Annotated in this window: 56 protein-coding genes (2 of these 56 cut by a window edge); 29 read left to right on the top strand and 27 right to left on the bottom strand. The window is 66.3% G+C overall.

The genetic code is table 11. The annotated features are described in order from the left end of the window. From ACQPZ2_RS09580 to ACQPZ2_RS09570, 3 genes are all read right to left on the bottom strand, one after another. On the bottom strand, positions 1–668 hold the 5' portion of the coding sequence (locus tag ACQPZ2_RS09580) for a ferritin-like fold-containing protein (protein WP_433525217.1). It extends 25 nt beyond the left edge of the window; the window shows 668 of its 693 coding nt (coding positions 1–668); its start codon is at positions 666–668; its stop codon lies beyond the left edge, outside the window. 91 nt (positions 669–759) lie between these two features. Beyond that, positions 760–1815, bottom strand: coding sequence for an alpha/beta fold hydrolase (locus ACQPZ2_RS09575; protein ID WP_433525216.1), 1056 nt, complete (start codon positions 1813–1815; stop codon positions 760–762). Positions 1816–1885: 70 nt separating this feature from the next. After that, positions 1886–2743 (bottom strand): SCO6745 family protein, encoded by an 858-nt coding sequence (locus ACQPZ2_RS09570; protein ID WP_433525215.1) that lies wholly within the window; start codon positions 2741–2743, stop codon positions 1886–1888. Positions 2744–3155: 412 nt separating this feature from the next. Here ACQPZ2_RS09570 and ACQPZ2_RS09565 point away from each other — a divergent pair, with 412 nt between their 5' ends. The 5 genes from ACQPZ2_RS09565 to ACQPZ2_RS09545 all read left to right on the top strand — a co-directional run bounded on the left by ACQPZ2_RS09565 (position 3156) and on the right by ACQPZ2_RS09545 (position 8260). Beyond that, the gene (locus tag ACQPZ2_RS09565; protein ID WP_433527377.1) at positions 3156–4958 is read left to right on the top strand and encodes a DEAD/DEAH box helicase; all 1803 of its coding nucleotides are present in this window, start codon (positions 3156–3158) and stop codon (positions 4956–4958) included. A 232-nt stretch (positions 4959–5190) separates the two neighbouring features. Next, a complete protein-coding gene (locus ACQPZ2_RS09560) occupies positions 5191–6426 on the top strand; it encodes an Rv3212 family protein (RefSeq protein ID WP_433525214.1) in 1236 nt (411 codons plus the stop codon). Between the two features lie 49 nt (positions 6427–6475). Continuing rightward, positions 6476–7087: an acid phosphatase gene (locus ACQPZ2_RS09555; protein WP_433525213.1), complete on the top strand. Its 612-nt coding sequence runs from the start codon at positions 6476–6478 to the stop codon at positions 7085–7087. Further along, positions 7084–7575, top strand: a complete 492-nt coding sequence (locus tag ACQPZ2_RS09550; RefSeq protein WP_433525212.1) for an N-acetyltransferase family protein — start codon at positions 7084–7086, stop codon at positions 7573–7575. Before ACQPZ2_RS09555 ends, ACQPZ2_RS09550 begins: the two co-directional genes overlap by 4 nt. Positions 7576–7579: 4 nt before the next feature. Then, positions 7580–8260 (top strand): endonuclease V, encoded by a 681-nt coding sequence (locus tag ACQPZ2_RS09545; RefSeq protein WP_433525211.1) that lies wholly within the window; start codon positions 7580–7582, stop codon positions 8258–8260. Positions 8261–8266: 6 nt separating this feature from the next. Here ACQPZ2_RS09545 and ACQPZ2_RS09540 read toward each other — a convergent pair whose 3' ends face one another. After that, complete coding sequence (locus ACQPZ2_RS09540; protein WP_433525210.1) at positions 8267–8698, bottom strand: hypothetical protein; 432 nt, start codon at positions 8696–8698, stop codon at positions 8267–8269. 67 nt (positions 8699–8765) lie between these two features. Between ACQPZ2_RS09540 and ACQPZ2_RS09535 the strand changes: the two genes are divergently transcribed. Both ACQPZ2_RS09535 and ACQPZ2_RS09530 read left to right on the top strand, forming a co-directional pair. After that, positions 8766–9710, top strand: coding sequence for a diacylglycerol/lipid kinase family protein (locus ACQPZ2_RS09535; protein WP_433525209.1), 945 nt, complete (start codon positions 8766–8768; stop codon positions 9708–9710). A 249-nt stretch (positions 9711–9959) separates the two neighbouring features. Continuing rightward, the gene (locus ACQPZ2_RS09530) at positions 9960–10214 is read left to right on the top strand and encodes a WhiB family transcriptional regulator (protein WP_011211115.1); all 255 of its coding nucleotides are present in this window, start codon (positions 9960–9962) and stop codon (positions 10212–10214) included. A gap of 100 nt (positions 10215–10314) precedes the next feature. Here ACQPZ2_RS09530 and ACQPZ2_RS09525 read toward each other — a convergent pair whose 3' ends face one another. Continuing rightward, complete coding sequence (locus tag ACQPZ2_RS09525) at positions 10315–11829, bottom strand: sensor histidine kinase (RefSeq protein WP_433525208.1); 1515 nt, start codon at positions 11827–11829, stop codon at positions 10315–10317. A 23-nt stretch (positions 11830–11852) separates the two neighbouring features. Then, entirely contained in the window at positions 11853–12068 is a 216-nt protein-coding gene (locus ACQPZ2_RS09520; protein ID WP_040694864.1) for a biotin/lipoyl-binding carrier protein, read from the bottom strand. Between the two features lie 90 nt (positions 12069–12158). On the opposite strand from ACQPZ2_RS09520, the gene ACQPZ2_RS09515 reads away from it, so the two are divergent. Beyond that, positions 12159–12233, top strand: coding sequence for a 50S ribosomal protein bL37 (locus ACQPZ2_RS09515; RefSeq protein ID WP_095887907.1), 75 nt, complete (start codon positions 12159–12161; stop codon positions 12231–12233). Positions 12234–12304: 71 nt separating this feature from the next. Here the strand turns inward: ACQPZ2_RS09515 and rsrA are convergent, their stop codons facing one another. Continuing rightward, a complete protein-coding gene (gene rsrA / locus ACQPZ2_RS09510; RefSeq protein WP_327101779.1) occupies positions 12305–12565 on the bottom strand; it encodes a mycothiol system anti-sigma-R factor in 261 nt (86 codons plus the stop codon). 20 nt (positions 12566–12585) lie between these two features. Beyond that, positions 12586–13227, bottom strand: a complete 642-nt coding sequence (locus tag ACQPZ2_RS09505; RefSeq protein ID WP_062984334.1) for a sigma-70 family RNA polymerase sigma factor — start codon at positions 13225–13227, stop codon at positions 12586–12588. A gap of 323 nt (positions 13228–13550) precedes the next feature. Here ACQPZ2_RS09505 and ybaK point away from each other — a divergent pair, with 323 nt between their 5' ends. Together ybaK and ACQPZ2_RS09495 are read left to right on the top strand one after the other, a co-directional pair. Next, entirely contained in the window at positions 13551–14045 is a 495-nt protein-coding gene (gene ybaK, locus ACQPZ2_RS09500; protein WP_433525207.1) for a Cys-tRNA(Pro) deacylase, read from the top strand. A gap of 104 nt (positions 14046–14149) precedes the next feature. Then, complete coding sequence (locus tag ACQPZ2_RS09495; protein WP_433525206.1) at positions 14150–14479, top strand: hypothetical protein; 330 nt, start codon at positions 14150–14152, stop codon at positions 14477–14479. A gap of 24 nt (positions 14480–14503) precedes the next feature. On the opposite strand, the gene ACQPZ2_RS09490 is transcribed toward ACQPZ2_RS09495, so the two are convergent. After that, positions 14504–15295, bottom strand: coding sequence for an SOS response-associated peptidase (locus ACQPZ2_RS09490; protein WP_433525205.1), 792 nt, complete (start codon positions 15293–15295; stop codon positions 14504–14506). A gap of 93 nt (positions 15296–15388) precedes the next feature. On the opposite strand from ACQPZ2_RS09490, the gene ACQPZ2_RS09485 reads away from it, so the two are divergent. The 3 genes from ACQPZ2_RS09485 to rsgA all read left to right on the top strand — a co-directional run bounded on the left by ACQPZ2_RS09485 (position 15389) and on the right by rsgA (position 20097). Then, on the top strand, positions 15389–16936 hold the full coding sequence (locus tag ACQPZ2_RS09485) for an aldehyde dehydrogenase family protein (RefSeq protein WP_433525204.1): 1548 nt from the start codon (positions 15389–15391) through the stop codon (positions 16934–16936). Between the two features lie 867 nt (positions 16937–17803). Beyond that, positions 17804–19114, top strand: a complete 1311-nt coding sequence (aroA, locus tag ACQPZ2_RS09480; protein WP_433525203.1) for a 3-phosphoshikimate 1-carboxyvinyltransferase — start codon at positions 17804–17806, stop codon at positions 19112–19114. Beyond that, a complete protein-coding gene (rsgA, locus tag ACQPZ2_RS09475; protein WP_433527376.1) occupies positions 19111–20097 on the top strand; it encodes a ribosome small subunit-dependent GTPase A in 987 nt (328 codons plus the stop codon). Before aroA ends, rsgA begins: the two co-directional genes overlap by 4 nt. Here the strand turns inward: rsgA and ACQPZ2_RS09470 are convergent, their stop codons facing one another. Both ACQPZ2_RS09470 and secA read right to left on the bottom strand, forming a co-directional pair. After that, positions 20098–20475: a nuclear transport factor 2 family protein gene (locus ACQPZ2_RS09470; protein ID WP_433525202.1), complete on the bottom strand. Its 378-nt coding sequence runs from the start codon at positions 20473–20475 to the stop codon at positions 20098–20100. Between the two features lie 97 nt (positions 20476–20572). After that, a complete protein-coding gene (secA, locus tag ACQPZ2_RS09465; protein WP_433525201.1) occupies positions 20573–23401 on the bottom strand; it encodes a preprotein translocase subunit SecA in 2829 nt (942 codons plus the stop codon). Positions 23402–23988: 587 nt separating this feature from the next. Here secA and ACQPZ2_RS09460 point away from each other — a divergent pair. The 6 genes from ACQPZ2_RS09460 (at position 23989) to bluB (ending at position 30917) form a co-directional block, all read left to right on the top strand. Next, entirely contained in the window at positions 23989–25401 is a 1413-nt protein-coding gene (locus ACQPZ2_RS09460; RefSeq protein ID WP_433525200.1) for a WS/DGAT/MGAT family O-acyltransferase, read from the top strand. Between the two features lie 7 nt (positions 25402–25408). Then, complete coding sequence (locus ACQPZ2_RS09455; protein ID WP_433527375.1) at positions 25409–25966, top strand: DUF6912 family protein; 558 nt, start codon at positions 25409–25411, stop codon at positions 25964–25966. A gap of 173 nt (positions 25967–26139) precedes the next feature. Then, the gene (locus ACQPZ2_RS09450; protein WP_433525199.1) at positions 26140–27297 is read left to right on the top strand and encodes a ferredoxin reductase; all 1158 of its coding nucleotides are present in this window, start codon (positions 26140–26142) and stop codon (positions 27295–27297) included. 80 nt (positions 27298–27377) lie between these two features. Next, a complete protein-coding gene (locus tag ACQPZ2_RS09445) occupies positions 27378–28793 on the top strand; it encodes a fatty acid desaturase family protein (RefSeq protein WP_433525198.1) in 1416 nt (471 codons plus the stop codon). 99 nt (positions 28794–28892) lie between these two features. Further along, complete coding sequence (locus ACQPZ2_RS09440) at positions 28893–30140, top strand: fatty acid desaturase family protein (protein ID WP_433525197.1); 1248 nt, start codon at positions 28893–28895, stop codon at positions 30138–30140. 156 nt (positions 30141–30296) lie between these two features. Further along, positions 30297–30917 (top strand): 5,6-dimethylbenzimidazole synthase, encoded by a 621-nt coding sequence (bluB, locus tag ACQPZ2_RS09435; RefSeq protein ID WP_433527374.1) that lies wholly within the window; start codon positions 30297–30299, stop codon positions 30915–30917. A gap of 339 nt (positions 30918–31256) precedes the next feature. On the opposite strand, the gene ACQPZ2_RS09430 is transcribed toward bluB, so the two are convergent. Beyond that, positions 31257–32552 (bottom strand): acetyl-CoA C-acyltransferase, encoded by a 1296-nt coding sequence (locus ACQPZ2_RS09430; RefSeq protein WP_433525196.1) that lies wholly within the window; start codon positions 32550–32552, stop codon positions 31257–31259. 423 nt (positions 32553–32975) lie between these two features. Between ACQPZ2_RS09430 and ACQPZ2_RS09425 the strand changes: the two genes are divergently transcribed. The 3 genes from ACQPZ2_RS09425 (at position 32976) to ACQPZ2_RS09415 (ending at position 34713) form a co-directional block, all read left to right on the top strand. Continuing rightward, on the top strand, positions 32976–33680 hold the full coding sequence (locus tag ACQPZ2_RS09425; protein WP_433525195.1) for a helix-turn-helix domain-containing protein: 705 nt from the start codon (positions 32976–32978) through the stop codon (positions 33678–33680). 12 nt (positions 33681–33692) lie between these two features. Further along, a complete protein-coding gene (locus ACQPZ2_RS09420; RefSeq protein ID WP_433525194.1) occupies positions 33693–34115 on the top strand; it encodes a hypothetical protein in 423 nt (140 codons plus the stop codon). 79 nt (positions 34116–34194) lie between these two features. Further along, a complete protein-coding gene (locus tag ACQPZ2_RS09415; protein WP_433525193.1) occupies positions 34195–34713 on the top strand; it encodes a hypothetical protein in 519 nt (172 codons plus the stop codon). Positions 34714–34785: 72 nt separating this feature from the next. On the opposite strand, the gene hpf is transcribed toward ACQPZ2_RS09415, so the two are convergent. The 15 genes from hpf to cofD form a co-directional block, all read right to left on the bottom strand. Then, positions 34786–35487, bottom strand: a complete 702-nt coding sequence (gene hpf / locus ACQPZ2_RS09410; protein ID WP_084509631.1) for a ribosome hibernation-promoting factor, HPF/YfiA family — start codon at positions 35485–35487, stop codon at positions 34786–34788. A 245-nt stretch (positions 35488–35732) separates the two neighbouring features. Next, a complete protein-coding gene (locus ACQPZ2_RS09405) occupies positions 35733–36377 on the bottom strand; it encodes a ComF family protein (RefSeq protein ID WP_433525192.1) in 645 nt (214 codons plus the stop codon). 73 nt (positions 36378–36450) lie between these two features. Then, complete coding sequence (gene lpqB, locus ACQPZ2_RS09400; RefSeq protein ID WP_433525191.1) at positions 36451–38268, bottom strand: MtrAB system accessory lipoprotein LpqB; 1818 nt, start codon at positions 38266–38268, stop codon at positions 36451–36453. Positions 38269–38270: 2 nt separating this feature from the next. Continuing rightward, positions 38271–40214 carry an MtrAB system histidine kinase MtrB gene (gene mtrB / locus ACQPZ2_RS09395; protein WP_433525190.1) on the bottom strand — a complete coding sequence of 648 codons (1944 nt, stop codon included), beginning with the start codon at positions 40212–40214 and terminating at the stop codon, positions 38271–38273. Positions 40215–40287: 73 nt separating this feature from the next. Then, the gene (mtrA, locus tag ACQPZ2_RS09390; RefSeq protein ID WP_062984230.1) at positions 40288–40965 is read right to left on the bottom strand and encodes an MtrAB system response regulator MtrA; all 678 of its coding nucleotides are present in this window, start codon (positions 40963–40965) and stop codon (positions 40288–40290) included. A gap of 78 nt (positions 40966–41043) precedes the next feature. Next, positions 41044–41691, bottom strand: coding sequence for a dTMP kinase (locus tag ACQPZ2_RS09385; protein ID WP_084509629.1), 648 nt, complete (start codon positions 41689–41691; stop codon positions 41044–41046). A 101-nt stretch (positions 41692–41792) separates the two neighbouring features. Beyond that, entirely contained in the window at positions 41793–43277 is a 1485-nt protein-coding gene (ahcY, locus tag ACQPZ2_RS09380) for an adenosylhomocysteinase (RefSeq protein WP_433525189.1), read from the bottom strand. A gap of 69 nt (positions 43278–43346) precedes the next feature. Then, positions 43347–44504 carry an alkane 1-monooxygenase gene (locus ACQPZ2_RS09375; RefSeq protein ID WP_433525188.1) on the bottom strand — a complete coding sequence of 386 codons (1158 nt, stop codon included), beginning with the start codon at positions 44502–44504 and terminating at the stop codon, positions 43347–43349. A gap of 191 nt (positions 44505–44695) precedes the next feature. Beyond that, the gene (locus ACQPZ2_RS09370) at positions 44696–45316 is read right to left on the bottom strand and encodes a TetR/AcrR family transcriptional regulator (protein ID WP_433527373.1); all 621 of its coding nucleotides are present in this window, start codon (positions 45314–45316) and stop codon (positions 44696–44698) included. 39 nt (positions 45317–45355) lie between these two features. Next, positions 45356–45538, bottom strand: coding sequence for a rubredoxin (locus ACQPZ2_RS09365; RefSeq protein ID WP_063047281.1), 183 nt, complete (start codon positions 45536–45538; stop codon positions 45356–45358). Further along, positions 45535–45708, bottom strand: a complete 174-nt coding sequence (locus ACQPZ2_RS09360) for a rubredoxin (RefSeq protein ID WP_433525187.1) — start codon at positions 45706–45708, stop codon at positions 45535–45537. The genes ACQPZ2_RS09365 and ACQPZ2_RS09360 overlap by 4 nt, the downstream gene beginning before the upstream one ends. A gap of 2 nt (positions 45709–45710) precedes the next feature. Further along, positions 45711–46949, bottom strand: a complete 1239-nt coding sequence (locus tag ACQPZ2_RS09355; RefSeq protein ID WP_433525186.1) for an alkane 1-monooxygenase — start codon at positions 46947–46949, stop codon at positions 45711–45713. Positions 46950–47161: 212 nt separating this feature from the next. Beyond that, positions 47162–47677 carry an NUDIX hydrolase gene (locus tag ACQPZ2_RS09350; protein WP_433525185.1) on the bottom strand — a complete coding sequence of 172 codons (516 nt, stop codon included), beginning with the start codon at positions 47675–47677 and terminating at the stop codon, positions 47162–47164. Between the two features lie 76 nt (positions 47678–47753). Further along, positions 47754–49118: a coenzyme F420-0:L-glutamate ligase gene (locus ACQPZ2_RS09345; protein WP_433525184.1), complete on the bottom strand. Its 1365-nt coding sequence runs from the start codon at positions 49116–49118 to the stop codon at positions 47754–47756. After that, positions 49115–50182: a 2-phospho-L-lactate transferase gene (gene cofD / locus ACQPZ2_RS09340; protein WP_433525183.1), complete on the bottom strand. Its 1068-nt coding sequence runs from the start codon at positions 50180–50182 to the stop codon at positions 49115–49117. Before cofD ends, ACQPZ2_RS09345 begins: the two co-directional genes overlap by 4 nt. Before the next feature lie 528 nt (positions 50183–50710). On the opposite strand from cofD, the gene ACQPZ2_RS09335 reads away from it, so the two are divergent. The 7 genes from ACQPZ2_RS09335 to ACQPZ2_RS09305 form a co-directional block, all read left to right on the top strand. After that, positions 50711–50944, top strand: coding sequence for a WhiB family transcriptional regulator (locus ACQPZ2_RS09335; protein ID WP_029901515.1), 234 nt, complete (start codon positions 50711–50713; stop codon positions 50942–50944). A gap of 60 nt (positions 50945–51004) precedes the next feature. Further along, positions 51005–51484, top strand: a complete 480-nt coding sequence (locus tag ACQPZ2_RS09330; RefSeq protein ID WP_433525182.1) for a metallopeptidase family protein — start codon at positions 51005–51007, stop codon at positions 51482–51484. Positions 51485–51590: 106 nt separating this feature from the next. Further along, positions 51591–51971 carry a DUF3499 domain-containing protein gene (locus tag ACQPZ2_RS09325; protein WP_083898166.1) on the top strand — a complete coding sequence of 127 codons (381 nt, stop codon included), beginning with the start codon at positions 51591–51593 and terminating at the stop codon, positions 51969–51971. Between the two features lie 61 nt (positions 51972–52032). Beyond that, a complete protein-coding gene (locus ACQPZ2_RS09320) occupies positions 52033–53403 on the top strand; it encodes a phosphomannomutase/phosphoglucomutase (RefSeq protein WP_433527372.1) in 1371 nt (456 codons plus the stop codon). Positions 53404–54292: 889 nt separating this feature from the next. After that, positions 54293–55516, top strand: coding sequence for a tobH protein (locus ACQPZ2_RS09315; protein WP_433525181.1), 1224 nt, complete (start codon positions 54293–54295; stop codon positions 55514–55516). Next, positions 55516–56736 carry a mannose-6-phosphate isomerase, class I gene (manA, locus tag ACQPZ2_RS09310; RefSeq protein WP_433525180.1) on the top strand — a complete coding sequence of 407 codons (1221 nt, stop codon included), beginning with the start codon at positions 55516–55518 and terminating at the stop codon, positions 56734–56736. Before ACQPZ2_RS09315 ends, manA begins: the two co-directional genes overlap by 1 nt. Before the next feature lie 234 nt (positions 56737–56970). Then, a protein-coding gene (locus ACQPZ2_RS09305) for a cation diffusion facilitator family transporter (RefSeq protein WP_433525179.1) crosses the window boundary here: on the top strand, positions 56971–57322 show its start. It continues 569 nt past the right edge of the window; the window shows 352 of its 921 coding nt (coding positions 1–352); it begins with the start codon at positions 56971–56973; the stop codon falls past the right edge of the window.

Here is a 57322-nt window from a genome sequence, read left to right as displayed (position 1 = left end):
TCGGCGTGGCTGGCCTGCATGCGCTCGAACAGCGCGGCAATGCCGTTGAGGTCACCGGTCGCGGCGAGCACCAGCTCGGTGAGTTCGTCGCGCTGAGCCATGACGTACTGCGCCTGGGTGATCGCCTCACCGAGCAGCCGCCGACCCCACAGCGTCAGCCGGTCGCGCTCGGAGCGGCTCGTCGCGACCGCGCGGCGCACCTCCTCCACCACGAATTCGGAGTGGCTGGTCTCGGCGAGCACATCCCGGACCACGGCGGCGACCTCGGGAGACAGGGCGCCGGCGATCTCGGTGTAGAAGTCGGCGGCGATGCCGTCACCGACGTAGAACTTCACCATCGACTCGAGCCAGGTCGAGGGATCGGTGGAGTCGTGGTAGGCGTCCAGGGCGCGCACGAACGGCGCCATCGCGTCGAAGATATCCACCCCACGCTCGGCCAGCGCGGACTCCAGGGTTTCGAAGTGCCGCATCTCGGCGGCGGCCATCTTCGCGACGGCAACCTTGCCACGCAGCGTCGGCGACAGCTTGGCCTCCTCGGCCAGCCGGTAGAACGCGGAGATCTCACCGTAGGCGAGCACCGCGAACAGGTCGATCACGCCCGTATCGTCGGCGGAAATGAACGAGCCGGACAACGAAACCCCTACCGCTGCAGGTGACTGTGCTCCCATGTCGACACAGCCTAGTCCCGGTCTGTTACGTGACACCGTCATCCCGTTACATGTCGCCGTCATCCCGACGAACATCGGGAGCGTCGCGTGTTCAGGACAGCTCGGACAGGAACTTGTCGAGATAGGTCCACGTGGTGTCGCGCGCGGTTTCCCCGGTGAGGATGCCGAGGTGGCTACCGGGTGCGGTTTCGTAGCGAACGGACTGCGCGCCGGTGAGGATGCGCTGTCCGGCCGCCACCGCGGCGGCGGGGGTGATGACATCGGTGGGTCCGCCGACCAGCAGTACGGGCGCAGTCACGTCGGCCAATTCGATGCGGCGCTTGCCGAGTTTCACGACACCGCGGCCGATGTCGTTGTTCAGGATCAGGCGGCCCCACAACTGGCCGTAGAAGCGACCGGGATAGCCGGGCATCTCGGACATGAAGCGGTCGATGGACTCCATCTTCGCCAGGGATTCGGTGCGCGCGATATTGCTCGCGACGAACCAGGGTCGGGTGAGTTCGCGGTCCCATGCGGTCACCTTGTAGGCGATTCGGGTCAGCGTGGCCGGAATGCCGCCCGCCGCACGCACCGCCGTCGAGGTGGCGATGCCGCCGGTCAGCTTGGCCACCGCGCGCACCTGCGGAATGCCGGTCATCTTGTCGTAGTCCAGCGGCGAGCCGACCGCCGTGACGGAGCGGATCGGCAGTTCGGGGTGCGCGGCCGCGGTCAGCAGTGCGAGGGTGCCGCCGATGGACCAGCCGACCAGATCGACCGGCCGGCCGTCGCGATCGGCGGAGGTGCGCAGGATCGACTCGGGCAGGATCTCGTCGATCCAGGTCTCGAAGCCCATCCGCCGGTCGGCGAAGCTGATCTCGCCGTAGTCGACGACGTAGGGCGCCCGGCCCGTCTCCAGCAGGAATCGGGCCAGGCTCTGATCCGGACGCAGATCGAAGCAGCTGGCGGGTGCTGCCAGCGGCGGCACCAGCAGCACCGCCGAATCCGTTGCGGCAGCGGCGGATCCGGTACCCTCGAAACGACGCAGCTGCCGATGCGGTTCATCCCACAGCACCGTCGACGGGGCGGGATCGGGCGCCTCGACGCCCTGGCCGAAGGTCAGCGCCCAGGCATTGCGCGCCGCGATGGTGACGGTGTCGGTGAAACTCACCTCAAGAATGTCTCACATCCCGTTACCGGCGGTAACAGGCAACTCCGATTTGTGAGCAATCGTGCACCGCTCAGCCCCGCGTCATGCCGATAGGATTCAGCGGCGGCACCAGGCTCTCCTGAACACGCTTCGTCAGCGGTTCGAGCAAGTAGTTCAGCTCGGCGATGGCGTCCTGCGACAGCGCCGCCAGTGCGCCGTTCCAGGCGGCTTCATCGGTGTCGGCCTCCACTCGTTCGAGCAATTCGGCGCCGGAGCCGGTCAACTCCGGACTGATCGGCTCCCCCACGATCAAACCCCTGGCGCGCAACTCGTCGGCGATGTCGGACCATTCCCGCTCCGACCAGCCGCGCGCGGGCCGCATCACCGATTCAGGCGACTTTCCGGCCGCCACCTGCAGCACCAGCGCCTGTGATCCGGACAGACCGTGCGCAACCAGGGCCGCCACATGTCCGTCGCCGCGATGTTCGCGCAACGTGGTCGTGAGCTGCCACAGCGCGGCCACCGGATCTGCCGACAGCGGCAATTCCGCATTCGCGGCATACAGCGGGCGGCCGGTCGGATCGGCCGTGCGCGCTACCGGTTCGAGCAATTCGGCGGCACGGGCGCAATCGGCGTCACCCGCTCCGGCCCCGCGCAACAATCCGACCGAGAAGGCGAGCCGGGCCTGCAGACATGCCTCCGGCGTCGTCCGGGCCCAGGCATCCGGCACCGCCCTGGCCACCATGTCCGGATGGAATCCGGCGAAGGTCGCCAGTACCGCGCCCGCGCCCACCGGCCCGAGTGGCGCGGCGCGGAATGCGAAGTAGGTCTGCCAGAATCCGCGCAGTCCGAGCGCAACTCCGGCCTGCTTGACGCCCGCGCCGAAATACACGACATCGTGGATGGGTTCGAGAGTGTGCCAGATTCGACGCGCCAGATGAATTGCCATGTGGCGCAGCGTACGTCGACGGTCGATGCAAGGAAACCGCGCATTTTGTCCGGAATTACCGACCATTTCCAGCAACCTGCAAGCAGTCGCTACGGTGGCCGTTCGTTACGTCGAATTCGAGCCGAGCACAATATCACGCTACAATCTCTGCGGACAACGGAAATTTTCGTCCGTCGAGTCGCCGGATCGTACGGTCGCCCGAGTGTCGCCGACGAGGTTTTCGAAGTCCTGGAATATGTGCGCGCACCAGATCCGCATCACCCTCGCGCCGCGCCGATGTCTTCCGAGGTCAGCTGCCGAAACGACGAGCTCCCGCAGACATCAGGGCAGTGGCCGAGGTGAGTATCACAGGCGGATATGTGGTTGTCGCGGGCCGGCCGGTCCGCCCCACACCTCGTGCGCGTGTGACGCGATAACGAGGAAAGGCACGAACCTGAGCAAGATCACTGTCGAACAGGAACCTGGTCTGGCGGATACGCTACTGACCGCCGAACTGGACGAAACCCATACCGCTCCGACATTCGCCGAATTGGGGGTTCGCGATGAAATCGTGCGAGCACTCGGTGAGATCGGAATCGAACGCACCTTCGCAATTCAGGAACTGACCCTGCCGCTGGCACTCGCCGGTGAAGATCTGATCGGTCAGGCCCGCACGGGTATGGGTAAGACCTTCGGATTCGGTGTCCCGCTGCTGCACCGGATCGCCACCGCCGACACCGGGACCACCCCGCTGGACGGCACCCCGCGGGCACTGATCATCGTGCCGACGCGCGAACTCTGCATCCAGGTCACCCAGGATCTGGAGAACGCGAGCAAGTACCTGAAGAACCACCAGGGCCAGCTGCGCGTGCTCTCGATCTACGGCGGCCGCCCGTACGAGTCCCAGATCGCCGCGCTGCGCTCCGGTGTGGACGTCGTCGTCGGTACTCCCGGCCGACTCATGGATCTTGCCGATCAGGGCCATCTGATCCTCGGCAAGATCGGCGTGCTCGTCCTCGACGAGGCCGACGAAATGCTGGACCTTGGCTTCCTGCCCGATATCGAACGCATTCTCGGCATGGTTCCGACGCAGCGTCAGACCATGCTGTTCTCGGCCACCATGCCGGGCCCGATCATCACCCTGGCCCGCACCTTCCTGACCAGGCCGACGCATATCCGCGCCGAGGAACCGCACGATTCCGCCGTGCACGATCGCACCGCGCAGTTCGTCTACCGCGCGCACGCGCTGGACAAGAGCGAGCTGATCGCCAAGGTGCTGCAGGCCGAGAGCCGCGGCGCGACCATGATCTTCACCCGGACCAAGCGCACCGCGCAGAAGGTCGCCGACGATCTGGCCGACCGCGGCTTCGCCGTCGGCGCCGTACACGGTGACCTCGGGCAGATCGCTCGGGAGAAGGCGCTCACCAAGTTCCGCAAGGGCGCCATCAATGTGCTGGTCGCGACCGATGTCGCGGCGCGCGGTATCGATATCGACGATGTCACCCACGTCATCAACTACCAGTGCCCGGAGGACGAGAAGACCTACGTGCACCGGATCGGGCGCACCGGCCGGGCCGGGCGCACCGGTGTCGCGGTGACGCTGATCGACTGGGATGAACTGAACCGCTGGGCCTCCATCGACACCGCCCTCGGTCTCGGCATCCCGGACCCGGTCGAAACCTATTCGCGGTCCCCGCATCTGTTCTCCGACCTCGGCATTCCGGAGGGTGTCACCGGCACCATCCGCAAGCCGAAGCCGGTCCGCGACGAGGACGCCGAGGTGGTCGAGCGCCCCGCCCGCACACCGCGCAAGCGCAATCGTCGCCGCACCCGCGCGGGTCAGCCGATCGACGGCGAAACCAACGGCATCGAGACCGATGAAGCCGAAACCGATTCCGCCGCAGCCCCGCTCGACGATGCGACCGACGACGAGACGGCGGATAAGCCCGCGCGTCGCCGCCGTCGCCGCCGCAGGTCCGCCGGTGCCACCGAAGACGGCACCGAGAACGGCACCGATTCGAAGGACAACGGAGACAACGGAAACGGTGTGACCGCCGAGGCGGACTCGGACAGCGATTCCGATGACGCCGAAACCACCGATCAGCCCGCACGCCGTCGGCGCCGCCGTCGGAAGCCCGCGAGCGAAGCGGTCGCCGGCGAAGCGGGCGCAGGCGAAGCGGCTGCTGGCGAAGCGACCGCGGACACCGCTCCCGAAACGGTGACCGCCTCGGCATAGTCCGATACACGGGCGCGTCTGTCATGGGCAGGCGCGCCTGTGGCGTCTCAGCCGCGTCGCGTCGACGCGGTCGCGCCACCGATGCACGGTCGCAAGCAAGAGGCAACCGGCGCCGAACGTGGAAGTACCGGCAGGTGAGCGCCATTGAACGCATCCGCGGCCGTCATACGTCGGCGGCTGTCCACGCGAGACCGATCGCATCCCCCGGGCGACACGTTGTAGTCTCGCAAACGTGCTCGCACCCGAGCGGCGAACGCGCGCCGACATCATCTCCGCAGTCGCGATCGCCGTGGTCGTGGTGATCGCGGCGGCGGTGGTGTGGGCGCGCAGTGATGCCAGGGGCACCGAATCGGTGACGGCGGAACATCCGGTTTCCACTCCCGCGGCCGCCGATCAGGTTCCGACGAGCCTGCGCGAGCTGTGGCATGCGCCGGACCCCGCGGCGAACCGCGCGCTGGTGGCCGCGGGCACGGTCGTGACAGGCGCGGATGGCACGGTCACCGGACACGATCCGCGTACCGGCGCGCAAGTGTGGCACTACCGGCGCGACCTACCCCTGTGCGGTGTGGAGTCGCAATTCGGCACGGTGATCGCGGTGTACAAGGATCAGCGCGGCTGCAGCCAGGCCACGCTGCTGGCCGGTGAGGACGGTTCGCGCCGGACCGCGCGCAGCAGCTATATGGATCCGACCCTGCAGCTATCGGTCGACGGCACCTATGTGCTGGCCCAGGGCCCGCGGCGGCTGGAGATGTGGCGCTCGGATCTGGTGCGCACCATCGAATACGGTTACGTCGACGCACCCGTGAACGTGAAAACCCAACCACGCAAGGGCTGCAAACTGATCTCGTCGAGTTCGAGCTCCACCCGGCTCGCCGTCCTCGAGCGCTGCCCCGAAGATCCGACCAACCGGCTGACCGTGCTCAATCCGGCGCCGAAGGACAATACGGTGCCCGAGGAGTACGGCTCGCATGTGCTCAACGGATCCGGTGCGGACTCTCCCGACGGGCGCGTAATCGCGGTGTCCGACAACCGAATCGTGCTGTACCTGCCCGGTGCGCCCGCGACCGCGACCGCCGAGGCGATTTCGCCGCGGCTGGAGGTCTTCGACGGCACCGGGAATGCGCTTGTGGTGCACCAACTTTCCGCACCGCTGAGCGATAAGACGACAACCACGCGAATCAGTTCGCTGTTCCTGGTATTCACCGGCAACAGCCTGATCGCATTGAACGCGGGCACTTTCGATCCGATCTGGGCCGCCCCCGGCGCACTCGGCAGTCCCGCCTTCATGGCGGGCCGACTACTCGTGCCGGTCGACGGCGCCATCGCGGTCCTCGATCCCACTTCGGGCACCGAGGTGTCGCGCATTCCGGTTGCCCGGCCCGGCTACGACGGCTCCCCCATCTCGCTCGCCGTCCTCGGCACAACCGTGCTGGAAAAGCGCGGCCCCGAGATCTTCGCGCTGGGCTAGCGCCTGCCCGTCCCCGGCGGTGTCGGACCCGTACTCCATGATGGAAGTCATGTCCGCACGCGACGACGCCCGACTGGTCCTGCTCCGACACGGCGAAACCACCTGGTCCAGCCAGCGGCGCCACACCGGCCGCACCGATCTGCCGCTCACCGAGCGCGGTGAGGAGCAGGCTCGCGCCGCGGGCGGACTGCTCGGTGAACTGAAGCTGCGCGATCCGCTGGTGCTCACCAGTCCGCGTCGACGCGCTGTCCGCACAGCGGCGCTCGCGGGGCTCGCCGAGACCGCAGTCGACGACGATCTGGCCGAATGGGATTACGGCGACTACGAGGGGCAGACCTCCATCGAGATCCGCGAACACGATCCCGGCTGGACCATCTGGACCGGAGTGGTGCCGGGTGGCGAGACGGCCGCCCAGGTCAGCGCGCGCGCCGATCGGGTGCTGGCATCGGTCGAACCCGCACTGGCGGACCGGGATATCGTGCTGGTCGGCCACGGTCATTTCTCCCGGGCGCTGATCGCCCGCTGGGCCGAGCTCGATATCCGGGAGGGTCGGCGCTTCGCCATGTCGACCGCCGCGATCACCGTGCTCGGTTACGAACACGACGACCGAACCATCCTGGCGCACAACCTAGTTCCCGCAAACCATGGAGCAACACTATGACCCGCACCGGCCAGATCCGCCGCGCAACCCCCGCCGATGTACCCGCCATGGTGGGCCTGGTCGAGGATCTCGCCGAGTACGAGAAGTCCCGCGCGGAGTGCACGCTTACCGCCGAGCAGCTGGACACCGCGCTATTCGGGCCATCGCCCGCGGTTTTCGCCCATGTCGTCGAGGACGAGACCGGTGTGGTCGGCTGTGCGATCTGGTTCCTGAACTACTCCACCTGGACCGGCGTACACGGCATCTATCTCGAGGACCTGTACGTCAAACCGGAGACCCGCGGCAAGGGTTACGGCAAGGCGCTGCTGGCCGCCCTCGCCGAGGAGGCCGCCGCCAAGGGCTACAGCCGGGTCGACTGGGCCGTGCTGACTTGGAATACGCCCGCCATCGAGTTCTACAAGTCCATCGACGCCAAACCGCAGGACGAGTGGGTCGGCTACCGGCTCACCGGCGCGGCCATCGATAAGCTCGCCGCCGAAGCCTGGTGAGCTGGTGAGGGTTACCGCACCCACGGATTGGCCGACCACCGCGGACGAGGCCATGGCGATCCAGGATGCGTTGCGGCCATTGGTGGTTACGACCGATCCGCATCCACCGCGATTCCGCACCGTCGCCGGACTCGACTCCGCCTACGACGACGAAACCGGGATCGCCGCCGCGGCCGCCGTCGTATTGGACAGTGCCACACTGGATCCCGTCGAAACCGCGGTAGCGCACGGCTCGGTTACCTTTCCTTACGTGCCGGGCTTGCTGTCCTTCCGTGAACTGCCGATAACCCTCGCCGCACTCGAAAAGCTCGGTACCACACCGGATCTACTGATCTGCGATGGCCAGGGGCTCGCACATCCGCGCCGCTTCGGCTTGGCCTGCCACGTCGGAATCCTCACGAGCACACCGACGATCGGCGTAGCCAAGACGCCGTGGGGAGACTACGCGGAGCCCGGTCCGGAGCGCAGCGCAGTCAGTGATATCGCGATGGACGGCGAAGTCGTCGGACGCGCGCTGCGCACGCGGCGCGGCGTCAAACCGGTCTTCGTCTCGGTCGGACATCTCATCGACCTGGACACCGCATGCACCCAGGTGCTCGCGCTGACTCCGCGCTACCGTCAGCCGGAAACCACCCGCCGGGCCGATCACCTGTGCCGTCAGGCACTGCGCGCCGCCACCGCCTGATCCCGGCTACTTCGATTCCGGTTCGATCCCGTACACCTCGGCCATCCAGCGATTCGACGCGGGCGCGAACAAGAACACCAGCGCGCCCACCACGACCAGCCCGAGCAGCGCGCCGAGCACCGGCTGATGCGAATCGGTCAGCAGCGACCAGGTCACCGGAAGCAACAGCACCTGTGCGATCACGGCGATGGCCCGCCCCCATCGGTGCCCGAGAAAGAGCCCGATCCCGGCCGCGAGCACCGCGCCGCCGAGAATCCCGAACCACGCGGCCGTGCCGTATCCGCTCGCGGCGCTCTGATCGTGTCCGAGCAGGCCACGCACGATCAGCACGATCGCCACGACCACGGCCACCGCCCCCTCCAGCGCGACCAATCCGCCCGCACCGCGCACCGTCGCGGGCACACCCGCCGAAACCTCGTCTTTGCCGCTGTCCGCCACGTGGCCAAGCCTAGAACGCACTCGGCGGCTTTTCGGACCGGGCCGTGCGCCGATTAGGCTGCCGAAGGTGCGGACGTTGCTGATCGTGAATCCGAATGCCACCTCGACTACGCCGGCGACGCGGGACCTGCTGGCGCACGCGTTGGAGAGCCGGACTCAGCTGACCGTCGCGCATACCCAGCACCGCGGCCACGCGGCGGAATTGGCACAGTGGGCAGCAACCAACGAGATGGACCTGATCGTCGTGCACGGCGGCGATGGGACGGTCAACGAGACCATCAACGGCTATCTGCCGCTGCCCCAGGTCGACGACGGACAGGCCTGGCTGCCGCGCCTCGGCGTGATTCCGGGCGGCTCGGCGAATGTGTTCGCGCGCGCCCTCGGCATCTCCCCGGATCCGGTGACCGCAACCAACCAGCTCATCGATCTGCTCACCCTCGAGCACGACCGCAAAATCGGGCTCGGCCTCGCCGATGACCGCTGGTTCGGCTTCAGCGCGGGTGTCGGCCTCGACGCCGACGTCTGCGAAGCGATCGACAACAGCCGCGCCAACGGCCATGCCGCCACCCCCGGTCGCTACGTTCGCACCACTGTCCGACAGTTTTTCAAGTCGAAGCGCAAGGAGCCGAGCGTCCGGATCGAGATCCCGGGATTCGACCCCATCAGTGAGGTCCATTACGCCTTCGTAACGAACGCCAGCCCGTGGACCTACCTGAACGCCACCCCGGTGCACACCAACCCGGGCACGGCCTTCGAAACCGGTCTCGGCGTGTTTGCCGTGCGGTCGATGTCGGTGGTTTCCACCCTGTTGCTCGCCAGGCAGCTTCTCGCAACCAATGGAAATCCCAAGTCCCGCAACCTATTTCGTGAGGACGATGTGCCGTCCGTGCACATCGAGGCCAGCGAGCCGATCGGTCTGCAAATCGATGGCGACTTTATCGGAAAACGCAACATGGTGGATTTCACAGCCGTGCCGGACGTGCTCGAGGTCGTCGCTCCCCGCCCGAAATGAGCACGAAACGCGCGAAAAAACTCGGTGTTGTGCTGCGAAAACCGGGTAGAGCGAGTACAAAGGACCGGGCAGGATCCCCAAGGGGTTCCTTGAGAGCGTGAGCTTCCCCACGGTGCACCGGATACCTATTGACATCTACGGTGTTCGTGAAAGCATTCACAAGCAACCGTGCGGAAACATTCGAGTCGCACAAGTGAACGATCCACAAACCGTAGGCGCCTTTGCGGCGCCCAGCAAAGGAGCAGAGGAATGGACTGGCGCCACAAGGCCATCTGTCGCGATGAGGACCCCGAGCTGTTCTTCCCGGTGGGTAACAGTGGTCCGGCGCTCGCGCAGATTGCCGATGCCAAGCTGGTCTGCGCTCGCTGCCCCGTTACCGCTGACTGCCTGTCCTGGGCCCTGAAGTCCGGGCAGGATGCCGGCGTGTGGGGCGGTATGAGCGAGGACGAGCGTCGGGCGCTCAAGCGTCGCAACGCCCGCACGCGCACCCGCACCGTCGTCTAGTAGGACGACCCGCGTTACCGGACCTCTCAGCCCGGCCCGGTAACGCAGTCAAGCCCGGCACCCAGGTGCCGGGCTATTTTGTGCCCGAAGGAGATTCGCCTCAACGACCCGAGCGTCGACCCAAGGGAACGCGCAGCACCGCGTCGGTGCCGATGTCGGCGCCGGGGTGCAGGCCGATGGAACCGCCGAGTTCCGCGGTGACCAGGGTGCGCACGATCTGCAGGCCGAGGCGGTCGGAGGATTCCAGGCTGAAACCCGGCGGCAGGCCGCGGCCGTCATCGCTGATGATCACGTCCAGCCAGCGCGCCGAACGCTCGGAACGGATTGTCACCGTGCCGTTTTCGCCGGAATCGAAGGCGTGCTCGATGGCGTTCTGCACCAGTTCGGTGAGCACCATCACCAGCGGGGTGGCGCGTTCGGCGGAGAACACGCCGAGCGAACCCGACCGGCGCACTTTGATTCTCGCGGTGTGCACGGTCGCGACATCGGCCATGATCGGCAGCAGCCGGTCCACGACTTCGTCGAGATCGACCTCTTCATCCACCGACATCGACAGCATCTCGTGCACCGAGGCGATCGAGGTGACCCGGCGCACCGATTCGGTCAGTGCAACCTGCGCCTCCTCGTTCTCGGTGCGGCGCGCCTGCAACCGCAGCAGCGCGGCGACCGTCTGCAGATTGTTCTTCACCCGGTGGTGGATCTCGCGGATGGTCGCGTCCTTGCTCAGCAGCGCGCGGTCGCGGCGCTTGACCTCGGTGACGTCGCGGACCAGCACGGCAGCCCCTGCCAGTTCCCCGTGCGGGCGCAGCACCAGGGTGCGCAGCAGCACGGTGGCGCCGCGCGCCTCGACCTCCATGCGGCGCCCGGTGCGTCCTGCCAGGGCGGCCTGGATATCGCCGACGACTTCCTGGGCGTCGAACGGATCGGTGATCAGCGACCGGGTGGTGACGGCCAGATCCTGACCGGCCAGATCCGACTGCAGCCCCATCCGGTGATACGCCGACAGCGCGTTCGGGCTGGCGTAGACGACGATGCCCTCGGTATCGAGCCGGATGAAGCCGTCGCCCGCGCGCGGACTGGAGTGCGTCGCGGCGCGGTCCTCGGTGGTCGGGAAGGTGCCGTCGGCAATCATCTGGCACAGATCATCGGCGCAGGCGACGTAGGCGATCTCCAGCGTGCTGCGCACGCGCGAACGCTGCAGATCGGTATCGCGGCTGAGCACCGCGATGACATCGTCGCCGCAGCGTACCGGAATGGCCTCGCGGATGGCGTGCACCGGATGCGGATGGTAGACGCCCTCGGCCTCGATATCGCTGTCCGCGCGCACGATCTTGCCGGTCATCAGCGCGTCGAACACCTGCGGATGATCGGTCTGCAATGCGGTTCCGCCGACCCGATCCTCCGGATGGACGGTGGGCGCGGTCGTCGGTCGACACTGTGCGACGCACACGATATCGGCGCCGTCGGCGATCGGTCCCGCACCGACCCACAGCAGCAGATCCGCGAAGGACAGATCGGCGAGCAGCTGCCAATCGCCGACCACCCGCTGCAGATGGTCCACGGCGACGCCGGGTAGGTCGGTGTGTTCGGCCAGCAGCTCACTCAGTGTCGCCATTTTCGATCTACCCGCTTCAGAAGTTAAGAGATGACGGCGATCAGGTGCCCGGCCTTGATCGCATCGCCCTCTTTGACGCCGATCGAGGTCACCGTGCCACCGCTTTCGGCGAGCACCGGGATCTCCATTTTCATCGACTCGAGGATCACCAGCGTGTCGCCCTCGTGTACCTCGTCACCCTCGGCAACGACAACCTGCTGCACGACCGACACCAGCTCCGAGAGCACTTCCTCCGCCATGACACCTCATCCACTCGTTCGCCCGTATCCGCTGAAGCTACAGCCAACCACACATGAAACAATGGCCTTCAATCAGAAGGGAGACTACCTATGGGTAAGCGTGGTCGTAAGAAGCGCAGCCGCAAGGGAAGCGCGGCCAACCACGGCAAGCGTCCTAACGCCTGAGCCGTAACAGACGAAAAACACCGAGAGCCATGATCTTCCGTAGGCACTCGGTGTTTTTTCTGTTTCCGGAACTACTCGGTGGTCTCGACCCGCGTGACCGTGACGGATCGGCGGATTTCCAGGCTCAGCCGATCGCGCAGTGAATCCGGCGCCCGATCGCCGCCGCACTTGCGGCTCAGCAGGCTCTTGATCTTCTCCTCGATGCCGTAGGCCTCGATGCACGGTGAGCAGTGATCCATGTGGTGCTGCAGCCGGGCCCGGGTGGCATCGTCACATTCACCGTCGAGCATGAGCCAGACGTCGGCGAGCACAGCCGTGCAGTCCAACTCCATATCGGGGTCACGCTCCGTACTCACTGCTTGACCTCCTGGCGTTCCGCGCCGTTGCGGTTGAATCCACGTTCGCGCGCCACATCGGCGAGCAATCCTTTGAGCTGCTTGCGGCCGCGATGCAGCCGGGACATCACGGTACCGATGGGGGTGCCCATGATGTCGGCGATTTCCTTATATGGGAACCCCTCGACATCCGCGTAGTACACCGCCATCCGGAATTCCTCCGGCAGCTCCTGCAGTGCGGCCTTGATGTCGTCGTCCGGCAGCGCGTCCAGCGCCTCCACCTCGGCCGAACGCAGCCCGGTCGAAGTGTGCTCGGCGGTGGCGGCGAGCTGCCAGTCGGTGATCTCGTCGGTCGGATACTGCGCGGGCTGACGCTGCTTCTTGCGGTAGGAGTTGATGTAGGTGTTGGTCAGGATCCGGTAGAGCCAGGCACGCAGATTGGTGCCCTCCTTGAAGGATTTGAAGCCCTGGAAGGCCTTGACGTAGGTCTCCTGCACCAAATCCTCGGCATCGGCCGGATTCCGGGTCATGCGCAGCGCGGCACCGTAGAGCTGGTCGAGCAACGGGAGCGCATCGCGCTCGAACCGCTGCACCAGCTCGGCATCGTCGACCGCGGCGCCGACCGCACCGTCGGTCACCACGTCATCGTCGCTCGTCACACCAATCCCTTCGATCGCCGTACCTGCCAAATCTACAGGCGTGGCCAGATCGAGTGAGAACTGAGAGTCCCCCGCGGTGCTCTCGACGCGCCCGGAGGCGGTAGCGGAGCGTAACCACGTAGGGCGCCGGGAGCGCCGCCAATCGGACACCCGCGACGTCACCGGGCGTTCTTCGAGCAGAACCGGCACCGACCTCTCCTTCACGTCGTACGACCGCCGTGCGGCTTCCGTATCGCATGCAACATGTCCGCGCTCGACTGTGTTCCCATAGCGAACTCCCCGCACCGAAAAACGCGTTGCGGACCGCCATTAGGGTGACCGGCATGGCAGGAGCCTCGACCCCGGCGATCCGCACCCTGGCCAAGGCCGGTGTGGCCCACCGCGTACACGCGTACAAGCACGATCCGCGCGCCGACTCCTACGGCGGCGAGGCGGTCGACGCACTCGCCGCCGAGGTCGGGGTGACGGCGGCGCAGATCTTCAAGACGCTGGTGATCGAATTGTCGTCCGGCGCGCTCGCGGTCGCGGTGCTGCCCGTGCCGAATACCTTGTCGCTCAAGGCCGCTGCCGCGGCGCTCGGTGCACCCAAGGCGGCCATGGCGGATAAGGCGAAGGCCGAGCGAATCACCGGTTACGTACTCGGCGGCATCTCCCCGCTCGGCCAGCGCAAGCTGCTGCCCACCGTGGTCGATGCCTCGGCATTGGCCTGGGACCGCATGCTTTGCAGCGCGGGACGGCGCGGACTGGAGATCGAATTGGCACCGGTGGACCTGGTCCGACTCACCGATGCGGTAACCGCACCAGTCACATCCGTATAAATCCGCACCACGTCAGCAACATTTGTGCGTTACTGAACGGGCCCAGATCGTCCGACTCGAGGATGTGATGCGAAATGTCCGCGCGCCAGCGATTGTGCAGCACCGTGATCGTCACCCTGTTCGGAGTTCTCCTGCTCACCAACGGCCCGGTCGCGCTGCTTGCGCCTACGGCCACCGCCGCACCGGGCAGCCCCCTGGTGATCGACGTCAACGACTTCCCGTTCGACGAGCACGTCGTTGACGACGGACCGAAGAAGAACAACACCCCGACGAAGGATGAGAAGGCCGACAAGGCCGAGAAGCTGGGCGGCGGCGTCGCAGGCAAGGTCATCGACATGTACGGCGGCGTCGCCCGAAAGGTGATCGACCTGGGCGGCGGTATCGCCAAGTGCGCGCTGAATATCGTGACGGACAGCGTGAAGTGCCAGCTCTGAGTCGATGAACGGCGGGCCGGGCGATCACAGCAAGCTGATCTGCCCGGCCTTTTCCGTACCGGCCCGAGAGTCCAACCGCGCCAACAACTCCGGACCGTTATTGCGCACACTGTTGACCAGCGACGAGACCGGACGCGCCACAATGCCAGCCACCGATTCCTCGGCCGGCGTCTCGAGCAGGGTGGCCGGCGCCGGATGATCCGGATCCAGCCAGGCCGCCCAATTCTCCTGCGGCATGGGCAGCGGCATCCGATCGTGGATACGGGTGAGCTCACCGACGGCGTCGGTGGTCAGGATGGTGCACGACAGCAGCGGTTCGCTCTCCTGCTGTGAACGGTCCCGCCACACCGACCACAATCCGGCCATATACAGCCGTGAGCCATCGGCATTCGCCATGAAGTACGGATGCTTCGCGACCTTGCCCTTGGCCCCGGCATCCGGTTCGACCAACCACTCGTACCAGCCGTCCATCGGAACCAGACAGCGGCGATATTTCACCGCATCGCGAAATGACGGCGTGGTCGCCGCCTTGTCTGCGCGGGCATTGAACAGCGGTTTGCCCTTGACCGGCACGCCCGGTTCGGCGGCCTTGGTCCAGACCGGGATCAGGCCCCAGCGCATCCGCCGGACGCGCAACTTGGGGTCGTCCTCCGAGTGCCCATGCTCATGGCGCTCCACCACGGTCAGCACCTGGGTCGTCGGCGCGACGTTGTAGTTGGCGGAACCGCCGTTGTCAGCGGTCGGCGTCTCGTCGATGGCGTCCAGTTCGGCGGCGAGCCGACCGGGATCGGTAGTTGTCGCATATCTGCCGCACATATCTCGATACTTGCACGCGGCGCCGACAGACTCGGGAAGAATTGACGGGAGGGGTGACCTGGTGAGAGTTGTGGCATAGCATCATCTCAGAGAATGGTCGTTAACTTATCTCGGCAAGAGGAGAGACCAACCGTGACAACCATCGAGACCACCCCAGCGGCGCCACAGACGGCGCTGACATCGGTCGATCCGGCCACCGGAGAGGTCATCGCCACCCATACCATCGCGGATGCGGACGCGGTACGCGCCGCCGTCGCCAAGGCCCGTACCGCCGCCGCCACCTGGGGCGGACTGAGCTTCGACGAGCGGCGCAAACATCTGCTGCGCTGGTCGAGCCAGTTGGTCGCGGACTCCGCGGAGTTCACCGCGCTCATCCACAAGGAGAACGGCAAACCACTCGACGACGCGTTCCTCGAATTGATGCTCGCGCTCGAGCACATCGCCTGGGCGGCCAAGAACGCCAAGAAGGTGCTGTCGCCGAAGAAGATCTCCCCCGGCGCGCTGATGGCGAACTTCTCCGCGCGCTTGGAGCAGCGCCCGCTCGGTGTCATCGGCGTGATCGGTCCGTGGAACTATCCGGTCTACACCCCGAACGGCTCCATCGCCTACGCCCTGGCCGCGGGCAATGCCGTCGTCTTCAAGCCGAGCGAATTCTCCACCGGCATCGGCAATTTCCTCTCCGATGCGTTCAAGAAGGCCAATCCGGAACTGCCCGAAGGTGTCTTCGAGACGGTCAATGGTTACGGCGCGACCGGCGCCGCGCTGGTTCAGGCCGGGGTGGACAAGATCGCGTTCACCGGCTCCACCGCGACCGGCAAGAAGATCATGGCAGCGGCCGCCGAATCGCTGACCCCGGTGCTGCTGGAATGCGGTGGTAAGGATGCGGTGATCGTCGCGAGCGATGCCGATGTGAAGGCCGCGGCCGATGCGGTCGCCTGGGGCGCCACCGCCAATAGTGGCCAGACCTGCGCCGGTGTAGAGCGGGTTTACGTCGATCGCTCGGTGCGCGACGAATTCGTCGCCGAGGTCGAGCGCATTCTGAAGGACATCAAGCCGGGCTCGGACGCTGATGCTTCCTACGGTCCGATGACCATGCCCAGCCAGATCGATGTCGTGCGTCGCCATATCGATGACGCGCTGAAGAACGGCGGCACCGCGGTGCTCGGCGGGCCGGAGTCGGTCAAGGGTCCGTTCATCGAGCCGGTCGTGCTCGTCGATGTGGACGAGAACTCCGAGGCCGTGGCCGAGGAGACCTTCGGCCCGACCGTCACCATTCGCACGGTGGACGGCGTCGACGAGGCGGTCGAGCTGGCGAACAAGTCCAAATACGGCCTGTCCTCGGCGGTCTACTCGAAGAAGAACGGCCTGGAGATCGCGCGCAGGCTGCGCGTCGGCGCGACCTCGGTGAACTCCGTACTCGCCTTCGCCGCCATCGCGGGCCTGCCCTTCGGCGGTGTCGGCGATTCCGGAATCGGGCGCATCCACGGCGAGCCCGGCCTGCGCGAATTCGCCCGGCCGCATTCGATCGCGGTGCAGCGCTTCGCGATTCCCGGCATGGCACTGCTCAGCTACTCGCGGACCCAGTCCACCATGAAGCTGCTGCGTCGCATGGTCCCGATCCTGCACGGACGCCACAAGTAGGTTTGCTGGGCTCGCACGTCGCGGGCGAGCCCAGGCACCCTGCCGAACACCGAGAAGCGAGTCTTACGAGCGACGTTCACGGCCGCCTCGCGTCCGAACCGCCAAAGCGCATGCGCCGCAGGCGCGGCATCCGGCAGGCGTGCGCCAGGTGCCGAACGTCCCGCCCCGTCAACCACCACGGAGCGAGTCTTACGAGCGACCGTTCGCGGCCCGTCTCGCGTCCGAGCCGTCGAAGCGCATGCGCCGCAGGCGCGGCATCCGGCAGGCGTGCGCCAGGTGCCGAACGTCCCGCCCCGTCAACCACCACGGAGCGAGTCTTACGAGCGACCGTTCGCGGCCCGTCTCGCGTCCGAGCCGTCGAAACGCATGCGCCGCAGGCGCGGCATCCGGCAGGCGTGCGCCAGGTGCCGAACGTCCCGCCCCGTCAACCACCACGGAGCGAGTCTTACGAGCGACCGTTCCCGGCCCGTCTCGCGTCCGAGCCGTCGAAACGCATGCGCCGCAGGCGCGGCATCCGGCAGGCGTGCGCCAGGTGCCGAACGTCCCGCCCCGTCAACCACCACGGAGCGAGTCTTACGAGCGACCGTTCCCGGCCCGTCTCGCGTCCGAGCCGTCGAAACGCATGCGCCGCAGGCGCGGCATCCGGCAGGCGTGCGCCAGGTGCCGAACGTCCCGCCCCGTCAACCACCACGGAGCGAGTCTTACGAGCGACCGTTCGCGGCCCGTCTCGCGTCCGAGCCGTCGAAGCGCATGCGACGAAGTCGCGAGTCTCGACGGCTCGGACGCGAGACACCCGGGGGCCGCGAACCCGCGGCGCCGCAGGCGCCGCAAATCAAACACAGCCCAGCCCGTGTGTCCGGTGACGCGATGGGCGAAGATGGACGGGTGAGTTTCTGGCCAGCGCCCCATGTCAGTGTCCCCGTGCACGCGACCGTGACCCTGCCCGGATCGAAATCGATCACGAATCGGGCACTGATCCTGGCCGCACTCGCCGAGGGTCCCTCAACCATTTCCGGCGCGCTGCGCAGCCGCGACACCGAACTCATGATCGGCGCCCTGTGCGCATTGGGCGCACGGATCGAGGGCGACGCCGACACGCTGACCGTGACACCCGCGCCGCTGCACGGCGGTACCGTCGACTGCGGCCTGGCCGGCACCGTGATGCGGTTCCTCCCCCCGGTCGCGGCCCTCGCCACCGGCGATGTCGCCTTCGACGGTGACGAGCAGGCCCGAGTTCGCCCACTCGGCACCATCCTTGAGGCACTGCGCCGGATCGGCGCGGAAATCGAGGGCGACGCACTGCCGTTCACGGTGCACGGCACGGGTGCGCTGCGCGGCGGCTCGGTCACCATCGATGCCTCCGGGTCGTCCCAGTTCGTCTCCGGACTGCTGCTGTCGGCAGCCCGGTTCGACGAGGGCATCGTGGTACACCACGACGGCAAGGCACTGCCCTCGATGCCGCATATCGAGATGACGGTGGAGATGCTGCGGCGCGCCGAGGTCGCCGTCGATGCACCGGCCGACAGCCGCAAGGCCCAGACCTGGACCGTCGCCCCCGGCCCGATCCGCGCGGTGAACTGGGATGTGGAGCCGGACCTGTCCAATGCCACGCCCTTCCTGGCCGCGGCCGCCGTCACCGGCGGCGAGGTCCGCATCCCGCACTGGCCGCGCCTGACCACCCAGCCCGGTGATGTGATCCGGGAGATCCTGGTGCGGATGGGGGCCGAGGTCACCCGGTTCGACGGTGTGCTGACCGTGCACGGCCCGGAGCGCCTGGCCGGTATCGATATCGATCTGCACGATGTCGGCGAGTTGACCCCGACCGTGGCCGCCCTTGCGGCACTTGGGGATTCGCCGTCCCGGCTGCGCGGCATCGCACATCTGCGCGGGCACGAGACCGATCGGCTCGCGGCCCTGTCCACCGAGATCAACCGGCTCGGCGGCAATGTCACCGAGACCGAGGACGGACTCGAGATCATTCCGGCCCCGCTGCGCGGCGGCAACTGGCATTCCTATGCCGACCACCGAATGGCAACGGCCGGTGCGATTCTCGGACTCCGGGTGCCCGGCGTGGCGATCGAGGATATCGGCACCACGGCCAAGACGCTGCCCGGATTCGTCGGCCTGTGGGAGCAGATGCTCGATCCCACGCTCACCGATCAGGGAGCGGCCCGCTGAGACGTCGCGATTACGACGAATCGGATGTCCGGGTGCGCCCGGGCAAGTCGTCTCGTCCACGCACGAAAACCCGTCCGCAGCACAATGATGCGGAATCGGCCATGGTCGTTTCGGTGGACCGCGGTCGCTGGGGTTGCGTGCTCGGCGGCGATCCGGACAAGCTGATCGTCGCTATGCGGGCCAGGGAACTGGGCCGCACCCCGATCGTCGTCGGCGATCAGGTCGACGTGGTCGGCGATCTATCCGGCAGACCCGATACCCTGGCCCGCATCGTCCGCGTCGGGGAACGCCGAACCGTCCTGCGCCGCACCGCCGATGACACCGATCCGTTCGAACGGATCGTCGTCGGCAATGCCGAACAGCTGTTCATCGTGGTCGCCCTCGCCGATCCGCCGCCGCGCACCGGTTTCGTCGAGCGTGCCATGGTCGCCGCGTATGCCGGTGGACTGCAACCGATTCTGTGTCTGACCAAACACGATCTTGCCGCCGAATCCGAATTCGCCGCCGCCTTCGACGATCTCGACCTCACCATCATCTACGGCGGCATCGACGACCCGAGCGAACCGGTCCTCGATCTGCTCACCGACCGACTCACCGCCTTCATCGGCCACTCCGGCGTCGGCAAATCGACGCTGGTGAATCGCCTTGTGCCCGATGCGGATCGGGCGGTCGGCGAGGTCTCCGGCGTGGGCAAGGGCAAACACACCTCAACCCAATCCGTGGCCCTGCCGCTCCCGCAGGGCGGTTGGGTCATCGACACACCTGGCGTCCGTTCCTTCGGACTGGCTCACATCACGCCCGACGATGTCATCGCCGCCTTCACCGATCTGGCCGCCGCCATCGAGGATTGTCCCCGCGGCTGCACCCATCTCGGTCCGCCCGCGGACCCCGAATGTGCGCTGGATACCTTGCCCGGCAAGGAACGCCGCGTCGCCGCGATCCGCCTCCTGCTGACCGCGCTGAACTCCAACGAATCCTGGTAGTCAGTGCCCGTCGGCCTGTTCAGGCGCGAAGGGCCACTCCTCGAATCGGTCGCACAGACCGGCGGAGTCGAACCGCAATACCCACAGATCCCGCCAGCGCGACAACGTGTCCCACCGATACTCCACGCCCACCCGCACCACGGCGGTCGAATCCTCTACCGCGACAACCTCGGCTGCCATCGTGAACGCCTCGTCCGGCCCACTGCGCTCGGCCTCCCAGAACACCTCGAGCGGTTCGAGACCGACGATCGGATCCGCCCACGGCGACACCAGATACTCGACATCGCGGGTGAACAGCTCCTCGAGCATCGCGGTACCCGGCGCACGCCAGGCCCGTTCATAACCACCGACCCATTTCTCGACAGCGTCCCGGTCCACGCCTCGTAAGCTACTCCGCCGCACCACCCCTCGTGGCCGGTTCACCGACGCCGAAGGCGCCCATGGACTCGAGTCCATGGGCGCCTTCGTGATCGAATCAGTGCCGACGACGCGTCTTCGGTGCGCGCTTCGGCTTGGCCTGTGCGCGGGCCGCCTCGCGGCGCTCACGGCGAGTGCTGCCATCGCCGTACTCCTCGGCATCACTGTGCACCGCGGCGTGGCCGCCCTCGTCCGGACCCGAATAGTGGAAGCCGTTGTTGGCCCGGGAATCGCTGATCCCCTTGGCGCGCAACGCCGCGGGCGCACCATTGCCGACCGGCGCTTCCTGGGTGGGCAATGGACGCGGCGCGGTGGCGCCGACCGGCGAGCGCAGGCCGGGATCGACCGCGACGCCCTCGGGCTGCGGCTGCTGCACCTCGACCTGCAGGTTGAACAGGAAGCCGACCGACTCCTCCTTCAGGCCTTCCAGCATCGCGGCGAACATGTCGAAGCCCTCGCGCTGGTATTCGACCAGCGGATCGCGCTGCGCCATGGCACGCAGGCCGATGCCCTCCTTGAGGTAATCCATCTCGTAGAGATGCTCGCGCCACTTGCGGTCCAGCACCGAAAGCAGCACCTGGCGTTCGAGATTGCGCATCGAACCCTCGCCCGCCAGACCGTCGATCTGCTGTTCACGCTTCTCGTAGGCGTCGTGCGCGTCATCGAGCAGCGATTCGACCAGCTCGTCCTTGGTCAGATCGCCCGCCTCGCCGATACCGGTCTCACCGGTCAGCTCCTTGTAGTCCAGGCTCACCGGGTACAGCGTCTTCAGCGCGGTCCACAGCTTGTCCAGATCCCAGTCCTCGACATAGCCCTCGGCGGTAGCGCCGTCGGCGTAGGCGGTGATCACGTCGGTGATCATCTCCTGGACCTGGCCCTCCATATCCTCGCCGCGCAGGATCCGGTTGCGCTCGCCGTAGATGACGGTGCGCTGCTGGTTCATCACCTCGTCGTACTTGAGCACGTTCTTGCGGATCTCGAAGTTCTGCTGCTCGACCTGGGTCTGCGCGCTCTTGATGGCCTTGGAGACCATCTTCGCCTCGATCGGCACATCGTCGGGCAGGTTGAGCCTGGTCATGATGGCTTCGAGTGCGGCGCCGTTGAAGCGCCGCATCAACTCGTCGCCCAGCGACAGATAGAACCGGGACTCACCCGGGTCACCCTGACGGCCGGAACGACCGCGCAGCTGGTTATCGATACGGCGCGATTCGTGCCGCTCGGTGCCGAGCACATACAGGCCGCCGGCATCGCGCACCGCGTCGGCGTCCTCGGCGGTCTGCTCCTTGACCCGCTCCAGCGTCGGCAACCACGCGGCCTGGTACTCCTCCGGCGTCTCCACCGGATCCAGACCCTCCTTGCGCAGGATGATGTCGGTGATGATGTCCGGGTTACCGCCGAGCACGACGTCGGTACCGCGACCGGCCATATTCGTCGCGACCGTCACCGCGCCCGGGCGACCGGCCTCGGCGATGATCTCGGCTTCCTTCTCGTGGAACTTCGCGTTCAGCACGTTGTGCGCGATGCCGCGCTTGGTGAACTGCTTGGACAGGTACTCCGAGCGCTCGACGCTGGTGGTACCGATCAGCACCGGCTGGCCCTTCTCGTTCCGTTCGGTGACATCGTCGACCACGGCCGAGAATTTGGCCTCTTCGGTCTTGTAGATCAGATCGGACTGGTCCGCGCGGACCATCGGCTTGTTCGTCGGAATCGGGACCACGCCGAGGCTGTAGATCTGGTGCAGCTCGGCGGCCTCGGTCTCAGCGGTACCGGTCATACCCGAAAGCTTGTCGTAGAGGCGGAAGTAGTTCTGCAGCGTGATGGTGGCCAGAGTCTGGTTCTCCGGCTGGATCTCGACGTTTTCCTTCGCCTCGATCGCCTGGTGCATGCCCTCGTTGTAGCGGCGCCCGACCAGGATGCGGCCGGTGAATTCGTCGACGATGATGACCTCGCCGTCGCGGACGATGTAGTCCTTGTCCCGGTGGTAGAGCTCCTTGGCCTTGATGGCGTTGTTCAGGTAGCTCACCAGCGGCGAATTCGCCGCCTCGTAGAGGTTGTCGATGCCGAGCTGATCCTCGACGAACTCCACGCCCGCCTCGTGCACACCGATGGTGCGCTTCTTGATATCGACCTCGTAGTGCAGGTCCTTCTTCAACAGTGGTGCGATGCGGGCGAATTCGGCGTACCACTTCGAAGAGGCGTCGGCCGGGCCCGAGATGATCAGCGGGGTGCGGGCCTCGTCGATGAGGATGGAGTCGACCTCGTCGACCACGGCGAAGTTGTGCCCGCGCTGGACCAGATCGTCCAGCGAGTGGGTCATATTGTCGCGCAGGTAATCGAAGCCGAATTCGTTGTTGGTGCCGTAGGTGATGTCGGAGTTGTAGGACTCGCGACGCTCGGCCGGGGTCATACCCGACAGGATCACGCCGACGCTCAGCCCGAGGAAGCGATGCACACGGCCCATCCACTCGGCATCGCGCTTTGCCAAGTAGTCGTTGACCGTGACGACGTGCACGCCGTCGCCGGAGATCGCGTTGAGGTAGGCGGGCAGCACACAGGTCAGGGTCTTGCCCTCACCGGTCTTCATCTCGGCGATATTGCCGAGGTGCAGCGCCGCGCCACCCATGATCTGCACCTTGTAGTGCTTCTGGTTCAGCACCCGCCAGGACGCCTCACGGGCCACCGCGAACGCCTCCAGGAGCAGATCGTCCAGCGTTTCGCCGTCGGCGTAGCGGTCCCGGAATTCATCGGTCTTGGCACGCAGCTCGTGGTCGGTGAGCTCCTCGATCTCGGGCCCGAGCGCGAGGACCTCTTCCGCGAGGTGGGCGAGCCGCTTGACCGTGCGTCCCTCACCAATCCGTAGCAACCTCGTCAGTGTCAGCGCAGGCACGGGTCTCGTCAGTCCTCTGGTCGGTGTGTCAAATGTTCGGCTGTCACCCGGGGCGGGCAGTGTGCACATGGCCCCGCCGAGCACGGCGGAATCCGCAGCACGCTTCATGGTAATGCGGCATCCATGTTAGGTGCCGATGACCAGCGACATAGCGCCGCATCCGCCGCTACCGCCGAGGCGGCAGCCGTTTCTTTTCACCGTACCCGTGTGTCGGCGCTCGGATCGGCTGGGAATCCGATGGACCGGAACCTGTTTCAGCGCGGGTGTCATACGATGTAAGTCGTTCGTCGTGCCGGACGCCGCGAGCCCTGCCTACCAGGGACGACCCGTTATCCGACGGCACGTGACGACACCAAGGGGCAGCGCGGCTCAAAAGGCATCCGTTATGCGGCACCCCGATTAATGTGTGCGAATCGAGTTCCTCCGGTCTCGAACCAATGCAGCCTTCCACGGAACCATGCGTGGGTAAAGGGTTGCGCGAATATCGCTGGATATGCCACAGGGGGCAGGACGAACCGTTGTGGGCGACCACAATGGGCGATGAGACGGCTCGGGTGGGAGCCACATCGGAAGGAGCACCGGGCAGCGTGATCACGAGATTGACGCCGCAGGACGCGTCGTTCTATGGGCTCGAGTCGAGTAGCAATCCGATCCATATCGGCTCTCTCGCGATCGTCCGAGGTAGCGACTCCGCACGGGGGGAAACGGCACTCGACTACGACGGACTGGTCGATCTGGTGGAGAGCAGGCTTTCCCTGGTCCCCCGCTATCGCAGGAAGGTCCGCGAAATCCCGTTCGCGCTCGGCCGCCCGGTCTGGGTCGAGGACAGCCATTTCGATATCACATATCACATCCGCCGCTCCGCACTGCCCGAGCCGGGCAACGATTGCCAGCTGCACGACCTGGTGGCGCGGCTGGCGTCACGACCACTGGATCAGAGCCGCCCGCTGTGGGAGATGTATTTGATCGAGGGCCTGGCCGAGGGCCGGTCCGCGATCTTCACCAAAACCCATTCGGCGCTCGTCGACGGGGATACCGCACTCGAGATCGGGCACGTCATCCTCGATACCAGCGCATCACCGCGCGGTATCGCCGATTACGCCTGGGTGGCACCGCGCGAACCCAACGAGATGGAACTTCTGATCGGTGCGCTCACCCACCTGGCCGCGCAGCCGCGCGAGGCGCTCCAGGTGGCGCGCGACGCGAGCGCGCACGCGTTCTCGGTGGTCGCGGCCGCGGGCAAGGCGGTGGATTCGATGGTCTCGGCCGTGCGCACGGCCGCCATCGGCGCACCCGACAGCCCGCTCAACGCCAAGACCTCGCGCAACCGCCGCTTCGATGTGGTGCGCACGGATCTGGAGGACTACCGCAAGATCCGCAAGCGCTTCGAATGCTCGATCAATGATGCGATCCTGGCCGTCGTCACCGGGGCGCTGCGCAATTGGCTGCTCTCCCGCGGTGAGGCGCTCACCGAATCGACCGTGCTGCGCGCGGTGGTGCCGATGTCGGTCTATGTCGAAGGCATCGACGACCAGCTGAAACCGGCCAGCGAGGTCTCCTCGTTCCTCATCGATCTGCCGGTGGGCGAACCGAATCCGGTGATGCGCCTATCGCATATCTCCCATGCCACCGAGGCCAACAGCAAGCATCGGCGCGGCGTGCGGGCGCGCACCCTGGTGCACCTGGCCGGCTTCGCTCCGGCGAGCCTGCATGCGATGAGTGTGCGGGCGGCGAGTACGTTCGCAGAGCACACGTTCAATCTGGTGATCACCAACGCACCGGGTCCGCAGACCCCGATGTATATCGGCGGCGCGCGGATGCTGGAGATGTATCCGGTGTCGCCGCTGCTGCGCAACCAGGCCTCGAGCATCGGGATCACGTCCTATGACGGACGCGTCTTCTACGGACTCAACGCCGACCGCGACGCGATGGCCGATATCGGCGTGCTGGCCGCGTCGGTGCACGAGTCCATGGAGGAGATGCTCGGTGCCTGCGTCTGAGAACACCATGCGGGTCTATATCCCCGCCACCGTGCCGATGCTGCGTGAGCTCGTCGCGGACCGGGAACTGCGCCCGGTCGGCGGCACCGCCTTCGCGGTCACGCCGACACTGCGCGAGGCCTATGCCTCCGGTGACGACGAAGAATTGGCCGAGGTCGCGATGGCCGAGGCCGCGCGGGCCTCGCTGCGCCTGCTGGCCGCCGAGCGCGAGGAGGCCACCGAGGCGTCCGACGACGGGGACGAGGACGCCGACGACCCCGCCACCTCCTACCACAGCCCGGTCTATCGCCGCGCGGTCATCGCCGCCGACGTGACCGGTGCGAAGCTGCGCCCCGACCTCGACGACGCGGTGGTGCGATTGGCCGGACCGATCGGCTACGACCGGATCGCCTCGGTGCACGTCGACCTGGCCGAGGCCGAACCCGAGGTGGCCAAGGCGGTCGATGTCGTCGATGCCGCCGACCTCGGCGACGCCGATGCCGAATTCGTGCTGGGTGATGCCGAGGACCATCAGCTGGCCTGGTATGCCGCCCAGGAGCTGCCGTTCCTGCTCGAATTACTGTGACCGAGCGCCAGCGAGTGAACCAAAAACGCAGGCCCTGCGGGCACTGCGGACCCGAGCGCCAGCGAGGTGGAGCCGTGACCGGCAACCTCCACATTCCGCACTAACCTACGATGCCGTAACCTGGCTGCGAGGCGGCTTCACCGGTCGCTACGACAGGGAGACGAACGGCGGCAATGGTCTTGAAAAAAGCGGCACTCTCGGTGCGCACGGTCCGGGAGTGGCTGGAGGCTCCGGCGGCGGAAGTCGCCGAACGCGGTGGACGGCTGAACGTACTGCGCGGCGCCGTCGCGCGCGTCACCACGCCACTGCTGCCCGACGACTATCTGCACCTGGCGAATCCACTGTGGTCGGCGCGCGAGCTGCGCGGCCGAATTGTCGAGGTACGCAAGGAAACCGCCGATTCGGCCACCCTGGTCATCAAGCCGGGCTGGGGCTTCGACTGGAAATACGAGCCGGGGCAATACATCGGCATCGGCATCCTGGTCGACGGCCGCTGGCACTGGCGCTCGTACTCGCTGACCTGCCCGCCGAACTGGACCGACCCGGAACACCGCGGCAAGCGGCTGATCTCCATCGCGGTCAAGGCGATGCCCGAGGGTTTCCTGTCCAGCCACCTTGTCAGCGGTGTCGCCGCGGGCACCATCGTCCGGTTGGCCGCACCGCAGGGCGGTTTCGTGCTGCCGTCGCCGCCGCCGGAGAAGGTGCTGTTCCTCACCGCGGGCAGCGGTATCACCCCGGTGATGTCCATGCTGCGCGCGCTGGATCGCCGCGACATGGTCACCGATGTCGTGCATGTGCACTCCGCGCGCACCCACGACGATGTGATGTTCGGGGCCGAACTGCGCGATCTGCACGATCGCCGCCCCAGCTTCTCCTCGCATCTGCACCTGACCGATGAGCAGGGCCGGTTCTCCCTCACCACACTGGACGAACACTTCCCGGATTGGCGCGAGCGCCAGACCTGGGCCTGCGGTCCGGCCGCCATGCTCGACGAGATCGAACAGCATTGGCGTGCGGCCGACATCAGCGACCGGCTGCATGTCGAGCGCTTCGAGATCGAGCGCTCCGCCGTCGGCGAGGGCGGCACGGTCACATTCGACAAGACCGGGCGCACCGTACAGGTCGACGGCGCGACCAGTCTGCTGGAGGCGGGAGAATCCGCCGGTGTGCAGATGCCGTTCGGCTGCCGGATGGGCATCTGCCAAACCTGTGTCGTCACACTGACTTCCGGACATGCCCGCGATCTGCGCAATGGTGACGAGCGCCGCGAGGGTGACAAGGTGCAGACCTGTATCTCGGCCGCGGCAGGCGACTGCGCACTCGACGTCTGAGACAGCGACACTCGCAGACGCACCCTCGGGGGGATCCGACAGGTACCCTCGAGGTACATCCAGTCAGGGAAAGGACCCCGGTGGCCATCACCGATATCAAGGCGTTCGCCCATCTCACGGCGGCCGACATCGAAACACTGGGGCAGGAACTCGATTCCATCCGACGCTCCGTCGAGCTGTCCCGCGGTGAACATGACGCCAAGTACATCCGGCGCACGATCGCGGCGCAGCGCGGGCTCGAAGTGCTCGCGCGTGGTGTGCTGTTCGGCAGCCGCAACCGGTGGGCCTGGCTGACGGGGACGGCTCTGCTGTCGGTCGCCAAGATCATCGAGAATATGGAGCTCGGGCACAACATCAGCCACGGGCAATGGGACTGGATGAACGATCCGGAAATCCACTCCAGCACCTGGGAGTGGGATATGACCGGGCCGTCGGTGCAGTGGCGGCGGGCGCACAACTATTCACACCACACCTACACCAATGTGCTCGGCAAGGATGAGGACCTCGGCTTCGGCATCCTGCGGATGACCCGCGACGAGCAGTGGCGGCCGATCCATCTGATCCAGCCGCTGGCCAATATCCTGCTCGCGGCCACCTTCGAATGGGGTATCGCGCTGCACGACTGGAGCATCGAGAAGGAGCTCGCCGGCACTCCGCGCAAGCAGCTGATGTCGGAGCCGAACAAGGACTTCGCTCGCAAGATCGGCCGTCAGGTGGCCAAGGACTTCCTGATCTACCCGGCGCTCACCGGACCGGCATTCAAGTCCACGCTGAAGGCGAATGCGACCGCCAACCTGGTGCGCAACCTGTGGGCCTACGCGGTGATCTTCTGCGGCCACTTCCCCGACGGCGCCGAGAAATTCGCCATCGAACAGCTCGAGGGCGAGACCAGCGGCGAATGGTATCTGCGCCAGATGCTCGGCAGCGCCAACTTCAAGGCCGGACCCGCCATGGCCTTCATGAGCGGCAATCTCTGCTACCAGATCGAACATCACCTGTTCCCCGACCTGCCCAGCAACCGGTATCCGGAAATCGCCGAGCGGGTCCGCGAACTGTGCGACAAGTACGACCTGCCCTACACCACCGGCTCGCTCGGCAAGCAGTATCTGCTGGCCTTCCGGACCATCCACAAGCTCGCACTACCGGACCGCTTCCTCAAGCGCACCGCCGACGACGCACCGGAGACCTCCTCGGAGCGCAAGTTCGCCGGTGTCTCACTGCCCGCCATGCCGTCGATGCCGAATGCCGAGCGCTGGGCCGACAAGTGGAACGAGACGCACTGGCTGCCCGTCGACCCCGAGACCGGAAAGCGTCGCGGCCTGCGTTCGGCGCTGAACGAGGCCAAGGTGGTGTTGCGGGAAAAAGCTCGGCACGAGAAGGAAGTGCTGCGCGAGGCCAAGCTGGCGCTGCAGGAAAAGGCACGTCAGGAGAAGGCGACACTGCAGCGAAAGGCCATGCGCGAGCGAGCGACCCGTCGCATCCGACGACGGCGATGAGATAGCATCCCCCAGCGACGTTTGCAATGCGGGATTTGCCACATCCCGGAGGCGGTCCTCACAACCTACGGTCTCGTAACTTACGGTACTGTAACCGCCATGGCGATCTCGGATGTCAAGGAATACGCGCACCTCACCGAAGCCGATGTGGAGGCACTCGGTGCGGAGTTCGACGCGATCCGGCGCGATATCGAGTCCTCGCGCGGTGCTCGCGACGCGCGGTATATCCGCAATGTCATCCGCCTGCAGCGTGCGCTCGAGATCAGCGGCCGCACGGTGCTGTTCGCCAGTTTCCTGCCGCCCGCCTGGCTCGCCGGTGTTGCCCTGCTCAGCACGGCCAAGATCATCGAGAATATGGAGATCGGGCACAACGTCATGCACGGGCAGTGGGACTGGATGAACGATCCGGAAGTCCACTCCAGCACCTGGGAATGGGATAACACCGGCCCGTCCAAGCACTGGAAGCAGACGCACAACTACCTGCACCACAAGTACACCAATGTCCTCGGCATGGACGACGACATCGGCTACGGCCTGCTGCGCGTCACCCGGGATCAGCGGTGGAGGCCGTTCAATATCGGCAATCCGGTCTACAACCTGGTGCTGCAGCTGTTCTTCGAATACGGCGTCGCGATCCAGCATCTGGAGCTCGGCAAGGTGCACCGGCTGAAGGAGGGCTCGCCGGAGCGGGCCGCATTCGAGGTCAAGCGCCGCGAGGTGCTGGTCAAGATCGGCAAGCAGGTCGGCAAGGATTACCTGCTGTTCCCGCTGCTCACCGGGCCCGCGTTCTTCTCGACGCTCACCGCGAACCTGACCGCCAATGTCATCCGCAATATCTGGACCAATGCGGTGATCTTCTGCGGCCACTTCCCGGACGGCGCGGAGAAATTCACCAAGGCCGATATCGACGGCGAATCCAAGGGCCAGTGGTACCTGCGCCAGATGCTGGGCAGCGCCAATATCTCCGGCGGTCCGGTGATGCACTTCATGACCGGCAACCTGAGCCACCAGATCGAACACCACCTGTTCCCGGATCTGCCGAGCAACCGCTACGCCGATATCGCGGTCCGGGTACGCGCCCTGGCCGAGAAGTACGACCTGCCCTACACCACCGGCTCGCTTCCCGTGCAGTACTTCAAGTCCTGGCGCACCATCCTGAAGCTGGCGCTGCCGAACAAGTACCTGCGCGCGACCGCCGACGATGCCCCCGAGACCGCCTCGGAGCGCAAATTCGACGGTGCCACGATGCCGAGCTTCGACCCGGTTACCGGTAGGCGTCGCGGTCTGCGCACGGCACTGAAGGATGGGCGCCGCCGGTTCGCCCGCCGGGCCGTTTCCGTCGCCTGACGCACAGTCGCACCGAAGGCGCCCGCGGAAGTCCGTGGGCGCCTTCGCCTTTCGATGGGCTGGCCATTCCGGGCGCGGCGGGCTCGTGGTATCCGCCTGGGCCTCGGCGGGAGCGCCGGTTGCGGCTGGTTGACTGAGGGTGTGCGTGCTGAAGATCTGAGCGTTTACGAGGCCATCCGGATACGGCGGGATGTACGGGCCGAATTCACCGGTGACCTCGTCGACGATGCGTCGCTGTGGCGGATACTCGATGCCGCACATCGCGCGCCCAGTGTCGGCAACTCACAGCCGTGGGACTTCATCGTGGTGCGCGAGCATGCGACGCTGCGGAAGTTCGCGGACCATGTCGCGCAGAAGCGGATCGAATTCCGGGACGCACTGCCGCCGGAGCGGGCGGCGACCTTCGACCCGATCAAGATCGAGGGCATCACCGAGAGCGGCACCGGCATCGTGGTCACCTACGACCACGACCGCGGCGGCCCGCAGGTCCTCGGCCGCGCCACAGTTCCCGAAACCGGCATCTACTCGGCGGTTCTCGCAATCCAGAACCTCTGGCTGGCCGCCACCGCCGAGCAGATCGGCGTCGGCTGGGTCTCGTTCTACGACGCCGAATTCCTCACCGACCTGGTCGGCCTACCCGACGGCATCCGCCCCGTCGCCTGGCTGTGCCTCGGCCCGGTAGCCGAATTCCAACGCGTACCCGACCTCGAACGCTTCGGCTGGCGCACCGGCCGCCCCCTCACCGAAGCCGTCCACCAGGAAACATTCCGCGCCTGAGATCGAGCGCTGGCGCTTCGGACTCGAAGATAGTCAAATGGCGGCCGAAAACCCCACCACCACTATTTGACGACGCTCGGCGAACTCTCGAGAACGCAACCACAGCCGGTCGACTGCGCTGGGAGCCGCGGGCCTGCGTACCCAAGTGCGGGAGGTAAGCCGGGTACGACACACGAGGTGCCCAGCACTGCACAGGCAAACCACAGACCGTCAAACTATTCCTGGGCCAGCAGAACCCCGAGAAGTCGGTGCAAGACAACAGGACCCACCGCAGCACGCCCAGAGAAGCCCATCCCTCGCCCGATGGTCGAATCGGCGCGGAACACGGGTGGCCGACGGCTATCGGACTCGTTCGAGCACGGCCGAGGCGCCGATTCCGCCTGCGGCGCAAATGCCGAGCAGGGCGGCGTTCTTTCCGGTGCGGGCCAACTCGTTGGCCATGGTGGTGACCATGCGTGCGCCGGTCGCGCCGAACGGATGTCCGAGCGATACCGAACCGCCGTGCACGTTGAGCTTGTCGATATCGATCTCGCCGACCGCGGTGTCGCGATCGAGGCGGGTCTTGGCCCACTCGTCGCTGTTCAGTGCGGCGAGCACGGACAGCGTCTGGGCCGCGAATGCCTCGTGGATATCGACGAGATCGATATCGCTCAGCGACATTCCGGCCTTGTCGAGGGCGCGCGGCATGGAGATGGCCGGGCCGATCAGCACCTGATCGGCCGGGTCGACGCTGACGTAGCTCCAGGAGCGGACGGCCGCCAGCGGACGGTAGCCGAGGGCGTGCGCCCGCTCCTCGCTCATCAGCAGTACCGCGGATGCGCCGTCGGTGAGCGGGCTGGCATTGCCTGCTGTCACGCTGCCGTCGCGGGCGAAGACCGGCTTCAGCTTCGCCAACTTCTCGACACTGGTATTCGCGCGGACCAGTCCGTCACGCGTGACATCCGTGCCTTCGGGGGTGCGCACCCGCAGCACCTCATCGTCGAAGCGGCCCGAATCGATGGCCGCGGCGGCCCGGTGATGTGAGCGCGCGGCGAATTCGTCCTGATCCGCGCGGCTGATCCCGTGGATCCGGGCCATCTTCTCGGCCGACTCCCCCATCACCTCGCCGGTGGTGCGTTCGGCGATCTTCGGTCGGCTCGGCAGCAGATCGGTGAAAGGCGCGAGCTGACGCGCCGCCGCCAGATAATCCTTCGGCTTCGGCTTGCCGAGTGCGAGCGGCGCACCGGCGTGCACCAGCTTCTGCGGCAACTTCACCTCGGCATTACTGGTCGAATCGCTGCCGCCGGCGATCATGATGTCGTATTCGCCGCGCTCGATGGCCGCCACCGCCGAGGTGATCGCCTGGAGTCCGGAGGCGCACGCCCGCGTCACCGTGTACCCCTCGCACCCGGGGTCGAGACCGAGATCCAGTGCGATCTCCCGCGCGATATTCGGTGCGGCACTCGGCAGAATCACGCCGCCCCACACGATTGCCTGCACCTGCGCTCCGGGCAGGCCGGTCCGCTCCAACAGCCCACGCACCGCGGCATCGGCCAGCGCGATCGAATCCATCCGCGTGTAATCGCCGAACGCCTTGACGAACGGCGTGCGCGCACCGGAAACAATGACGGCACGGCGAGCAGCATTGGTAGCCATGGGATTTTCTCCTCGAGAGATCTACTCCACAAACTTACTTGAAAGTAAGTTCGAGGTCCAGACCCCGCAAGCGCCCGGCTCAGCGATCCCCTCCATTGCCGCTGAGCCGGGCATTCTCAACCGTCCCGCTGCGCCCGATTTCGCAAGCGCAGGGGTAACTCCTCGGGCACGCCCTGAAGCGGGCCCGGCACTCAACCGCCGGCCCGCGACGACGCTGTCGGGGCACCCCGCGCCGGCAAAAGGCCCGGGGAGGCGGATGAGCGGCGCCTGTCCCGGCGAACGCCCCTGCTCGTCCCGGAACCCGCAAGGTCGACGTCGACACCACTCGGCGCGAGGAAACAGTAGCAATCTTTCTATTAGTTTTTCAAACCTTTTCTACGAAGTTGTCATTTCTGCCAAAGAACCTCTAGCATGAGGCTCACTATGCAAAGCCCTTCGGAGCTGTCGCGACATAAGCGCTTCGGCCGAATCATCAAGGAACGCCGCGACGAACTCGGCCTCACCCAGATGCAGATCGGCGATCTGGGAGGGCCCTCGGCGCCGACGATCCGCAAGATCGAAGACGGCGATGCGACCATCAGCACGCACACCCTGAACAAACTCGACGCGCCGCTGCGCTGGCTGCCCGGCAGCGCGGCGCGCACCTACGCGGGCGGCGATCCGACCACGCACGAGGTCGCGACGCACACCCCCGGTACCGACGACTCGATCGTCTCCGGACCCGACTCGATCCGATTCGAACTTTCCGACCTGACCGGACTGCTCGCCGCCGCCGGTCGGCTCAACGATGCGGTCGAGCGCGGCCGGACCACCGAACCCCATCTGGTGGCGGCCATTTCGGATCTCAACGGGGTGGTCTCCCGGCTCTCCGCGCGCTATGCCACCGCCATGCTGGAACGCAACGGCGGACCGGGCAAAACACTGCATCCGTTGGTCGCAATGGCGTTCTCGCATCTGCTCGACGTGCCCGCCGAGTCCAGCGACCCCGCCGACCTGGAGGAACGCCGCTATCGCCGCTGGCTGGCCGGACGCGCGGAGGATGTGGACGCTGGCACCGAGGGCCGCTTCCGCGCACGTTGGCTGGCGGCCAATCCCGGTGCGGCAGCTATTCGAAACGGCAAGCAGTAGAGGGCAGTACAGATGATCGACGATGCGACGAACCGAGCGCGACTGACACTGAGCCACAAGGTGAATCGACTATTCGCGACCGTGCATCCGCGGTCGGAGCCCGAGCGCACGACGGCCGCGGTGGCCGAACAGGTCGGTGCGCAATTGGGCCGCACCGTCCCGGAGGACCAGCTCGACCGGTTGCGGCGCGGCGAATTCGACTCGGCGCCGGTCGGATCCGAACTGCTCAGCGCCATCGCACAGTGCTTCGGCGTGAGCGCCGACTATCTGACCACCGCGGGTGCGGCGGCGGCCGCGATCGATCGGGAACTCGAATTGCTCGCCACCATGCGCGATGCCAATGTCGCCAGCATCGCGCTGCGCGGATCCGATGTCGATCTCACCACGCTGACCGCGCTCATCCACCGCGCGGATCAACCGGCCGAGCGACCGTAGAACGGGCAGTTTCCGAACAGTCGGTAGCATCGTCAGTTGCATGGGGCGGGACCGCAGCGCTGTAGGAGATTGCCGACGAATGCCGGGTATGGAGAACAGGTTCCGGGAAGTATCCCGGGACGTACCGATACCGTCCCCGTGGAATCTGACCGCATACCTCGATGCCGTCGCCGACCATCGCGGTCGCACCATCACCCTGCAACCGGTCGACACCGCATTGCTCGCGGGCACCGGCTGCGGCACCGGCAGCGGTCTGTGGATTGCCAAGCGCGACAGCGACATCATCGTCTACGGCGCCGACACCACCGAATGGCATGCCGAGCACATCATCGTCCACGAACTGGGGCATATGCTGCTCGGCCACGGACCGGAATCGGGGACCGAAACCCCCGCGCCACAACCGATGTCGGCCCTCGCGGACCTACTGCCCTCGATTTCCGCGGAGTCCATCGCCTACGTGCTCGGGCGCAGCGATTACGCATCCGTCCGCGAACGCGATGCCGAAACCTTCGCCGACCTGGTCATGTTGCAGGCCATGCGCCCGCAGCGCCGAGATTCCGTGCTGCACAGAACCTTTTTCCGCGAACGCAGGCACTGACGGCAGATACGCAAATTCTCCGGGCATTCAGCTGATGCGCCGAATACCCGGAGAACGAGGGTCAGCGCTGTACTACGCGAGCCGGATCAGGCCGTAGTCGAATGCGTGGCGACGGTAGACGACAGACGGTCGGTCGGTCTCTTTGTCCTGGAAGAGGAAGAAGTCGTGCCCGACGAGCTCCATCTGGTAGAGGGCGTCGTCGACCGACATCGGGGTCCCGGAATGGACCTTGGTTCGGACGATATGGCCGGGACCGGCCGCGTAATCCGGGGATTCCGTTTCGTGCCGGCTACGTTCGGCCTCGGGGTGCTCGTGTGCGGTGGCGCCCTCCGCCTGGGCGAACAGGGAGTCATCGATCAGATCGGCGGTCGCCTCGGCCACCGAGACCGGGGTCTTGTCCCCGTAGTGGACGCGGCGGCGATCCTTGGTTCGACGCAGTCGGCTCTCCAGCTTGGCGGTCACCGATTCGAGGGCGGCGTAGAAGCTGTCCGCACATGCCTCCGCCCGGACGACCGGGCCCTTGCCTCGCGCGGTGATCTCGACGCGCTGGCAGGCCTTACGCTGACGACGATTGCGTTCGTGGAACAACTCCACATCGAAGATGAATATCGACGGATCGAAGCGTTCTACACGGGAGAGTTTCTCCGCGACGTAAATTCGGAAATGGTCGGGAACCTCCACATTGCGGCCCTTCACCACGACATCGCCGCGCGGGGCGCGAGGTCGGTCCGCTGTGGATTGCTCTGTCGCATCCAGGGTGCTGTCATCGAGCACCGAGGCCTGTGTTTCTTTCACAGCGAGGGCGTCTTTCACTGAAGGTCGTGAAGAAGTCGTCACGCGTACCTCCCGGATATGGCCGCACAGACCAGCGTGCGTGCGGCGGGATGAGCCGTGCCGATAGACAATCTCTCGGCACATGATGTCCGAGGCGCCACCTCCAAACTCCCGGTTCGGGTGTGTGATCGCGACGCTAGTACGTCAACGGGCGGTCCGCCACTGTTCACGCAAATTTCCCGGAGTCAAGCCGAACACGTCACCAGCACGGCACGTACCGGCACCCCGATCCGCTCGAGCGCGCGTACCGATTCGCGGGCAGTAGCGCCGGTCGTGAGCACATCGTCGACCAGTACGACCTCGGCATTCGCCGCGATTTCCGACCCGGCTCCGGTACCTGGCCTGGCCATGATCCGACCGCGCAGATTGTGTTGTCGCTCACCGACTGTCAAGCCCACCGAATCGCGCACACCCCACCACACCCGCAACATCGGTATCACCCGGCTATCCGGGAGCCACCGGGCCGCCGCCCGCGTCGTGCGCACCACCGGATCTCCGCCGCGGCGGCGCGCGGCCCCCCGCCGACTCGGCGCCGGGATCAATACCAACGACCGCTGGTCATCGCGCAGCCACGCCAGGCCATCCGCAAGTGCCAGCCCCACCGGCTCGGCCAGATCGCGGCGCCCGTGCTCCTTCGCCGCGAGCACCGCCCGCCGGGCCGGACCCGCGTACGAGGCGAGCGCCCAGCACGGCACACCCGGATCGGCGCGTGGCCACACCCGCGTCGGCGGCTCAGCCAGGGTGGCCGCACAGTCCGCACACCAGCCCACACCCGCCACACCGCATCCGGCACAGGCCGTCGCCAGGATCAGATCCAACAGGTTTCGCATCGCCCGAGTCTGCGCCCACCCACCGACAGATTCGCGAATATCGGTGTCGCAGTATTCGTTTCGGTGCCGACGATCAGCCGGGTAGCACCGGGACCGAGTTGTCGCCGTTGAGACCGGGCACCTCGCGCCAGAACCGGTCGGAGGTCTGCTCGCTGTACTGCAGTTGGAGCACCGCACGCGAGTCGCCGACGTACTCGGTCTCCGGCGAGGCACTGACCACCCGGACCGGCGCGGTCAGATTCTGGCTGGTCTGCGGGGCGAACTGGGATCCGTCGATGGAGACGGTCGAGAGCGGATCGACATTGCCCTCCCTGGCAATCACGATGGTGTCCGCGGTGAGCCAGCTCAACGAAACCGCGCGGGTGCTGAGCGAGAGCGCGAGCGGCACTGGCGAGGTGAGCGCGTATTTGCCGTCCGGGCGTCGTTCGACCACCGCCACATAGACCTTGCCGTCGGCGATGAGGGCCGCACGCACACCCGAGCGCGATACCCGCAACTCGGTGATCGGCAGCCGCAGCGGCGATCCCTGTGCCGAGGCCAGCAGGGCCGAGATGTCCACATCCTGTACCGAGACGTTTCCGGTGGCGCGATCGTTGACGGCGCGGATGACCCGTTCACCATCGATCACGGCCCAGGCGGCGGTGCCGTCGGCATTCCAGGACGGTCGGCTGATGGTGGAGCCCTCGGCCACCGGGAAGGCGTTGCCGCCGTAGCTGCCGACCATCAGCGTGCGCGGCGGCTCCGGCGGCGGACGTCCGGCATCGGCGACCGCGGCGACCAACTGACCGTCCGGGGAGAGCGCGACCGACTGCAGATTGTTCACCGCACCGAAGTAGCCGGGCGGTGTGATCATCCCGCCGTCGGTGACCTGCACCAGCGAGCCGTTGCGCAGCGCGTGCAACCCGATCTGGTTGCGCGCGTAGACAGCTGGGCTCAGCTGTTCGACATCGGCGACCGACCAGCCGTTGGCGGCAAAGCGATCGTCGAACGGTTTGCCGTCGGCGAGCAGCATGTACGGTCCGAGGATTTCCGCACCCGCCAGCGTGAGCACCACCTGTCCGGCGAGGAGTTCTTTATCGCGCGGCGACAGCCCGGACGCACCCGCGAAATCGATCCGCACGCCGCCGAGTCCGACACCGACGTCGTTGTCGTCATTGTTCGGCCTGGTGATCGGGCCACGCAGGGTCACCGGTGGTGCGAGTTGATTGCGCACGACCGAGGTGAGCGCGGGCTGGGTGCCCTCGGCCAGCAGGCTGAGCAGGCGCTGGGCCAGCTGGTTCTTGGCCACCGAGATCCAGCGCAGATCGGGGACGGCGGTGGTGCCGGTCGGGTCGATGAAGTACAGCACGTAGCGGCGGTAGGACTTGGCGAAGGCGGTCTGCTCCATCACCACGCCGTCGGGCAGCTCATCGATACGCCATTCGCCGTCGACCTTGGTCATTTCGATCTTGTTTTCCAAGGGCGCGTCGATGGCCCGATAGGCGCCGTCGGCAGCCAGTTCGCCGACCTTGTGCGCCCGGATCACATAGGTCGCCTTATCGCCCGAGCGCGATTCGCGCAGGGTATCGGCCCTGTCCACGATCAGCGTGCCCGCCGTGTCGTCCCACTGTGCCGATGCCGACGGTGTCATGTACTGCCGTGCGGCCAGGTGCCGGTTGGCCGGATCCGCGGTGGCCTGCAGGAAATCGCGGAGCAGCAGGTCCGGATCGCGACCGCCGATGGGCGGCGGCGGACCGTCGGAGGTGGGCTGGCGATTGATGGTGCCGAGTGCCTGCGGCGCGGAGGATTCCGGCAGGCTCGCGCATCCGGTGAGTACCAACAGCGCGGCTACGGCCGCCGCACCCAGCGCGGACAGCCGGAGCGAGGTGCGCCTCGGATACCAGCTACGCATCCTCATGACTGTACGTCCCCGCCGTCACCCGGCACGCTGTGCCCGGCCTGCTTCGGTTCGGTGGATTCGGTTTGCTCGGCCTCCGGTCCCGTGCCGTTGGTGAGTCCGGTCGAACCGACACCGTTCGAGTCGTCCGCCTCCGCAGCATCGGTGTCCGTCGCTTCCGCGGCGGTTCCACCCGGGAGCGCTTCGCCACCGTTGGTCTCGACGCGGATCACCGGCAGTTCGGTGACCGTGGCTTCGGCTTCCGACTCGTCGGCGGCCGGATCCTCGACCGGTTCCGGATCGACCCGCGGCGCGGGCAATGACTTGCGTAGCACCGGTTCCAGCGGCAGCGGGCTCGCACCCATCTTCTTGCCGCGCACCAGCGGCAGGGTGAGCCGGAAGCTCGCGCCGATACCGATCTCGCCCCATGCCTCGAGCTTGCCCTCGTGCAGATTGGCGTCCTCGACGCTGATCGACAGACCGAGTCCGGTGCCGCCGGAACGCCGCATCCGGGACGGGTCCGAACGCCAGAACCGGTTGAAGACCAACTTCTCCTCGCCGGGCCGCAGGCCGACACCCTGATCGCGCACGATCACCGCGACCGCATTGGCCTCCAGATCACCGCGCATCCGGATCAGCACCGGCTTGCCCTCGCTGTGGTCGATCGCATTGGCCAGCAGATTGCGCAGCACCCGCTCCACCCGTCGCGGATCGACCTCGGCGACCAGCGGCTCCTCCGGCATATCGATGACCACCTCGACACCGGATTCCTTGGCCAGATGCCGCACCGTGGAAATCGCCGCCCGCGCGCACATCCGTACGTCGAGCGATTCGACCTGCAGTTCGGCCACACCGGCGTCGTGGCGGCTGATCTCGAGCAGATCGTTGAGCAGACCCTCGAAGCGGTCGAGTTCGGTGACCAGCAATTCGGAACTGCGGGCCAGCGCCGGATCGAGATCGTCGCTGCTGCCGTGGATCAGGTCGGCCGCCATGCGGACGGTGGTCAGCGGGGTGCGCAGCTCATGGCTGACATCGGAGGTGAAGCGACGCTGCAGATTTCCGAATTCCGCCAACTCGTTGATCTGGTTGGACAGACTCTCGGCCATCTCGTTGAAGGCCTGCGCCAGCCGCGCCATATCGTCCTCGCCGCGCACCAGCATGCGTTCCTTGAGCCTGCCGTCAGCGAACCGGCCCGCGATCCGCGCGGCCGAGCGGATCGGCAACACCACCTGCCGGGTGACCAGTGCGGTGATCGCGGCCAACAGCACCAGCAGCACGACGCCACCGATCAACATGGTGCCGCGCATCAGCGACAGGCTGCGCTCCTCATTGGCCAGCGGGAAGATCAGGTAGATCTGCAGCGTCGGAATCTCCGCGCTCGGGCTACCGATGATCAGCGCCCGGCCGTGGTAGCCGTCCGGATCCGCGACCGTGGCGAACTGGTAGCTGACCTGGTTGCGCGCGACGAAGCGGCGCAGTTCCTCGGGCACCTCCTGGATCGGCCCGGTCGAGATCTGCTGCTGCGGGGTGCCGCCGACAATGCTCAGCGCGGAATCGAAACTGCCTGCGACACCGGTGGATTGGCCGGTCCCGCCGCGGTTGGACAGCGCGTTGCGGGCATCGATGAGCCGCTGCTGCTGGGTGCCGATATCGTGCACACCGGCGAGCTGGCTCTCCACCGTATTGCGGGCGCGATCCATCTCCTCGACCGCGCCGTTGATCTTCGCGTCGATCAGCCGATCGGTGATCTGACTGGTCAGCACCACGCCGAGGATCGTGATGACGATCAGCGACAGGGTGAGTGTGGACACGATGACGCGCAACTGCAGCGAACGCCGCCAAACATGGCCGAGTGCGCTGCCGACTTCCTTGAGCCAGGCGACCACCGGCGCGAGGGACCGTTCGAGGCGCTGCACCACACCGGGCGAGGCGGTCGAACGATCCGCGTCGCCACCGATCACGGCTTCGCCTCGCTGGCGCTCGGCTGCGCCGTTCTCGCGAACGCTGTGTCTTCGGTTCGCTCGCTGCGCTTGCTCACGGTGGTCCGGCCTTGTAGCCCACACCGCGAACGGTCAGCACGATCTCCGGGTTCTCGGGATCTTTCTCGACCTTCGCCCGCAACCGCTGCACGTGCACGTTCACCAGGCGGGTGTCGGCCGCGTGCCGGTAGCCCCAGACCTGCTCGAGCAGGACCTCACGGGTGAAGACCTGACGCGGTTTGCGGGCCAGCGCGACGAGCAGATCGAACTCCAGCGGTGTCAGCGAGATCTGCGCACCGCCGCGGGTCACCTTGTGCGCGGGCACATCGATGACGATATCGGCGATGGAGAGCAGCTCGGCGGGCTCCTCCTCGGTGCGCCGCAGGCGCGCACGCACGCGGGCGACGAGTTCCTTCGGCTTGAACGGTTTGACGATGTAATCGTCGGCACCGGACTCCAGACCGAGCACGACGTCGACCGTATCGGTCTTCGCCGTGAGCATCACGATCGGAACTCCGGAGTCGGCCCGCAGCACCCGGCACACGTCGATACCGTTCATACCCGGCAGCATCAGGTCGAGCAGCACCAGATCGGGACGAATCTCCCGAACCGCCGCCAGCGCCTGCGTGCCGTCGCCGACCACATGCGGGTCGAACCCTTCCCCGCGCAAGACGATCGTCAGCATCTCAGCGAGTGCCATATCGTCGTCGACGACCAGAATCTTCGGCTTCATAAGTACTATGTTGTCATCTCTCGCGCTCGGAACGGGCCGCCACGCCAACACTGGTGCAATCCCGCCGCACATCCAACCTTATCCGGCAACAATTTCGACCAAACGAGTAGTGAGCGTCGCCGGATCGTCATCGGATCGGTATCTCGACCACGGCCCGTACCAGTCCCGTTCGGCCAGCTCACGGTACACCTCGCCGGTGCGCCGCTGTAGTCCGCCGTCGCGCTCGTAGGCGTCGAGTGCGCGACTGTCGTCGAGTTCGCCACGCAGCCGGGCACGCTCGGCCGCGACCTCGGTCGGCACGTCCAGCAACAACTGCAGCGTCGGCACCGGCAACTCGAACCGGCCGAACTCCAATTCGCCCACCCAGCGCACGATTTCGCCGTCGGCCGACTGATGCAGGCGCGCAGCCGAATACGCGGCGTTGGAGGCCACGTAGCGGTCCAGGACCACGATGTCGTTGTCGGCCAACAGCTTCGACAGGTCGTCGCGCGCCGCCGCCCGATCGAGTGCGAACATCAGCGCCATGCCGTGCACCGAGTCGGCGAGATCGCCATGGGCGCCACGCAATGCCTCGGCGGCGAGATCGGCGTGGACGGACCGGTCATAGCGCGGAAACGCGAGTGTTTCCGCGCGCAGGCCCCGCGCGCGCAGGTTGGCGAGGACACTGTCGATCAGCGTCCGCTTCCCGGCGCCGTCGAGGCCCTCGACCGCAATCAACACGCCCATGGCGAGCAGGCTACCGCCAGACCGCGGCACCGAACGACAGCGCCCCGCCGACCGGGCTCGGTCGGCGGGGCGCAGGTCTTTTCGGCGCTACCTGCGGCGGCTCAGTAGCGGTAGTGCTCGGGCTTGTACGGGCCCTCGACATCGACGCCGATGTACTCGGCCTGATCCTTGGTGAGCTTGGTCAGCGTGCCGCCGAGCGCCTCGACGTGGATGCGCGCGACCTTCTCGTCCAGATGCTTGGGCAGGCGGTAGACCTCGTTGTCGTACTCGTCCGGCTTGGTCCACAGTTCGATCTGCGCGATCACCTGATTGGAGAAGCTGTTCGACATCACGAACGACGGATGTCCGGTCGCATTGCCGAGATTCAGCAGCCGGCCCTCGGACAGCACGATGATGGACTTGCCGGACTCCTTGAACGTCCACAGGTCGACCTGCGGCTTGATATTCAATTTCGTTGCACCGGAACGCTCCAGCGCCGCCATATCGATCTCGTTGTCGAAGTGACCGATATTGCCGAGGATGGCCTGGTCCTTCATCGCCTTCATATGGTCGAGGGTGATGATGTCCTTGTTGCCGGTCGAGGTGATAACGATATCGGCCTGGCCGATCGCCTGCTCGACGGTCACGACGTCGTAGCCGTCCATCAGCGCCTGCAGCGCGTTGATCGGATCGATCTCGGTGACCTGCACCCGGGCGCCCTGTCCCGCAAGCGATTCCGCGCAGCCCTTGCCGACATCGCCGTAACCGCAGATCAGCACCTTCTTGCCACCGATCAAAACGTCGGTGCCCCGGTTGATTCCGTCGATGAGCGAGTGGCGGGTGCCGTACTTGTTGTCGAACTTGGACTTGGTGACCGAGTCGTTGACGTTGATCGCCGGGAACACCAACTCACCCGCAGCCGCGAACTGGTAGAGCCGCAGCACGCCGGTGGTGGTCTCCTCGGTGACGCCCTGCACCGATTCGGCGATCTTGCCCCACTTGGTCTTGTCGGTTTCGAAGCGCTCGCGCAGCAGGTTCAGGAAGACCTTGTACTCGGTCGAGTGGTCCTCGTCCTCCGGCGGCACCAGGCCCGCCTTCTCGAACTGCGCGCCGCGCAGCACGAGCATGGTGGCGTCACCGCCGTCGTCGAGGATCATATTGGCCGGCTCGCCCGGCCAGGTCAGCATCTGCTCGGCGGCCCACCAGTACTCCTCCAGGGTCTCGCCCTTCCAGGCGAAGACCGGGGTGCCCTTGGGCTCGTCCACGGTGCCGTGCGGTCCGACGACGACCGCGGCGGCGGCATGGTCCTGGGTGGAGAAGATGTTGCAGGAGGCCCAGCGGACCTCGGCGCCCAGCGCGGTCAGCGTCTCGATCAGCACGGCGGTCTGGATGGTCATGTGCAGCGAACCCGAGATGCGCGCACCCCGCAGCGGCAGCACCTCCGCGTACTCGCGGCGCAGCGCCATCAGACCGGGCATCTCGTGCTCGGCGAGGCGGATCTCCTTGCGACCGAATTCGGCCAGCGACAGGTCCGCCACCTTGTAATCGATGCCGTTGCGGACATCGGCGGTCAGGGACGTGCGTGCGGGAAGTTCTGAGGTCGTCATCTGCCTCTATCAGCCTCTCCTGGTTCGTCAGTACCGGGTCAAGGCTAACCGCTGAGCGCACCCGCCGGACTACGCGGTCACGCCATAGGACATCAGGATCCGGCGGCGCTTACGCGGTTGGATATTCGCGAGGGTGATATCGCCACCGTAATGGGCCAGTACGCGGTGATCCATGATGTGTCGCCACAGCGGCGGGACGGCCGCGAACACGATCATGGACAGGTATCCGGCGGGCAGCTGCGGCGCCTGCATCGAACTGCGCAGGGTCTGGTACCGGCGCCCCGGATTCGCATGGTGATCGCTGTGCCGCTGCAGATGGAACAGGAAGATGTTGGTGACCAGATGGTCGCTGTTCCAGCTATCGCGCGGCGAGCAGCGCTGATAAAGGCCATTGGGGCGGCGGGCCCGCAGCAGCCCGTAGTGCTCGATGTAATTCACCGTCTCCAGCAGCATGACGCCGATCACCGCCTGCAGCGCCAGATACGGCAGCAAGCGCCAGCCGAAGACCGCCAGCAGCGTGCCGAACAGCACCACACTCATCGCCCACGCCTGCAGGACTTGGTTGTCCACGCTGAACCAGCGTTTGCCCTTGCGAATGAGGCGCTCGCGTTCGAGCCGGATGGCGGAGCGGTATCCGCCGGAAATGCTGCGCGGCAAGAACTCCCAGAGGGATTCGCCCATCCTCGCACTGGCCGGATCCTCCGGCGTCGCCACCCGCGCGTGGTGGCCGCGGTTGTGCTCGACGAAGAAGTGCCCGTATCCGGATTGCGCGAGCGAAATCTTGGCCAACCAGCGCTCCAGATGTTCGACCCGATGCCCGAGTTCATGCGCCGCGTTGATGCCGATACCGCTGACGAACCCGAGAGTCGCTGCCAGCCCGAGCTTGTCGACCACGGCCAGCTCGTCGCCCGCCCACATGAGCGAGGCGATGACCAGGCCGACCAACTGGACCGGCAGGAACAGATAGGTGCACCACCGGTAGTACCGATCGTTGGACAGCAACTCGTAATCCTCGTCGCGCGGATTGCTGCCGTCCACGCCGATGACCCAGTCCAGCACCGGGATGACGATCAACACGATGATCGGCCCGATCCACCAGAAGATCGCGGCACCGGTCTGCAAGACCAGTTGCGATGGCAACAACGCGATCGCAGGAGCGATCAGGCCCAAAACCCACAGATGGCGTTTGGGGTCGGGCGACCCCGCCGGTTTGCCAACCGTTTGCACGTTTGCCCCGCTAAATAAGTACCCTGACTCCGACGCTTGACAATACATACAGACCTTACGACCGTTACACAGCAGCGTGCCGTCGAAAGATGTCAATCGTTACATGCGTGTCGGTTGGTTTCTAAGCACCTTCATATGTGGCCATGATCAGGGCATACTCGTCGCAAACGGTCAATTTCCCAGCGGTGGGATCAGCGCTGTTCGCGCGCGGCGAGAATCGCCTCGACGTACGGACTGAAGACGGCACTCAATTCGGCGGGCGCATTGCGCCCGGCCGCGGGCGGGGTGGGGATGTAGCTCAGCGCGATACGCACCAAAGCCTGTGCCAGCACGTCGGATTCGACGGCCGTCGCCTGCACCCAGCTGTGCTCGAATGCGATGGACAGCCGAGCGGTCGCATGTTCGAGCAACGGCTCGGCATCAAGGGTGATGAGCCGCAACAGATCCAGCTTCACCTCACCGGCGACCAGCGACTGGACCAGCGGGTCGGCCGCGGCGGCCTGGAAGAAGTCGCGCAGCCCCTCTTCGAATGCGGCGCGCGCGTCGCCGATATTGCCATCGATCGCGGAGCCGACATGATCGACCAGATCGTCGGCCAGGCGTAGCGCATAGGACTGCGCCAGCCCGGCGCGCGAACCGAATTCGTTGTAGAGGGTCTGCCTGCTGACACCGGCGCGGGTGGCCACATCACCGAGGGTGATCTTGGACCAGTCCCGCTCGGTGAGCAGCTCGCGCATCGAATCCAGGACGGAGGTGCGCAGGAGTTCCCGCGCCGCCTCCTGATAGGAAACCCTGGGTCCGTTGCGCGGCATACCCGCGAGGTTGTCACGGGTGGTTGCCGCAGTCAAAATTCACGACCGTTCGATCTCGACCATGTAGAAGTCGGCCTTGGCGGCGCCGCAGTCCGGGCAGGTCCAATCGTCGGGAATGTCGTCCCAACGGGTGCCCGGCTCGATCCCGTCCTCCGGCCAGCCCTTGGCCTCGTCGTATTCGAAGCCGCACTGGATGCATTGAAACAGTTTGTATTCCGTCATTTGGGAACCTCCATCGGTTCGAAGTCGATCTTCTCGCGCACGCCGCAGTCCGGACAGCACCAGTCGTCGGGTATCTTCTCCCACACGGTGCCCGCCGGAAACCCTTCGTGCGGTGCGCCTTTCAGCTCGTCGTAGACGTAATCGCAGACAGGACAACGAAATCTGCTCATGATCACGACTCCGACCCGGCCGTACCGTAGCGCGCGATCACCTTGTCCCGCTTGGCCGGATGGATATTGGCGCGGGTGATATCGCCGCCGTAATGCGCGAGCACCCGCTTGTCCATCACGCGCCGCCACAGCGGCGGGAAGTAGGCGAGCAGGATCATGCTGGCATAGCCACTCGGCAGATTCGGCGCACCGTCCCAGCTGCGCAGCGTCTGATACCGGCGGGTCGGGTAGGCGTGGTGATCACTGTGCCGCTGCAGGTGGTACAGGAAGATATTGGTGACGATGTGGTCGCTGTTCCAACTGTGCACGGGGGCGGGCCGCTCGTACCGGCCGGATGCGGTGCGCTGGCGGACCAGACCGTAGTGCTCGAGATAGTTGACCGCCTCCAGCAGGCTGAAGCCGACGACCGCCTGCAGGATCAGATACGGCAGCAGGCCGATTCCGAACACCGCGAGCAGGACCGCGAACAACGCCACCGACATCAGCCAGGCGCTGAGCACCTCGTTGCGCAGACTCCACGACTTCTTGCCCAGCCGATCCAGCCGGGTCTTCTCCAGCCGCCACGAGGAGATGAAGCTGCCCCGCACCGTGCGTGGCCAGAAGGCCCAGAACGATTCTCCGACACGGGAACTCGCGGGATCCTCGGGCGTCGCGACACGCACGTGATGGCCGCGGTTGTGCTCGATATAGAAGTGGCCGTAGCAGGACTGGGCCAGGGCGATCCGCGACAGCCAGCGTTCCAGGTCGACCTTCTTGTGGCCGAGTTCGTGCGCGGTATTGATGCCGATGCCGCCGATCATGCCAATGGTGATGGCCAGGCCGATCTTGTCGACGATGTGCAACCCGCCGTCGATACCGAGCCAGCTCAGGTTGTCCGCCGTGATCAGGTAGCACCCCAAGATCAGCGTCGCGTACTGGAACGGCAGATACAGGTAGGTGAGATAGCGGTAGTACTTGTCGTTCTCCAGGTACTCCATCACCTCGTCGGGCGGATTGTCGCCGTCCGGGCCGAAGAAGATATCGGCCAGCGGGATCACCACGTAGACCAGCACCGGGCCCAGCCAGAACGGCACTTGGGCCAGCCCGTGCCAGCCGAATTCGTTGAACGCCCAGATCAGCGGAAGGCCGATGGTGAAAAGGCCGGTCGGCGCGAACAACCCCCATAGCCACATGTATCGCTTGCGGTCGCGCCAATCGGCCGCTGCGGCCGGGCGGCCAGGCGCATGGGTTTCCGTGGACATCGTTGTCTCCTCATCCAAGCGGCACATCACATGTGATGTGCAGTACCACTTACTTGGACATTAGAGATCAACTTGTCTTCTGCCTAGACAAATTTATGAATTTGTAAACTCTGGCGGAAACGGCAAATCGGACAGCGCGGCACGCCCCGAAACGACGCTCGCCGCTTCATCCCGTCGAGGGCGGGATGACGCGGCGAGCGAGCTGTCGAGATTCAGCGCAGCAGAACGTCGGCGTTGTCGGGCAGTGCATCGATCGGCCACCAGCGCAGATCGGTCGACTCATGGCTGCGGATCGGGACCGCACCGGGCGGCGCGACGATGCGGAACAGCAGGTCGAGGTGGCGGGTCGGGACGCCGAGCGAGCAGGTGATCGGATGAGCCTGCGCGCCATAGAGTTCGGCATCCATGCGCAGGCCGGTCATGCCGGACTCCTCGGTCGCCTCGCGCAGTGCGGCGTCGGCCACCGTCTCGTCACCCTCCTCGCAGTGGCCGCCGAGCTGGATCCAACGGCCGACCCGCGGGTGCAGCGTCAGCAGCACCTCGCGCTCGTCGTGCGAGAAGACGACGGCCGAGGCCGTGATGTGACCGGGTGCGTGCTCGCGCAGGCACCCGCGCGGCGCGGATCCGAGGAAGGCCAGCATCGCCTCGCGCAGCGAGGCATCGACGCCTGTCGGCTTCCACGTCTCCAGTAACCGCGTTGCCGAGGCGTGCAGCGAACTCGCGCTCACGACTGTGCCTCGCTGGCACTCGGCCCGGTCGTGTGCGATCGCACGCTGTGTTGATAGTTCACTCGCTGACGCTCGCTCACAGTTCGACCAGGCCGGGGCCCGGTCCGAAGACCGGACGTGGGGTGAGTTCTTCGAGGGGGTGGCCTATGGCAATGGCGCCCAAAGGGTTCCAGTCGTCGGCAAGGCCGAGAACCTCGCGGGTGACCTCCGGGGCGAAGATGGTCGAGCCGATCCAGCAACTGCCGATGCCCTCGGTGGCCAGCGCGACGAGCAGGCCCTGTACCGCGGCGCCCACCGCGACGGTGAACATCGTGCGTTCGTTGCCGCGCCGCCGCTCATCCGGATAGTCGTGTGCGCCATCGGGCACGCAGAACGGGATGATCACCTCGGGTGCGTCGTGCAGGATGCGGCCGCGGGCGATGCGACGTTCCACCCGCTCCGGATCGAGACCGTCCGCGGTGAGATCGGCCCGCCACCGCTCGGCCATGGCTTCCAGCAGTTGTGCGCGCAGACCGGGCTTGCGGACCCAGACGAAGCGCACCGGGCGGGTGTGATGCGGCGCGGGCGCGGTGAGCGCCTTCGCCACCGCGGCGCGGATGCGTTCGGGATCGACTGGGGCATCGGCGAATTGACGGATCGAGCGACGTAGCAGCAACGCCTCGGAGCGCCCCTGCTCGATCGCCTCGGCCGTGCCGAGCCAGAACAGGTCGTCGGTGCCGCCGCGCAACAGATCCGCGGCGCAGGAGCCGTCATCGGTGACCGGCAGTCCGCGCACCACCGCGACCGGGACACCACCGAGTTTGCCCTTCACCAGATCCGCGGCGGCGGCCAATTCGTCGGCCACCGCCACCTGGGTGACATGGAGTTCATTGCCCTGCCCGTCGACCGCGCCCGCATAGTCGTGCAGCACCCGCAATCCGGCGGAGCCGATGGCGGTGTCGGTCTGACCGTTGCGCCAGGCCCGGCCCATGGTGTCGGTGACGAGCACCGCGATGTCCACCCCGAGCCGCTCCGACAGCGCGGTGCGCAAAGCCTTCGCACTCCCATCCGGATCCGATGGCAGCAGCACGAGCTCACCTTGCTCGACATTGGATCCGTCCACCCCCGAGGCGGCCTGCACGATGCCGAGCTTGTTCTCGGTGATCAGCGTGCGACCCTTGCGCGCGAGTACGCGCACCGCCTCCTGCTCCACCAGCGCGCGGCGCGCGCTATCGCGCTCCTCCGGATCCAGCGGCGCCTCGACGATGCGGCCCTCGACCTTGGCGACGATCTTGCTCGTGACGACCAGGATGTCGCCGTCGACCAACCAGGGCGCGGCGGCGGCGATATGTTCGGCGAGATCGTCGCCGGGCCGGAATTCCGGCAGCCCGGTGATGGGCAGGATCCGCAACTCCCCCGCCGCGTGATCGGCCGGTTCCGTCAATGGCTCTTGCGTAGTCATGGCTTCACCTCGCTGCCGCTCGGTGCCGCCATGACTGGCGGCGCTGTGTCTATGGTTCGCTCGCCGCGCTCGCTCACGCCAGCCAGGTCGAGCGCCTCCCGCACCATTTCGGCGGTGGTCGGCGGATCGGTCATCAATAACGGCACGCTGCGCACTTCTACACCGGGCACATCGGCGGTATCGGTGCTATGGATCAGCCATCCGTCCAGGATGCCGGTGGCCGAGCGCGCGCCGTAGTGACGCCCGATCGCCTCGGCGGTGGTCTCCACGCCGATCACCGAGAGGCATTCATCGGCCATGCCGCGCAGCGGTTTCCCGTCGATCACGCCGGAGATGCCGATCACCTTGGCCTCGGTGGTGCGCAGCGCGCCGCGAATGCCGGGCACCGCGAGGATGGCGCCGATGCTCACCACGGGGTTGGACGGGGCCAATAGCACCACGTCGGCCTCGGATATGATCTGCGTCACATTTGGCGCCGGTTTGGCGTCATCGGCCCCAATTGTGGCGAATCCGTGCGTCTCGATGTCCGCGCGGTAGCGAACCCACCACTCTTGGAAATGGATCGCGCGGCGTTCGCCAGGGTTGTCGGGGTCACTGACAACGACATGTGTTTCGCAGCGATCGTCGGTAGCCGGGATGAGTTTTACGCCCGGCTGCCACCGGTTGCACAACGCCTCGGTTACCGCGGAGAGCGGGTACCCGGCACGCAGCATTTCGGTCCGAACCAAGTGCGTCGCGATATCGCGATCCCCCAAACCGAACCAATCGGGTTGGGCATGATATTTGGCCAGTTCTTCCTTGGCGTGCCAGGTTTCGGCGACCCGGCCCCAACCGCGTTCGGTATCGATGCCGCCGCCGAGGGTGTACATGCAGGTATCGAGGTCGGGGCAGATCCGGAGGCCGTGCATCCAGACGTCGTCACCGACATTGACGATGGCGGAAACATCCGCATCGGGCAGTAGTTCCCGGACGCCCTGAAGGAAGCGCGCGCCGCCGACCCCGCCCACCAGGACGACGATCTTGGGCCCACTTGCGGGTGCGGTGTCCGCTTGTTGTGGAGTCACATCGACACAGCCTATGCGCTGCCGGAGCGGGCGTGGTTCGCGCTGTATTTGCCGGTCATTTGCTATTCCGGGTTCAAGATCAGCTACGGAAAGCGGTAGCGGATAGTAACGGAATTGCGACGGCGGCTTGACCATCGACACGTTCGGCGTGTCTAATCACAGTCATGTCATTTCGGGTTCGCGCGAGAGTTCAAGGCGCGGACAGCTTTTCGAACAAGTGTTCGCACCGGGGTGACAAGCTCGGGGATGTCCGCGGGACAACGTCGCGGGGTACGGCCGTCGGTGTGCGTGTTGGTCCGACGGAAAGAATCAATCTGCGCTAACACACAGTGAGGAGGCGGAGCGATGGCCAATGAGCTGGCCCCTTCGGGCATGCCGGGCGGCGTATCGCAAACCGATTCCACAGCAGGCGCAGCACGTGGCGTCTGCGCAGAGATCGGTCGGATCGAACCGGACCGGATCGGGCCTGAGATGACCGACGGAGTGACAGCACCCCGGCTCAGCTTGGTCGTGACGGGCTTCGACGAGATGTTCGAATCGATCGAGGAGCAGTGGCAGGAACGTGCCCTGTGCGCACAGACCGATCCGGAGGCGTTCTTCCCCGAGAAGGGCGGCTCGACCCGTGAGGCCAAACGGATCTGCATGGGCTGCGAGGTACGCGACGAGTGCCTGGAATACGCGCTCGCACACGATGAACGCTTCGGCATCTGGGGCGGTCTCTCCGAACGAGAGCGGCGCCGCCTGAAGCGCGGCATCGGCTAGAACTTCGCGTCGGCCCGCCTCGGGTGCGCATAGCAGAGGCGGGCTGACTAAGTTTTAGTCATGGCCCGTTCACGTAATCGTCGTCCGCCGACCGCACGATCGGTGATCCGTCGTGGACGCGGGGTGCGCGGGCCGATGCTCCCACCGACGGTGCCGGCTTGGCGCACCAGGGGGCAGCAGTTCGACCGGCTGGTCCTCGAGGCCTTCGCACCCTTGGACACCCGGTGGCACGATCGACTCACCAAGCTCGATATCGCTGTCGACGATGTGCCGAAAATCCGTCCGCTGCACCCGGATTCGGTCACCTGGCCGGACGAGGTGGTGGCCGACGGACCGGTGCCGCTCTCGCGGCTCGTTCCGGCCGGCGTCGACCGGCACGGGGTGGCCACCCGCGCCCGAGTTGTGTTGTTCCGCAAGCCACTCGAACTGCGCGCGGGCGATCCCGACGATCTGGTCGATCTACTGCGCGAGGTCCTCGTCCAGCAGATCGCCACCTATCTCGGCGTCGATCCGGACCTCATCGATCCCGAAGGCGCGTGACGAACACACCGCCGAACGGGGATGAACTCGCCCGAAAACGCCGAATCCTTAGCGTGTCTGAGCACATCGCAACGTCGAGCGCGTTACTCTCATCGGCGTGATCCCCATGCGTCGTTGCTGCCGACCAGGTTGCAAGAATCCCGCTGTTGCGACGCTCACCTACGTGTACTCCGACTCGACCGCGGTGGTCGGGCCACTGGCGACGGTGGCCGAACCGCATTCCTGGGATCTGTGTGAAACACATGCTTCCCGCATCACCGCGCCAAAGGGTTGGGAGATGGTTCGCCACGAGGGCGGATTCTCTTCCAGCACACCGGATGACGATGATCTGACGGCATTGGCCGAAGCGGTCCGCGAGGCCGGGCTGCGCCGCCGTCCCCCGGAACACGACCAGCGTGGCTACTCCGATTACGCCCCGCCCGCACCGCGCGCCACGCGCACCGGTCGGCGCGGACACCTCCGCGTGCTCCCGGACCCACCCAGCTAGCAGTCGGGACGGGACCGTGTCAGGGGCGTCGGCGCGAGCCACTAGGGTGGTCACCATGACTGTGGCCCGCTCTGCCGAATTCGTGAACGCGGTGATCAAGGCTTATGACGTTCGCGGGGTCGTCGGTGAACAAATCGACGGAGAATTCGTCAAGGATGTGGGAGCCGCGTTCGCGCGGTTGATGCGCGCCGAGGGCGCGACCCGCGTGGTCATCGGACACGATATGCGCGAGTCCTCCCCGGAACTGGCCGCCGCCTTCGCCGACGGCGTACTCGGCCAGGGCCTCGACGTGGTGCACATCGGGCTCGCCTCGACCGATCAGCTCTACTTCGCCTCCGGTGACCTCGACTGTCCCGGCGCGATGTTCACCGCAAGCCACAATCCGGCCCGCTACAACGGCATCAAGCTGTGCCGTGCGAAGGCGCTGCCGGTCGGCCAGGACACCGGTCTGGCGACGATCAAGGACGAGGTGGTCAACGGGGTCCCCGGCTACGACGGAACGCCGGGCAGCGCCACGAAAGTCGATCTGCTGGCCGAATACGCGAAGTTCCTGCGCGGACTGGTCGACCTCGACGCTGTCCGCCCGCTGACCATCGCGGTGGACGCGGGCAACGGCATGGGCGGGCACACCGTGCCCGAGGTGCTGGGCACCGTGGCGCAGCTGAACCTGGTCCCGCTCTATTTCGAGCTGGACGGCTCGTTCCCCAATCACGAGGCCAATCCGCTCGATCCGAAGAATCTGGTCGATCTGCAGGAGCTGGTCCGCAAGTCCGGCGCCGATATCGGCCTCGCCTTCGACGGCGACGCCGACCGCTGCTTCGTGGTGGACGAGAACGGCAATCCGATTTCGCCGTCGGCGATCACCGCCCTGGTCGCCGAGCGTGAGCTGGCCAAGGAACCGGGCGCGGTCATCATCCACAACCTGATCACCTCGCACGCAGTACCCGAACTGGTGCACGAACTGGGCGGCACCCCGGTGCGCACCCGGGTCGGGCATTCGTTCATCAAGCAGGAGATGGCGGCCACCGGCGCGGTATTCGGCGGTGAGCATTCCGCGCACTACTACTTCCGCGATTTCTGGGGCGCCGATTCCGGCATGCTCGCGGCCCTGCACGTGCTGGCGGCGCTCGGTGAGAAGGACCGGCCGATTTCAGAACTCATGTCGTCGTACGAAACGTATGCGGCGTCCGGAGAGATCAACTCGACAGTGGCGGACGCGAAGGAGCGGACGATGGCTGTAGTGGACGCATTCGGGGATCGGGCCATATCGGTGGACCGGTTGGACGGGGTCACCGTCCAGCTCGCCGACGACGCCTGGTTCAATCTGCGCGCGTCGAATACCGAACCGTTGCTGCGGCTGAATGTCGAGGCCCGGTCGACGGAGGAAGTAGACGCACTCGTGACCGAGATTCTGAGCATCGTCCGGTCCTGACTGGAATAGTGGAACCAGGGCGGATGAAATCGCACATCCACGACTCGGCGACGAAGGAAGCAGACGGCTCAGCCCGACACCGAGATTCCGAGCATCGTCCGGTCCTGACTGGAATAGTGGAACCAGGGCGGATGAAATCGCACATCCACGACTCGGCGACGAAGGAAGCAGACGGCTCAGCCCGACACCGAGATTCCGAGCATCGTCCGATCCTGACTGGAATAGTGGAACCAGGGCGGATGAAATCGCACATCCACGACTCGGCGACGAAGGAAGCAGACGGCTCAGCCCGACACCGAGATTCCGAGCATCGTCCGATCCTGACTGGAATAGTGGAACCAGGGCGGATGAAATCGCACATCCACGACTCGGCGACGAAGGAAGCAGACGGCTCAGCCCGACACCGAGATTCCGAGCATCGTCCGATCCTGACTGGAATAGTGGAACCAGGGCGGATGAAATCGCACATCCACGACTCGGCGACGAAGGAAGCAGACGGCTCAGCCCGACACCGAGATTCCGAGCATCGTCCGATCCTGACTGGAACAGTGGAATCACATGGGGAGGCAGTCACTTGCGCTGGATTCGGAGAGCGGGGAAGTAGACGGCTCAGCCCGACACCGCGATTCCGAGCATCGTCCGGTCCTGACTGGGATAGTGGAATCACAGCCGGAATGGACGCCCAGGCTCACGATTCGACGCCCGAGGAAGGGGACGGCTCAGCCCGATACCGCGATTCTGAGCATCGTTCGCTCCTGACTGGAATAGTGGAATTACAGACGTTGGATTCGCCCGACCCGGGCGCCCGTGTCGATCCCTCCGAGTCGACAGCCCGGGTGGGAGCAGGGCGGGACCGCACACAGCGCGATGAGGGGAGGTGGGACGCCCGATGATCGCTGGAACACCGGTGCTCGACCTCGACGATGCCGCTTCGCTCGAGGCCGCCGATGTCGGCGGCGCCCTGCGCTCCGCGGCATCCGGCGGCGCGCAGGTACGCGCGACCGCGGCAGCAGTCGGTGAGGACGCACTCGCGCGCCTCGCGGATCTGCGACCACGCAGCGTGGTGTTGGTCTCCGGCTCGGGCCGGGCCGCCCGCGCCGCGAGTCTGATCGTCGCCGCACTCGGCGACCGGGCCGGCCTACCCGTGGTCCCGGTCGCTGCCCTTCCGCCATGGGTCGGCCCGCTGGACGTGGTGCTCGTCGCGGGCGACGACGCGGGCGATCCCCGGCTGATCGATGCGGTCGACCGGGCACAGCGCCGGGGCGCGGAGGTTGTGGTCGCCGCGCCGCACGAAGGTCCGCTGCGGGCCGCGGCGGCCGGGCGTACCTCACTGCTGGCGCCGCGGATTCCGGTCCTGGACCACAATCGGCTACTGCGTTTCCTCGCCGCCTGCATCGCGGTGCTGCGCATAGTCGATCCGACCCGCTCCGGCGCGGCCGTACCCGATCTGACCGAGCTGGCCGATGTGCTCGATGCCGAGGCATTACGCGATGGCCCGCACAACGAGGTCTTCCACAATCCGGCCAAGACGCTGGCCGCGCGCATGCAGCAGCGCGCCGTCGTGCTGGCCGGGGACTCCCCGGCCGCCAGCGAACTCGCCGAGCACGGCGCCGAGGTGCTGTTGCAGTCGGCGGGCAGGGTCGCCACCGCGGTGGATCTGGCCGAGGCCGTCGCCGCCAACCCCCGAATGGTCGAGGCCGCAGGCGAATCCGCGCCGAACTTCGATCCAATGTTCCACGACGAAGAACTCGACGGACCGGCGCCGGTGGAGCGCATCCGGGTGTTCGTACTCAGCGCGGATCTGGATCAGGCCGCGGCGCGGCGCCGGCTCGCCGTCTTCGGCGGCAACGGATCGGGTCTGGTCGACGCCGATCTGGTGAGCGCGGATATCGAACCGCTGCACACCTCGCTCACCGATCCCGCCGCGCCCATGCTTGCCAGAGTGGATGATTCGGGCGCGCCGCTGCCCGGCACCATCGCCCATGCCAGCGAGCTCGAACAACTCGCGGTGCTCGCGCTCCGCTTGGAGATGGCCGCCGCCTATCTGCGGTTGATCGGCTCGCGCAGCGGTGCGACACAGTCCACGGAACAGCTCGACGGGGGACACTACTAGTGCACGAACTCGTTGGTGCGCTGCGTTCCTATGCCTGGGGTTCACGCACCGCACTCGCTCAGTTGTGCGGCCGACCGGTCCCTTCCGCGCATCCGGAGGCGGAGCTGTGGTTCGGCGCGCATCCCGCCGATCCGGCGCATGTCCGCTTGGAGAACAGCACCCGCTCACTGCTGGAATTGGTCGCGGACGATCCGGAGCGCGAACTCGGGCCCGCCGCACCGGAATTCGGCGGGCGGCTGCCATTCCTGTTGAAGATCCTGGCCGCCGAGGAACCGCTATCGCTGCAGGCGCATCCGAGTTCGGCGCAGGCGCGGGCCGGATTCGAGCGCGAAAACCACGCGCGGGTGCCGCTGGATTCGCCGATGCGCAACTATCGCGACGAGAACCACAAGCCGGAATTGGTTGTCGCGCTGGACCGGTTCGAGGCGCTGGCCGGATTCCGGGATCCACATCGCACGGTCGAGCTGCTGCGCGCACTGGATGTGCCGGGCCTGCGCTCATATGCGGATCTGCTCGCCGCCCAACCTGATTCGGCGGGACTGCGGACACTGTTCACGACCTGGATCACGCTGCCGCAGAATGTCCTCGGCACACTGCTCCCCCAGGTGCTCGACGGATGCGTGCGCTATCTCTCGGTGAAGGGCGCCCGGGAGTTCACCGCCGAGGCGCGCACCACACTCGAACTCGCCGAGGCATATCCGGGCGACGCCGGTGTGATGGCCGCGCTGCTGCTCAATCGGCTGACACTGGAACCGGGACAGGGACTATTCCTCGCGGCGGGCAATCTGCACGCGTATCTGCGCGGGCTCGGCGTGGAAATCATGGCCAATTCCGACAATGTGCTGCGCGGTGGTCTCACGCCCAAGCATGTCGATGTGCCGGAGTTGCTGCGGGTGCTGGACTTCGAGCCGATCGATCTGCCGGTGGTGCTTCCGGAACCGGCGGGCGATGGGTCGGTGCACTATCGGACCCCCGCGCCGGAGTTCGCGCTGCGGCGGTTCGATCTGACCGCGGGATCAGGGCAGCTGCCGCTGACATCCGCCGGGCCGGGAATCGTGCTGTGCACGGGAGGGACCGTGCGGCTGTTGCAAGGGGTGAGCGAGCTGGTGCTGGGACGCGGCGCGGCGGCGTGGATATCAGCGGCCGACACCGAGATTCGCGCCCAGGCCGTCGACGGCGACGCCCAGTTGTTCTGCGCCTGCGTCGGTGGCACGAACTGACCTGTCGCCCAGTTTGTTCGTCTGCTGCCCTAGGCTGTTCGTTCGACGGGCCTCCTAACCGGACGACAGCGGAGCGAGTCTTACGAGCGACGTTCGCGGCCCGTCTCGCGTCCGAGTGGCCGAAGCGCATGCGACGAAGTCGCGAGTCTCGGCCGCTCGGTCGCGAGACACCAGGGGGCCGCGAACACGCAGCGCCGCAGGCGCTGCAAATCGGACACAGGAGGACCTACCCAGATGTCGGCTGGTGGTGGCAAAAAGGCGATTCTCGCCGCGTTGTCGGCGAACGCGGGGATCGCGGCGGCGAAGTTCGTCGGCGCGTTCATCACCGGTTCCGGATCGATGCTGGCCGAGGCGGTGCACTCGGTCGCGGACACCGCCAACCAGGGGCTGCTGCTGCTCGGTCAGCGCCGGGCCGCGCAGGATGCCGATGAACTGCACCCGTTCGGATACGGGCGCAATCGCTACTTCTATTCATTCATCGTGGCGCTGGTGCTGTTCACACTGGGCTCGATCTATGCCATCTACGAGGGCGTCCACAAGGTTCAGCATCCGGAGGAGCTGAGCAATCCGATCGTCGCGATCGTCA

Source organism: Nocardia pseudovaccinii (genome assembly GCF_050942345.1).
Lineage (GTDB): Bacteria > Actinomycetota > Actinomycetes > Mycobacteriales > Mycobacteriaceae > Nocardia > Nocardia pseudovaccinii.
This window is presented reverse-complemented; position numbering and strand designations above follow the sequence as displayed.

Excerpts from the sequence above, each read along its gene's own strand:
- ACQPZ2_RS09415 (WP_433525193.1), top strand. The coding sequence starts at position 34,195 with ATGCCGGGTATGGAGAACAGGTTCCGGGAAGTATCCCGGGACGTACCG.
- ACQPZ2_RS09385 (WP_084509629.1), bottom strand. The coding sequence starts at position 41,691 with ATGGGCGTGTTGATTGCGGTCGAGGGCCTCGACGGCGCCGGGAAGCGG.
- ACQPZ2_RS09325 (WP_083898166.1), top strand. The coding sequence starts at position 51,591 with ATGCGTCGTTGCTGCCGACCAGGTTGCAAGAATCCCGCTGTTGCGACG.
- ACQPZ2_RS09525 (WP_433525208.1), bottom strand. The coding sequence starts at position 11,829 with ATGGCGACACTGAGTGAGCTGCTGGCCGAACACACCGACCTACCCGGC.
- ACQPZ2_RS09455 (WP_433527375.1), top strand. The coding sequence starts at position 25,409 with ATGCGGGTCTATATCCCCGCCACCGTGCCGATGCTGCGTGAGCTCGTC.
- ACQPZ2_RS09420 (WP_433525194.1), top strand. The coding sequence starts at position 33,693 with ATGATCGACGATGCGACGAACCGAGCGCGACTGACACTGAGCCACAAG.
- ACQPZ2_RS09330 (WP_433525182.1), top strand. The coding sequence starts at position 51,005 with ATGGCCCGTTCACGTAATCGTCGTCCGCCGACCGCACGATCGGTGATC.
- ACQPZ2_RS09450 (WP_433525199.1), top strand. The coding sequence starts at position 26,140 with ATGGTCTTGAAAAAAGCGGCACTCTCGGTGCGCACGGTCCGGGAGTGG.
- ACQPZ2_RS09355 (WP_433525186.1), bottom strand. The coding sequence starts at position 46,949 with ATGTCCACGGAAACCCATGCGCCTGGCCGCCCGGCCGCAGCGGCCGAT.
- lpqB (WP_433525191.1), bottom strand. The coding sequence starts at position 38,268 with ATGCGTAGCTGGTATCCGAGGCGCACCTCGCTCCGGCTGTCCGCGCTG.
- ACQPZ2_RS09530 (WP_011211115.1), top strand. The coding sequence starts at position 9,960 with ATGGACTGGCGCCACAAGGCCATCTGTCGCGATGAGGACCCCGAGCTG.
- rsrA (WP_327101779.1), bottom strand. The coding sequence starts at position 12,565 with ATGGAGTTGGACTGCACGGCTGTGCTCGCCGACGTCTGGCTCATGCTC.
- ACQPZ2_RS09430 (WP_433525196.1), bottom strand. The coding sequence starts at position 32,552 with ATGGCTACCAATGCTGCTCGCCGTGCCGTCATTGTTTCCGGTGCGCGC.
- ACQPZ2_RS09570 (WP_433525215.1), bottom strand. The coding sequence starts at position 2,743 with ATGGCAATTCATCTGGCGCGTCGAATCTGGCACACTCTCGAACCCATC.
- ACQPZ2_RS09490 (WP_433525205.1), bottom strand. The coding sequence starts at position 15,295 with ATGTGCGGCAGATATGCGACAACTACCGATCCCGGTCGGCTCGCCGCC.
- ACQPZ2_RS09555 (WP_433525213.1), top strand. The coding sequence starts at position 6,476 with ATGTCCGCACGCGACGACGCCCGACTGGTCCTGCTCCGACACGGCGAA.
- ACQPZ2_RS09550 (WP_433525212.1), top strand. The coding sequence starts at position 7,084 with ATGACCCGCACCGGCCAGATCCGCCGCGCAACCCCCGCCGATGTACCC.
- ACQPZ2_RS09425 (WP_433525195.1), top strand. The coding sequence starts at position 32,976 with ATGCAAAGCCCTTCGGAGCTGTCGCGACATAAGCGCTTCGGCCGAATC.
- ACQPZ2_RS09365 (WP_063047281.1), bottom strand. The coding sequence starts at position 45,538 with ATGACGGAATACAAACTGTTTCAATGCATCCAGTGCGGCTTCGAATAC.
- ACQPZ2_RS09520 (WP_040694864.1), bottom strand. The coding sequence starts at position 12,068 with ATGGCGGAGGAAGTGCTCTCGGAGCTGGTGTCGGTCGTGCAGCAGGTT.
- ahcY (WP_433525189.1), bottom strand. The coding sequence starts at position 43,277 with ATGACGACCTCAGAACTTCCCGCACGCACGTCCCTGACCGCCGATGTC.
- ACQPZ2_RS09315 (WP_433525181.1), top strand. The coding sequence starts at position 54,293 with ATGATCGCTGGAACACCGGTGCTCGACCTCGACGATGCCGCTTCGCTC.
- ybaK (WP_433525207.1), top strand. The coding sequence starts at position 13,551 with ATGGCAGGAGCCTCGACCCCGGCGATCCGCACCCTGGCCAAGGCCGGT.
- ACQPZ2_RS09370 (WP_433527373.1), bottom strand. The coding sequence starts at position 45,316 with ATGCCGCGCAACGGACCCAGGGTTTCCTATCAGGAGGCGGCGCGGGAA.
- aroA (WP_433525203.1), top strand. The coding sequence starts at position 17,804 with ATGGGCGAAGATGGACGGGTGAGTTTCTGGCCAGCGCCCCATGTCAGT.
- ACQPZ2_RS09345 (WP_433525184.1), bottom strand. The coding sequence starts at position 49,118 with ATGACTACGCAAGAGCCATTGACGGAACCGGCCGATCACGCGGCGGGG.
- ACQPZ2_RS09405 (WP_433525192.1), bottom strand. The coding sequence starts at position 36,377 with ATGCGAAACCTGTTGGATCTGATCCTGGCGACGGCCTGTGCCGGATGC.
- ACQPZ2_RS09440 (WP_433525197.1), top strand. The coding sequence starts at position 28,893 with ATGGCGATCTCGGATGTCAAGGAATACGCGCACCTCACCGAAGCCGAT.
- mtrA (WP_062984230.1), bottom strand. The coding sequence starts at position 40,965 with ATGAAGCCGAAGATTCTGGTCGTCGACGACGATATGGCACTCGCTGAG.
- ACQPZ2_RS09335 (WP_029901515.1), top strand. The coding sequence starts at position 50,711 with ATGTTCGAATCGATCGAGGAGCAGTGGCAGGAACGTGCCCTGTGCGCA.
- ACQPZ2_RS09360 (WP_433525187.1), bottom strand. The coding sequence starts at position 45,708 with ATGAGCAGATTTCGTTGTCCTGTCTGCGATTACGTCTACGACGAGCTG.
- ACQPZ2_RS09485 (WP_433525204.1), top strand. The coding sequence starts at position 15,389 with ATGGTCGTTAACTTATCTCGGCAAGAGGAGAGACCAACCGTGACAACC.